This window comes from Bifidobacterium polysaccharolyticum (assembly GCF_016101585.1).
Lineage (GTDB): Bacteria > Actinomycetota > Actinomycetes > Actinomycetales > Bifidobacteriaceae > Bombiscardovia > Bombiscardovia polysaccharolytica.
Genome location: NZ_JACFQG010000002.1, coordinates 344,089 through 401,759 on the forward strand (window position 1 = coordinate 344,089; position 57,671 = coordinate 401,759).

Consider the following 57,671-nt stretch of genomic DNA (forward strand, 5'->3'; position numbering starts at 1 on the left):
CTGGGCGGAATGGATGGCATGGGCCAGGGCATTGAGCCAGAACCCCTCCTCCAGGCCGGGCAAGATCTTCTGTGTGGCCCAGACCGACAGCACATAGTCATGAACCCGGTCCGGAGGCGTGGGGCCGTTGTAACGCATAAGCACGGCGGGATCGTCAGCGATCTCCTCCTCCATAACCAGGGGCGAGGCTGCCGAGGTACGCCCTTGGGGCACACCGGGAATCAGATCAGACAGATTTCTGGAGAAGTCCTCAGGAATCGCCAGCACGGAGCTTTCGGTCCCCTCAGGCTGCAAGGCGAGCAAAGCCTCAACGGGCAGGTTGGCCAGGGACCAGTGAATCCAGGGGAAGCCACACACGGGCACGGAATCAGGATCCACCAGCATCCAGTGCAGGTAGCGGGCCTCCTGGGGCACATCCTCGAGCCGGAAGGGGAAGGAGACTACAGGACGTCCCTTGCGGGTAAGGGACTGAGGGGCGCGCTTGGCGTACCGATCGGGAATAGTGCCGAAATCAGTGATAATCCTCATGATTCGATTCTCGCCCGCCCAGCCGACGAGGTCAAGTTCTTCCGTGAAACCGGCCGCAAACAGCACTCCGCACGATAAATTCCACTACCCTGCGCAAAAAGTGCAAGAGCCGCCCGGATCCTTCCACATGGAAACGATCCGGGCGGCTCTAAATCGGACTAGGAGAAAGGAATCAGCAATACCCCTCTCCCGGCGCTTATACGGCGAGCTTGTGCATGCCTATTCGGCCTTTGCGGCCTTGGCCTGTGCACGAGCGGCCTTGGCGGCTGCACGAGCCTGAGCCTTGGCCTCCTTCTCTTCAGCCTCGACGCTGGCGATGAACTCAGCATGCTTGGCGGCAGGCAACCATCCGGTGTTGACCACCTTGACCTGCCAGACCCAGGCCAGGGCGAAGATCACCACTGCCAGAATCACCAGGACCACGGCCCCAACGGGGATGCCCAGCTGGGACAGCTTGCCAACCACAGTGCCGTACCAGGCAAAGTCGGCATCGCCGAAGGTGGCGTTGGACAGACCGAAGCTGCCCAGAACCGTCATCAGGATGGCGGGCAGGAAGGTGATCAGCAGACCATTGATGAAGCCGCCGACCATAGCCCCGATGCGGCCGCCGGTCGCGTTGCCGAAGACACCGGCACCGCCACCATCGAAGAAGTGGGGAACCATGCCCGGCAGAATCAGGGCCAGACCCCAGACGGGCCCGAGCCAGACGGCGATGATGACCAGGGCCACCAGACCGCCGGCAAAGGAGGCCAGGAAGCCAATCAGGGATGCGTTGGCACCGTAGGGGAAGACGATGGGGATGTCCAGAGCGGGACGGGCGCCGGGGACCACCTTGTTGGCGATGCCTTGGAAGGCAGGCACCAGCTCACCCAAGATGATACGGACGCCGTAGAGGATGATGCTCACGCCGATGCCGAACTGCAGGGCCTGGGCGAAGGCGGCCATGAAGAAGGATCCCCAGTTGGCCGGATGGGAGGGGAAGACGGCGAAGGCGGCCTTGGCCGGCACCACAAAGGCGGTCCAGACGGCGAAGACCAGGTAGAGAACGACCATGAGCAGGGTGGTGGAGACCATGGAATCACGCAGGAAGCTCAGCCCCTTGGGGAAGTCGATATCCTCGGTGGAACGCGACTTCTTGCCCACGGCGCTGCCGACCGCGCCCGAAACCACGTAGCCCAAGGTGTTGAAGTGGCCGATGGACAGCTTGTCGCTGCCCGTCACCCGGTTCATGTATGGCTGGGCGAAAGCGGGCATGGCCACCATGATCACGCCCATGAGCAGGGAGCCGATCAGCACGATGAGCAGGTTGTTGCCCTTGCCGAACCCGATCGAAAGGACCAGGGCCAGCAGGGTTGACATGAAGACCATATGGTGGCCGGTCAGGAAGACGTACTTGAGCGGGGTGAACCGTGCCAGCAGGATCATGACGATGAAGCTGAGCACGATGATGTAGGCGGAGGCTGCACCGAACTGGCTGGAGGCCTGGGCCACGATCACCTCGTTGGTGGGGACGACCCCATGGGCGCCAGTGGCCTTGAAGACCAGCTTGCCGAAGGGATCCAGGGCATTGGTCACCACGGTGGCGCCGGCGCCCAGAATCAGATAGCCCATGGCCGCCTTGAGGGCGCCCGAAATGACCTGGCCTGCGCTCCGTTTCAAGGCGATCAGACCGATGGCCGCCACAATGCCAATCAGATAGGCGGGCACATTCAGAATCTCCTGGCTGATGAAGTTCAGCACCGCAAGGAAGACATTCATTGTTTGTCCTTACTATTTCTCTCTTGTTGTCAAGTTAAAGAGCGGGTATTCCATCGGCCTGGCGATGATGAATGTCCGCCGGACTCATCAGTCGGCGTACTGCTCCAGGATGCCCTTGATCTCGTCCTTGTCCATGAAGTTCTGGACGGTCTCGACCGGAGTGGTGGTCCCCTCCAGCTCGGGCGCCAGCTGAGGCGAAGTCAGCACCAGGTCGTTCATGTTGGCCGTGCCCTTGGCGCTGCCCGCGTCGGAGGTGGTCACAGTCACATCCATGCCCAGCTCCGATGCCACCTGCTCGACGTTGACCTTGAGCAGAACCGAAGTGCCGATGCCATTGCCACATACGCAGAGAATATCCATGAGTTGCTCCTTTGTTCCTTGTTTGTTCCTACTACTTCTTGCGTTTGCCATACTGGGATCCGCAAAAGCGGGTCCTCCTCACGATTCGAGAATGGCGCGAACCTCGTCAGGTGTGCCTGCCTTGGCCAGCTGCTCGGTCTTCTTCGCGTCGGTCAGAGCACCGGCGATGGCGGACATCACCTGCAGGTGCTCCTGCTCATCCCGTCCGGCCAGGCCGATTACCAGGGAGACCGGATCATTGGCCTTGTTGCCGAACTCAACAGGTGTGGACAGCCTTACCCAGCTCAGGCCGGTTCCCAGGACCGCCTCGCTGGGCCTGGAATGAGCCAGGGCCAAACCGGGCGCGATGACAATGTAGGGACCCATCTTCTCGACGGTCTCGATCATCTGGTCCGTGTAGGCATCGGTGGTGAACCCGGATGCCACCAGCCTGTCGCCCGCCTTGCGGATGGCATCCCGCCAGTCAGATGCCGGTACATCCAGGGCGAAGGATGTGTCGGGAAGGAAGGCTTGGAAATCCGTCATGTCTGCTCCTTGCTCGTGCTGTTTGATTTGATCGACGGCTCCGGATCCGATGGATTTGCACAAATCCGGCCGGCTGCTCACCATCCCTGGGGATGGTAGAACTCTCCGTCCAGAGCCTTGGCGGCGAGGGCCTTGGCCTCATCCATGGTGTGCCTGGCCAGTTCGGCGCGAACATCATCCAGGGCGACCGGAGTCATGGACAGGCTGGTCACGCCGATGCCGGCAAGAACCACAGCCAGATCCGGATCGGCAGCAGCCTCGCCGCAGACTCCGACAGGCATGTTATTGGCCTGACCGGCATCAGCGATGAGCTTGATGGCCCTGAGGACGGCAGGATGCCAGGCGGTCTGATAGGAGGCGACCGAGCCCAGCGTGCGGTCGGCGGCCAGCGTGTACTGGGTCAGATCGTTGGTGCCGATGCTGACGAAGTCGGCCACCTTGGCCACTTTGTCGGCCATCAGTGCAATCGAAGGAACTTCGGCCATGACACCCACGCGCTTGAGCCCCTTGCTCTTGCCCAAACGGACGAAATAGTCAGCCTCATGTTCGTCGGCGACCATTGGCGCCATGACCCATAGGTCGGCATTGGTCTCGGCATCGGCCCGAGCAAGGGCCTCCAGCTGATCCTCCAGAACCTGGCTGTGGACCTTGAGCGTACGCAGACCACGCAACCCCAGGGCAGGATTAGGCTCGTCGGCCTGCGTCAGGAAAGGCAGCGGCTTGTCAGCACCGGCATCCAACAGGCGGATGACCACCTTGCGGCCAGGGAAGCGTTCAAGAAGAGCACGGTAGGCCTCGGCCTGCTCCTCGACGCCGGGCGCCTGCTCGTTACCCAGAAAGAGGAACTCCGAACGGAAGAGTCCAACCCCTTCGGCTCCATATTCCAGGGCAGGATCGGCATCCGCAGGCTTGCCGACATTGGCCAGGAGGGGAATCCTTGTTCCGTCCTTGAGCTGGCCTGGACGGCCCCGCAAAGCCTTGGCCTGATCCGCTTCGCGACGAGCCTGCTCAGCTTTCTCAATCTGTTCCTGGGTGGGATCAGCCGTCACCTTGCCGGCAGCGGCATCGACGATGACTGTCTGTCCGTCGGACAGCCCGGCTGCGTCCTGAGCGCCCACGACGGCGACGATCCCCCTGGACCGGGCCAGAATGGCGGTATGACTGGTCGGACCGCCCTCAATGGTGACAATGGCCAGAACCTTGGTCATATCCAAGCTGGAGGTGTCGGCCGGAGACAGGTCAGGGGCGACCAGGACGAATGGCTTGTCGCTTTCTGGCACGCCCGGTGCCGGGACACCGAGCAGATGGGCGATGACACGCTGGCCAACATCATGCAGATCGTTGGCCCGCTCCCCCATGTAGCCGCCGATTGCCTGGAGTTTTTCCTCGAAGTCGGCAAAGGCCTCATAGACGGAACGCTCGGCGGTCTTGCCACCGTCCAGCAGGGATCGGATCGAGGTCTTCAGAGCCGGGTCCTGGGCCATCTGGGCCAGGGCTGTCAGAATCGGAGCAGCGTCCTTGGCCCCCTGCCCATCTTGGGCGGCCTTGGCGCGCGCGAGCAGGTCCTTGTTGACCGATGCCAGAGCGGATTCAACCCTACCGAATTCAGCATCCGCCGTCAGGTTCTCAGGTCTCGCCTCATCGCCGGGCACGTCCAGCCCGGCCGCCATATGGATAACCGGGCCAACGGCGACGCCGCGGCCAATGCCCACGCCTTGGATCTCCATGTCGCACTCCTTAGTGCCTGGCCACTGCACGCGAGCCGCCCCTGAGGCGGACTGAACATCGGCAGTGGAAACGTTCTTCATGCAACGATGTTCAGTATACACATATTCATTCATTTTTCAACGGTAATCGTTTTCTGTAATTTCCCTTCTGCAGTGGTAGGATATCCAGCGTATCCACCACTAGACATGCCGGTTCAACAAGACCGACCATATATTCAGGAAAGCTGGTCATCATGGCAACAGCACAACGTTCCACCATCATCACCGACCCGGTCGGCATCCATGCCAGGCCTGCTTCGGAATTTTCGCAGGCCGCCGCATCCAGCGGTTGCAAGGTCACCATAGCCAAGGGCGAGGGGAATCCCGTAGACGCCGGCAGCATTCTGATGGTCATGAGCCTGGGCATCGCAAAGGGCGACAAGGTCACCGTGACTGTCGAGGGCGACGAAGCCGAGTCTGTAGCCGACTCCCTGGTCACTAAGCTGACCCAGGCTGAGTGACCCGCCGCTAGCTGCAGCCGACATCGACGGAAAGAGCCTTCGAGGGAAACGATGGGACACACGGCGGACAATAAGCCTTCCATTGCCAACGTCGCAGCCCTGGCCGGAGTTTCGACAGCGACCGTGTCCCGCGTCCTTTCCGGTCATAGACGCAAGAACGACGACATCAGCCGCAGGGTCAGAGCTGCTGCCGAAAAGCTCAACTACTCGGCCAACTTCGCTGCCAGCACCCTCCGATCAGACCGCAGCAGAACCATAGGGCTGATCCTGTGCGGCACTTCCACGGGCATAGACGGGTCCATCCTGGATCTGCTCAGCAGGAGGCTGACAGAACAGGGCCGCTATTTGCTGGTCATATCCGTCAGGAGCGATCAGGAACGAGAGGCGGCCATCAGGTCCATGGCAGCCCGACAAGTCGAAGGAATCATCATCGTTCCTTCGCTGGACGACGATCCGGTCGGTATGCCCGTCGACCTGCCGTCCGGACTACCCATCGTCCAGGTCGGCGGCAGACCGCTCTCCTACCACACCAGCTGGGTCGGCATGGACCAGGCGGCCTCCATGCGGCTGATCATCGCCCACCTGGCCGAGCAGAACGCACATTCGGTGGCCTATCTAAGCCGTGAACTGAACACCAGTGCGGCCGCTGAGCTCTTCACGACCTTCTCCACTCTGACCAACACCCTAGGGATGACGCCTCAGCCGGACTGGATCCAGTTCGGCCCCTGCAGCATGCGCCGCGGCCATGATGCCGTCATGACCATACTCGCTGAGGGAAACGACCGTCCCGATGCCATCATCTGCGGGGACGACTCGCTGGCCCTGGGCGCTCTGATGGCCTGTGACCAACTGGGGTTCCAGGTTCCCGACCAAGTCAAGGTGGCCACCTTCGTGGACAGCCCAGCCTGTCTGATCAGCAGTCCGACCTTGACCGCAGTCAAGGCTCCCCTGAATGACATTGTCCAGGAGGCACTGCGGCTGGTCGACGCCAAGGGACAGTCCATTCTGCCCTCCCACGTGGCTCTGCCGCCAGCGCTTGAATGCAGGGAATCGACCTGGTCGCCAAGAATTGGCAGCAGCGACATGACCTCGCCAGGTACTTTTGCCTGATAAACCCTTAGGGTCTACTCAGACCAGCAGAGTGCAGAAGAGCGCCTCGAAGACCAGGAGCGGCGAACCGTTGGCAGCCAGCCTCCTGCGAGCTCGAGCGATCAGCTGAATGCGGTCAATGGCCCCCTGTCTGGAGAGCCTGACGGACAGAGCAGCAATAGCCGCCCGATTCTCCAAATTGACCAAGCCAGCCTTCTCTTCGGCACCGTTCTGGAGGACGCCCACATCCCGGTAAACGCTGGCCAGGGTACTCAGGTTGCGGTCCAGCACGTCCCGGGTCAGTCTGGTAACCCGTCGGCGGACCTGATCCTTGCCCCCCAATGCATGGTAGGCTCCACGCAACTGCCGGGGAATACGTTCCTTGTCTCTGAGACCGTTGATCTGCCGAAACTCCCGCTCGTCCTTGGCCACCTCATCGTCCACGGTGGCGGTGGCTTGATCCCGGGCCGCATCAACCACCCGGCCAGCCAGAATCACAGCATCCGAAGCGCGCCGCAGCCCCAGCAGGCCCACCACCAGCTCATCACGGTCAGCCAGGACCTGATCCCTGGTGGCATAGAGACGAGCGATGCCGATGTGTCCCTGAGCCAGACGAGCGGCCTTGGCGGCCAGAGGCCGGTCCACCCCCACCTGATCAGTCAGGAAATCCGCCACTGCGGTGTTGGATGGCACTGCTAGGTTGAGCACCCTCGTCCGTGAGCGGATGGTGGGCAGCACATCCTGGGCGCTGGGTGCGCACAGAAGCCAGATGGTATGCTCGGCCGGCTCCTCGATCTCCTTGAGCAACACATTGGTAGTTCGCTCCAGCATCCGGTCCACATCTTCAATGATGATGACCCGCCAGCGTGAGGTTGAGGGCATCTGCTCCGAGGTCATGATCAGATCCCTGACCTCGTTGATACCGATGGTGACTTTATTGGTTGATAGTACGGTCACATCCGGATGGGTTCCGGCCAAGACCTGCTGAGTGACGCGGGTGGGCTGATCGCTCAATCCCTGGTCAGGACTGATCAGGGCCGCCGCGAAAGCTCGGGCCAGATTGGATCGCCCTGATCCTGGAGGACCACAAATCAGCCAGGATTGCGCAACCTCGTCATGCCCCTGCGCCTGAGCGGCCACCGTCCGCTTGAGCAAATCGACCGTGGGCTGCTGACCCACAATGGCATCCCAGACGCTCATCGGGTCTTCCGCAAGAGCCGGGGCCGGAGCAGCCAGCGAGCGCGGGAACCCACAGGAACCGAATCGTCGTCAGCATCCCCGCCGGCTGTTCCTGACTCCATGGACTGGTCATCCTGATCAGACGTATCCGCAGACTCAGTCCAATCCGTCTCGGTAGCCTGCTCATCGTCCTCATATCCTGCAGCCGATTCATCCTTGTCGGCATCGTCCTGAGCACCAGTGTCATCATTCTCATCATCGACATCTGGAAGATCATCGCCGACCTGCGGCAGATCTGGCTCGCGCCCTTCGACTAACTTGTCCAAATCGTCTTGGATGATCTGCCAGACCTGCTCGATGGACTGGGTGGCGTCGATAACCAGGAACCGATCGGGTTCCCTCTGCGCCAGTTGCAGGAATGCCTGACGCACATGCTGCTGAAAGTCGTCGCCAGCCGATTCCAGCCGATCGGGCTCATGATCCAAACGCGACTTGGACTGTGACGGATCCGCGTCCAGCAGGTAGGTGCGCTTGGGCAGAAGGTCCTGACTGGCCCACAGACTCAACCGACGAATCACATCCACTGACAGATCACGGCCTCCGGCCTGATAAGCCAATGAGGAATCCAAGTAACGGTCGCAGAGCACAATGTCTCCGCGTTCCAGAGCCGGACGCACCACCTGGGCTACATGCTCAGCCCGGTCCGCCGCATAGAGCAGGGCCTCGGTCCTGGGGGCAAGATCGTCGGAGGCGTCAACCACATCGGTACCTCCGGTCACGGCAACCGAGGGGAAGGCGGCCAATCCATGCAGAACGAGTTCCCGTATGGTCAATCCGACGGGGGTGCCGCCTGGCTCGCGGGTGACCAGAGATCGCAAGCCACGCTCCTGCAGATAGTTGTGTGCTTGTTGGACCTGGGTGGTTTTGCCTACACCATCCACGCCCTCGAAGGAAATGAACAAACCATCGCTCATGCCTGACGCTCCGTAGTTTTGGAAGTCTTGGAAGTCTTTGTCTTCTTTGTGGTTTTGCGAGCGCGGGTAGCCGACTTGCCAGCCGTAGTTTTGCTGGACGCCGACTTTCGTGCAGTCGACTTGCGGGTGGTCCTGCCACGCCTCTTGGTGGGTCCGGCCGCGCGCTTCTCTGCCAGCAGACGGAAGGCCACCTCCGGCTCGATGGACTGGGCCGTGTACTGCTTGGGCAGGGTCCTGTTGGTCTGCCCGTCGGTAATGTAGACACCGTAGAACCCATCCTTGATGGTGACGGGTTTGCCGCTGTCAGGGTCCGTACCCAGCTCACGGAGAGGAGGCTTGGCAGCGCTCCGGGAACGTCGTCCGTACTTAGGCTGGTCGAAGAGGACCTTGGCCCCGGCCTGGTCGATAGTAAAAATCTGCCCCTCGTCGGTCAGCGAACGCGTCTCGGTGCCACCGTCGGCCTTAGTGGCCGTCAGATAGGGACCGTAACGGCCGTTGCTGGCCGTGACGGTGGCTTGGCTGGTTTCTCCCGTCTTGGCATCGGTCAGTTCGATGCTGCCCACCGTCCTAGGCAGGCTGAGCAGCTTCAGAGCGTCCTCCAGGGTGACCGTGTCTGGATCCATGGTCTTGAATAGCGAGGCCATCTTGGGCTTAGGACCAGTCTGCTTGGCCGTCCGTGCAGTCTTGCCAGTCGGCTTTTTCTGCTCTGCTGCTTCCTCTTCAGGGCTGATCAGGGCCACATAGGGACCGAATCTACCTTTGCGCACCTCGACCCGACCGCCGGTCTGCGGATCCTTGCCCAGCTGACGGGGACCGCCGGCATTTGCGGCAATCAGCTCATGACCCGCCGCCACTGTCAGCTCATCCGGAGCCATGGTGGGCGGCAACGAGGCTCGCTTGGGGTTTCCGTCGGCATCCAGGTCGGCCGTATCCTCAAGATAGGGACCGTAGCGACCGACCCTCACCTGCAGGCCATCACCGATCTCGATGGTATTGATTTTGCGGGCGTCGATGTCCCCTAGCTGGGCCACCTGCTCCTGTAGGCCCTGATGGGCCTGGTCAGCGTTTTGGGCAGCGCCCGGGCCCGAACCGAAGTAGAACCGGGTCAGCCAGTCCTTGCCTCGTTCCTTGCCATGGGCGATCATATCCAGGCCGTTCTCCATCTGCGCCGTGAACTGGTAATCCACGTACTTGGGGAAATTGGTCTCCAACAATCTGACTACCGAAAAGGCCAACCAGGAGGGAATCAGTGCACGGCCACGCTCGTAGACGTATCCTCGGTCGATGATGGTCGAAATGATGCTGGCATAAGTGGAAGGCCTGCCAATCTCCTTGGCCTCCAGGGTCTTGACCAGAGAGGCCTCAGTGTAACGTGCAGGTGGTTGGGTCTCATGGCCCTCGGGATCGACAGAGGCAGCACGAAGCACGTCACCCTGCTGGACCGGAGGCAGGGAAGAGTCCTCATCGTTCTGCTCAGAGCCTGCACCGCCACCCATGGCCTTGAGGAACCCGGGGAACTTGATGACAGTACCTGAAGCCTGGAAGAGGGCCATACCCTCCTTGCCAGCCTGCGCCGACAGGTGGATAGTGGCTGTGGACCCGGTGGCGTCGGCCATCTGCGAAGCCAGGGTGCGCCGCCAGATCAGGGTGTAGAGCTTGAGCTGGTCAGGGGCCAGACGGTCGGCAAGATCCTGAGGCCTGTGGAAGGTGGAACCGGCGGGCCGAATGCACTCGTGGGCCTCCTGGGCGCCAGCAGTCTTGGTCACATACTGTTTGGACTCGGCCGAAAGGTATTCGGCCCCATACTCACGCTCGACTCCCTTGCGGGCAGCAGCGATGGCCTCCTGGGAGAGAGTGACCGAATCGGTACGCATGTAGGTGATGAACCCGTTCTCATAGAGCCCCTGGGCAGCCCGCATGGTGGCTCGTGAACTCATACCTAACCGATTGCCGGCCGTCTGCTGCAGGGTAGACGTGGTGAAGGGGGGCTGAGGACGCCGACGGTAAGGCTTGGTCTCCATACCCGTCACTGTGAAGTCCTGATCCTTCAGCGTTTCAGCCAGGCTTCGAGCATGCTGCTCATCCAGCTGCAGGACCTGCTCCTTGGCGGCCGCTTCCGTCAGTCGACCCTTGGAGGTGAAATCCTTGGAAACCGCCAGCCGCTGCTCCCCGAGGCTGATCATTCGGGCGTGAAAACCACCTGGCGACGCCGATTCCCCGGCATCCTCCTGCACCAGACGCGCCAGCAGATCCCAGTAGGAGGCCTTGACGAAGGCCATGCGCTCACGCTCGCGCTCCACAATCAGCCGAGTCGCCACAGACTGCACACGCCCTGCACTCAGTCCCGGACCCACCTTGCGCCAGAGCACCGGTGAAAGCTCGTAGCCATAGAGGCGATCCAGCACCCTGCGGGTCTCCTGGGCATCGACCATGTGGGCATCCACGTCCCTGGTGTGCTTGAGCGAATTCTTGATGGCCTCTGGGGTGATCTCGTGAAAGACCATGCGCTTTACCGGAACCTTGGGTTTAAGGGTCTGGACCAGATGCCAGGCGATGGCCTCCCCCTCCCGATCCTCATCAGTGGCCAGATAAAGCTCGTCGGCGTTCTTCAGCGCCTTCTTGAGCTCGGAGACCGTGTGTTTCTTTTTATCGTCCACGATGTAGTAGGGCTTGAAGCCATCATTCACGTCTACGCCGAACTTGCCGTAGGCCTTCTTCTGGGAGGCCGGGATCTGCGATGGTTGGGCCAGGTCGCGGATATGGCCCACCGAGGCCATGACCGTGTAGCCCTTGCCCAGGTACCCGCCGATCTTCTTTGCCTTGGTTGGCGACTCAACAATGACGAGCTTATTGCCGGATGCCATGGCCTCTCCTTATATTGTTGTCTTTCGCACGCCATCTTACTCACGGGGTTCCGTAACCATGCAAATCAAGGGGTCATGTGCACGGGCGTGGATCCCTAGGCCCGATGGTGGATGAATCAGAGACGTTCAGTACGCCCAGAGTTCGACCTCAGTCATTTTTAGGCGGAGCCGGGGGCCGACCGACAAGGCCCATCCTGGTCAGAGGCGAGGCCGTAATCTGCCTCATCGCTAGAACCAGACCCAGGGTCAGAGACAGAACCGAGGCCATCAGTATGACCGCTGAGCAGTGAACACCGTAGGCCGTCCACCGGGCACCGATCTCCAGACCAGGGCTGACCTGCCAGATGACATAGCAGGCGTAAATAATCCCTAGGAACCCAGCTACCAGCATCATCGTGGAGACAATCTGAATCGAAGCCGAGGACATCCTGGTCCCAGGAACATCCATACCGGTCCCCCGAGTGGCAGCCAGTGCAATAAGGCAGAGACCGGTAGGAATGAGAATGCCCATGACCACGTCTGAAGGGCGATGCCACCCACCCTGCACCAGCGAGCAGCCCACGGACAGGTCAAAGGCGAATCCCACCAAGGCAACAAAGGCCCTCCAAACCCGGGGCACCACACAGAGCAGGGCCAGGACCACCGCCAGAGCGAGGATGGTGTGTCCCGAGGGGGCTGAATTGGCAGCGGAAGCCTGAACGTGGATCAGCACAGGGCGAGGCAGGTAACGTTTGAGAATGCGTGCCGCCCCGTAGACCACCAGTGCATAAACAGCAACCTGGCCAAGCAGCCACCACCGGCGTCGCACTAGAACCACCACCAGGGCGACAAGGCCCAGCACTACGCAGATCGCCACAGTCACGAAAGGAATGGTGAACAGTCCCAGATAAGCCTTGACAAGTGGCGCCTGGTCAAGGAAGCCACGGAAGTTGGTCAGGGCCATGTCGTCATAGGTCTGCCCGGGAACAGTCCAGACAGCCGCCCACCAGACCAAAGCCGCCAGACCCAGGCAGGCCAGGCCTGCGACCAGGCACAAAACCAAGGCTGAGATCCGGGGGCGAGACATCAAGGGATCCCGGTCAACATGACTGCTGGCCGCTTCGGTCTGCTCATTCGGGTCCCGGTACCAGGCTTGCCGTACTTCGCCCTGCTTGCGCTTGTTGGTCATACCTCTAGACTCTATCCAACCCCTGGGTCGACATCCGACACCCCGTCCGACGAATGCGCTCCCTTCACGACTCCAACCGGTTCAGTCAGGGCGAATATGGAAAACTCCCACGCACCCGCCAGAGGCCACTTACCCTTGCTGCATTCCTGCCCTGGGGGGATTGGGTGACATAACGCCACGTGAGAGCAAGTCACCATGATAGCAGACAGGCTCCACTTGTCCACTGACAAGCGCCGACCCATCGACACCAGGTGCGTATTCAGTCGATATTGCTGCCCGCCGCTTCCCTGACCAGACCTGTCCGCTAGCATGTAGGCAACAGGATCGCCGTACTCCAGCGGTTGATCACGGATCGAGCCGGACCCTGGCGGTAGACAGTAGAGAGCCCGGCATCACAGCGACAAGGGATGGATGGCTGAAGACGAATGGCTGACATGGATGCTGATTTGGTGATTGTGGGCGCTGGCTTGTTCGGTCTGACCGTGGCCCAGCAGGCGGTCGAGCACAGCGGGGCCCGGGTACGGATCATCGACGTGCGCGACCACATCGGGGGCAATGCTTACTCCTATATGGACGAGGAGACCGGGGCCGAAATCCACAAGTATGGGGCCCACCTCTTCCACACCTCCAATCGAAAGGTCTGGGAGTACGTCAATCGCTTCACCGAATTCACCGACTACACCCACCGGGTCTACACCACCCACAAGGGCGAGGTCTACCCCCTGCCCATCAACCTGGGCACCATCAACCAGTTCTTCCACGCCCACTACACGCCCCAGCAGGCCCGTGAACTGATCCGCGAACAGGCTGGCGAACTGGCCGGGACCGACCCGGGCAACCTGAACGACCAGGGCATCTCCCTGATTGGCCGGCCTCTGTATGAGGCCTTCATCAAGAACTACACGGCCAAGCAGTGGCAGACCGACCCCTCTCAGTTGCCGGCTTCGATCATCAAACGGCTCCCGGTGCGATTCAATTACGACAACCACTACTTCAAGGACACCTGGGAGGGCCTGCCCAAGGACGGCTACACGGCCTGGTTCGAGAGGATGATCGACGACCCGCGCATCCAGGTGAGCCTGAAGACCGACTTCTTCGACAACTCCCAGCCCTGGAACCGGGATGCTTTGGTGGGCCAGGTCCCCGTGGTCTACACCGGCCCGGTCGACCGCTACTTCGACTACCGTCTGGGCGAGCTCAAGTGGCGGACCGTGGACTTCAAGGAGCGCCGCTACGACGAAGACGACCACTTCGGCTGCCCGGTCATGAACTTCTCCGATCCTGACGTCCCCTACACCCGTGCCATCGAGTTCAAGAACTTCAACCCTGAGCGTTACGACCAGCAGAACCATGAGCGCACCGTGGTCTGGGAGGAGTACAGCCGCTTCGCCGGCAAGGGCGACGAACCCTACTACCCCATCAATACAGGCGACGACCGGGCCCTCTATACCCAGTACAAGCAGCTGGCAGCCCAACAGCCGAAGGTCGTCTTCGGCGGTCGCCTGGGCACCTATGCCTACTACGACATGCACCAGGTCATCAACTCGGCCCTGGACGCCTGGGACAAGCGAATCGCCCCCCTGGTAGGCCACGCCAAGGACTGAAACCGGAACCTGATTCCTAACGCCCTTCCAAGGTAATCCTTAAAGGGGGCATGAGACTGAAGTTCCCAGCATCAGGCGAAGTTAGCTAATCCGAACTGCTATTTCAATCCGAATACGAGAAGGCCGGCCACTCACGAAAGCGGCCGGCCTTTTTAGACCAAGCATCTGCCATTCATACCTCCGGGACACCCTTCGAAGAGGCGCCTCAGAAATCAAACAGGCAGGATCTGCAGGCTCAGGCGTGCCAGACGTCCTTGCCGTTCTCCTTGGCAGCCTTGACATCGGCATCCAGGGCGCTCTCGTCGCCCTCCACCTTGCCGGCGATGTAGTCCTCGACCAACTGGCGGGCCTCGTTATCCTCATGCTGGACAGCAGGGGACTTCATGAAGTAGGAGCTGGGTGCCAGCACTGGGCCGGCCAGATGGCGGTCCAGGGCAATCTTGGCGGCACGCAGTGCGTCGATGACGATGCCGGCCGAGTTGGGCGAATCCCAGACCTCCAGCTTGTACTCCAGGTTCAGCGGGACATCACCGAAGGTGGTGCCTTCCAGACGCACGAAGGCGAACTTGCGGTCATCCAGCCAGGCCACATAGTCGGAAGGACCGATGTGGACGTTGTGGGGATCCATGTCGTGAGGAACGATGGAGGTGACTGCACGGGTCTTGGAAACCTTCTTGGACTCCAGACGAGTGCGCTGCAGCATGTTCATGAAGTCCATGTTGCCGCCCACGTTCAGCTGGTAGGTGCGGTCCAGACGCACGCCGCGATCCTCGAAGAGGCGGGCCATGACCCTGTGGGTAATGGTGGCGCCCACCTGGCTCTTGATGTCGTCGCCCACGATGGGCAGGCCGGCATCGCGGAACTTCTGAGCCCACTCGGGGTCGGAGGCGATGAAGACGGGCAGGCAGTTGACGAAGGCGCAACCGGCCTCGATGGCGGCGGTGGCGTAGGCCTTGTCGGCCTGCTCAGAGCCGACGGGCAGGTAGGAGACCAGCACATCGACCTTCTTGTCGCGCAGGACCTGGGCCACATCCACAGGCTCGGCATCCGACTCGGTGATCATCTTCTTGTAGTACTCGCCCAGCCCGTCACCAGTCGGCCCGCGCAGGACTTCCACGCCCTTGTTGGGGACATCGCAGAACTTGTAGGTGTTGTTTTGCGAGGCAAAGATGGCCTCGCTCAGGTCCTTGCCGACCTTAAGTGAATCCACATCGAAGGCGGTCACGAACTCCACGTCACGAATGCGGTAGCCGCCGAAGTTGGCGTGCATGATGCCAGGAATCTTGTCATCATCCTTGGCGTCCTTGTAATACTCGACTCCCTGTACCAGCGAGGAAGCGCAGTTGCCCACGCCCGCTATAGCTACACGGATGCTCATACAAACTCCTCTGATTTACTGAGTTATTCCAACCTAAGCATACCTTCTCCCGGTAGATAGCATGATGGAATGGGCCTCATATGCGCGCCCGCCGACAGTACAGACCTCCAAGGATGGCGCAAACGTACGAAAATGATGAACGTTCAGCCTTAGGTCGAACAGTTTTCAGCCCTGCCGGATAGCGTGGTTGGCATGGCCAATCAGACTCGTTCAGTCAGTTCGACCTCGCCCACCCGCAGGGTCCGGTCCGGGTCACGCGGTGGCAGCAATCGCGCCGACAGACTCACCTCGCGACATGCCGACCGCAATCCCCGGGGCGGCGGACCTCGTCGCAGGCGGCGCCGCAAGTCACATCGTCTGCTCAAGTGGACCCTGGGTCTGCTGGGACTGGTGCTTGTCGTCGGGGCAGCAGCTTTCGCCTACCTATACCTGACTACTGAGATCATCCCGCCGGAGAAGCAGGCCCTGGCACAAAAGACCACGGTCTACTATGCTGACGGCTCCACCCCTATCGGCACTTACGCCGACCAGAACCGGGAGATCATCGACTGCGCAGTCCTGCCCAAGTATGTAGGAAACGCGGTCGTCTCCTCAGAGAACCGCTCCTTCTATAAGGATAACGGCATCGACCTCAAGGGCATCGGCCGGGCCCTGCTCAACAACGTGACCAAGGGCACCCGGCAGGGCGGATCAACCATCACCCAGCAGTACGCCGAGCGCTACTATCTGGGTGAGACCACCACCTACAAAGGCAAGCTGCGCGAGGCCATCCTCTCTTTGAAGATCTCCAGGACCGAGAGCAAGGAAACAGTCCTGTGCAACTATATGAACACCATCTACTTCGGCCGCGGAGCCTACGGGATCCAGGCCGCCGCGCAGAACTACTTTGGCAAGGACGCCAAGGATCTGACCATGCCCGAGTCGGCCATGCTGGCCGGCATCATCCCCGCCCCGGCCTCCTGGGATCCGGCGATTAACCCCAAGCAGGCCGAGTCGCGCTTCCACCGGGTGCTGGGCATCATGGAGGAGGACCACTACATCAGCCACAAGGACCGGGTCGGCGCCCAGATGCCCCAGACCATCAAGTACTCGCCGCAGAACGTCTATCAGGGGCCCAACGGCTACCTGCTGCGCATGGTCCGCAATGAGCTGTCCACCGGCAAAAAGGCCCCCTTTACCGCGGACGACCTGGATACTGGCGGCTACCGAATCATCACCACCATCCAAAAGGACAAGCAGGATCTGATGTTCCAGGTGGCGAGCCCGTCCACAGGCAACAAGCGTCAGCCACCCACCCTGCAGACCGGTGGGCTCTCGGTCGATCCCAAGACCGGGGCCATCATCTCCCTGTATGCCGGTGACGACTACCTGACCCACCCGCTCAACAACGTGGATCAGGCGACCTACCAGGTGGGTTCGACCATGAAGGCCTACACGCTTCTGGCCGCCATCCAGGATGGAGTCAACCTGAACACAGTCTTCAACGGCAATTCGCCGCGCACCTTCTCCAGCGTGGGCAAGTCCGTCGCCAACGACGGAAACGTCAGCTACGGGTACATCAATCTCTATTCGGCCTTCGCCAGATCGGTCAACACGGTCTTCATGGACCTGGGCGAACACGTGACCTCACAAAAAATCGCCCAGGTGGCCCACACTGCTGGCATCACCGGCAAAATCGACGACACGACCACCTTCGACACCCTGGGCCTGGATGCCCTCTCGGTCTATGACGTGACACAGGGGTATGCCACGCTGGCCAATGGCGGCAAGCGGCCCAAGCTGCATCTGGTGGCACAGGTCAAGGATGCCAAGGATCAGGAGCTCTACACGGCCGCGATCCAGTCGGATCAGGTCTTCAATGTTGACCAGGTGGCCCTGCTACAGAAAGCCATGAGCACCACAGTTCAATACGGCACCGCCACCTATGCGCGTTCCCTAGGCAGGCCCATCGCCAGCAAGACAGGCACGGCCAACGACCAGACAGCCATCTCCTTCATCGGATTCACCCCCTCGGTTCTGACCACCTTCGCTGTCTGGAACCAAGGACAGGACGGCAGTGCACTCAAGGTGCCCGAGGTCTATCAGAATGAGTTTTTACCGGTCCCGCTGTTCACCCAGTACATGAAGTCCGCCTTGGGCGACAGCCCAGTTGAGCGCTTCCCTGCGGCCGAAGACCATGGCAAGATCGGCGGCCCGGATGGCAGCTGGGGCACCGGATATAGACGGAGCTACTCTTATACGCCCAGGCGCAGCTACAACTATGAATATATGCCTCAGCGACGCACCCAACAGCAGACAACTCCTAAGGAGGAGTCAGGAGCCAGCAGTGGTTCGGGTTCAGGCAACGGAGGCGAGGCCGAGAGCAGCAACAGCACAACCACTGAGGGCAACTCCGAGTCAGAGCAATCCCAGTAGTAAACCAGCGTGGACAACCTGGCCCGATCCGAACCAATCAGCTGCGTTCGGATTGGGCCGTGAGGCTGACGAGAGTTGCTGCCTCTCTATGACTTCTAGCCGCGCTGGAAGCGGTTGAGCGCCGAAATAATGGCCTTGAGGGAGCTGGTGGAGATGGACGAATCGATGCCCACGCCCCAAATCACGCGGGACCTGGCCGGTTCGCCCACCTGGCATTCCACGTAGGAAGCCGCCAGAGCATCCGTGCCGGCGGTCATGGCATGCTCGGCGTAATCCAGAACCGAGACGGTCTGATCCAGGGACTTGAGCGCGTCCAGGAAGGCCGCGATTGGGCCATTTCCATGTCCCTGAACACGCCGCCTCACCTCAGGATCACCCGGGGCAAGCCCCCGGTCCAACAGGGTGGCATCCAGGACGGTGTCGGATCCGTCCTCGCCGGAGGTGACTGCGACATTCAGCAGCTTGAAGCGTCCCCACTGGCGCAGGGTCTCATCGCGCTGATCGGCCATGGACTCTCCGCCGACCACGCTCCCGCCAGCTTCCACGGGCAGGTACTCGTCCTTGAAGAGCCGCCAGATGTCGGCATCCTTGACCTCGCGCTTGGTCCTGTCGGCATAGCTCTGGACCAGCCGTTCGAACTCCACCTGGAGACGCTTGGGCAGGTCCAGATGATGGTTGGCCTTGAGCAGGTAAGCCATGCCACCCTTGCCCGACTGGGAGTTGACCCGGATGATGGCCTCGTAGTTACCACCCACATCCTTGGGGTCGATGGGCAGATAGGGCACCAGCCAAAGGAAGTCGTCAGGGTTGGCATTGGCGCGCAGTGCGGCCTGCTGCCGAGCGTCCAGACCCTTCTTGATGGCATCCTGATGGGAGCCGGAGAAGGCCGTAAAGACGAAGTTGCCGACGTAGGGGTGCCGCTCGGAGACGGCGATCTGGTTGCAGTACTCCACCGTCCGACGGATGCCGGGCATGTCGGAGAAGTCCAGCTGGGGATCGATCCCCTGGACCAGCAGGTTCAGCCCCACCGTGCAAATGTCGACGTTGCCGGTGCGCTCACCATTGCCCAGCAGGCAACCCTCCACCCGGTCAGCCCCGGCCAGCAGACTGAGCTCGGTGGCAGCCACGGCCATACCCTCGTCGTTGTGGGGGTGCAGGGAGAGCACCACCGCATCCCGGTCCTTGAGGTTGGTGGATATGTACTCCACCTCGTCGGCGAAGACGTTGGGGGTGGTCATCTCCACGGTGTTGGGCAGGTTGATGATCATGGGATGCTCAGGCGTAGGCCGGATCACGTCGATGACCGCGTTGCAGACCTCCAGCGAATACTCAGGCTCGGCACCGGAGAAGGACTCAGGCGAGTACTCATAGGAGAGATCAGTACCCCCGGCATCGGCCTCCAGGGAGCGGCAGAGCTCGGCTGCGTCGGTGGCCAGCTTCTTGATCCCGGCCTTGTCCTTGTGGAAGACGACCTCCCGTTGCAGAACCGAGACCGAGTTATAGAAGTGGACCACGGCCCTCTTGGCTCCACGCAGGGCCTCGTAGGTGCGACGGATCAGATGTTCGCGAGCCTGGGTCAGGACCACGATAGTCACATCGTCGGGAATCAGCTCGCGCTCTATCAGGAGGCGGATGAAGTCGTAATCAGTCTCGGAGGCCGAGGGGAAGCCCACCTCAATCTCCTTGAAGCCCATGGATATCAGCAGATTCCAGAATCTCAGCTTGCGCTCGGAATCCATAGGGTCGACCAGGGCCTGGTTGCCGTCGCGAAGATCCACCGAACACCAACGAGGCGCCCGCTTCAGGGTCTTGCCCGGCCAGGTGCGCTGCGGATAGTCGAAAGGCACCTGCTTGTTATAGGCCACATACTTGTTGTAGGGCATGGCACTGGGCTTCTGCGGCGAACCCACAAACCTGGGGGGAGGCAGCAGCAGGTCGTTGTTCCCTCCATTGGACGCCGCGGCCTGGGCCGCAAGATCAAACACGGATGCACGATCCTGATCCATCTCTCCTCCTTCTTTCGTTCGTCGGAAACCGCAATATCACCCGGCCATGGGTGTTCGGACAGGCCGAAACCGTGTCGGGGGTGCCATTATTTTACCGGAGGAGAGCCAGGACATGCGGTCCGGGTCCGCATTACGACGCAGAGGAAGGCGAGGGCACAAAGTCTTGCGTAATTCGCAAGGTTATCCAAGCTGCAAACTCCAGACTAGGCAAGCACTTACAGAGTGCTCGCTGCATAAGATTCAGTTGAAGAGCCTCACTGGAAGAGTGAGACACCACGACGGCCCTCGCAGTAGGCGTTGCCCAGCCAGGTGTGGCGCGAGTTAGGCCAGACGGAACCCAGACGGGGGGCGTTCTGGCTCATCCAGATGCTGGGCACGCGTCCATCGGCGCTGTGAGAACCCAGCAGGTTGAAACCGTTCTTGACCGCCAGCCAGTCGGGATGCTGGGTGGCGATGGCCAGACCCTCCTCCAAGGTCAGAGGGAGACGGTCGTCTGAGTCGATCAGCTTGCGGGCCACGTCCGGCTCGCGGTTGGTGTAGCAGGTCCCGGTGTGCGGTTCCAGGACGATGTAAAAGGGCCCCTCGGGGGGCTCGAACCCGTTCTGCGGTAGGAAGCTGGCAATGTCGCGCGGAGGCATAGTGGTAAAGCCAGCCATGCGATTGATGCTGGTCCGGGCGATCAGCGACTCAGGCGAAACCAGCTCCCTGGTGGGGATGAGCAGGATCTGCTCGCCCAGCTCAGTGGACTCCAGTGCAGAGATCAGGGGCTGGGCCAAGGCTCTGAAAGCGGCGGCGCTGATGTCCGCCACATCCGGATAACCCAAGGCCACGATCCGATCCAGTTGCCGCTTCACTTCTTGGGAAGATCTGGTCATGGCCTCCAGTCTAATCGGTGCCCCGCAGGCGGACCGATCATCTCAAATCCTGTCAGCAAAGTGCTTGCGGGCGATCAGCTCGGCGATCTGCACGGCGTTGAGGGCGGCTCCCTTGCGCAGGTTGTCATTGGCCACGAACATGGACAATCCCCTCTTGCCTTCCACGGCCTGGTCCTGGCGGATGCGGCCCACGAAGCTGGGGTCCTTGCCAGCTGCGTCCAGAGGAGTGGGTATTTCCGCCAGACTTACCCCGGGGGCCTTGGACAGCAGGTCGCGGGCCTGATCAGGAGTGACATCGCGATCAAACTCAGCATTGATGCTCATGCCGTGGGCAGTGAAGACTCCTACCCGCACGCAGGTGCAGGAGGCGGCCAGATTAGGCAGGTGGAGAATCTTGCGACTCTCATTGCGCAGCTTCTGCTCCTCGTCGGTCTCCCCGCTGCCGTCATCGACCAAGTCGCCTATAAAAGGAACGGCGTTGAAGGCTATAGTGCGCACCACCTTGGTGGGCGGGGGAAACTCAATGGCCGATCCGTCGAAGACCAAACGATCAGCACCCTGCTCCACGGCTGTTTTGGCCTCGTCGCGCAGCTGGAGGACACCGGCACGACCAGCCCCCGACACAGCCTGGTAGGAGGAGACGATCAGGCGGCGCAGACCGTATGTCTTGGCCAAGGGACTCAGCACGGGCATGCAGGCCATGGTGGTGCAATTGGGATTGGCCACGATCCTCCGGGGGATAAGATCCAGGTCTTCGGGGTTGACCTCAGACACCACCAGGGGAACCTCGGGATCCATCCGCCAATGGGAGGAGTTGTCGACCACGTAGGCTCCGGCCTCGGCAAAGCGTGGGGCCCAAGTTCCTGAGGTCGAACCGCCGGCGGAGAAGATGGCCAGATCGATTCCGCTCAGGTCGGCCTGCTCCACATCCTCGACCGTGATAGTCCTGTCACGCCAGCGCAACTGTTCGCCGGCAGACCGGGATGAGGCCATGAAGCGCAGGTCAGCTACAGGGAAGTCCCGTTCGTCCAGCATGCGGCGCATGACCATGCCTACCTGGCCGGTGGCGCCCAGAACGGCTACATTGATGCCACGGCGACCATTGTTCGCCAAATCAGCCTTATCAGTCATTGCTCTTTCCTCTCCGCTCAGCGACCTGTGCCGCCATAAATGACCGCCTCGACCTGATCGGCATCCAAATGGAAGGCCGTATGGATGGCCCGTACCGCCTCGTCCAAGTTCTGAATGGGCACCAGGGCGGAGATACGAATCTCAGAGGTCGAAATCATGAGCACGTTGATATGCCGGTCGCTCAAGGCCCGGAAGAAGGTGGCGGTAATGCCCGAGTGGGTCTTCATGCCGACCCCTACCAGGGTCACCTTGCCCACCTCAGGGTTGATGTCGACCGAGTGGAACCCCAGTTGCTCACGGGAGTCATCCAGCATGGGAACCACCTGATCAGCCTGAGCAGACGGCAACGTGAAAGAGATGTCCACGGTTCCGGTGGCCGCCCCAGCCTGGACAATCATATCTATGTTGATGCCGCCCTCGGCAAGGATAGTGAAGAGCTGTGCGGCTACGCCGGGTCGATCCGGCACGGCCCGCAGGCTGACCTGGGTCTCGCTGCGGTCGTGGGCAACCCCTGAGATGATCGGTGACTCGGGGCCGTTCAGGTCCGGGAACAAGTCGCCCATGGATTCGCCGTTGGTCATGACCTTCCTTCCGTCATATCCCGTTGCCTGTCGGTGTGTGCAGCGGGGCGGTCCGGCAACTGGCCGGTCTCCAGATTGGGAATCTTGTCGACATCGACATCGTCGGGCATGATCAGCGTGCCAGGACGATGGGAAAAGGAACTGCGCACATGAATGGGCATGCGGAAGCGCTGGGCATACTCCACGCAGCGCAGTGCCAGCACCTTGGATCCGCCGGCCGCCATCTCCAGCATCTCCTCGTATGAGATGCGGGCAATTCTTCGGGCGGTGGGCACAATGCGCGGGTCGGCAGTAAAAACGCCATCCACGTCAGTATAAATCTCGCAGACATCCGCATTGAGCGCCACAGCCAGGGCCACAGCCGAGGTGTCCGAGCCGCCGCGGCCCAAGGTGGTGGCATCGCCGTCGGAGTTGACCCCCTGGAAGCCTGCCACAATTCCCACTTCGCCCCGGTCCAGGGCCTTCATGACTCGCTGGGGTCGAACATGGCGGATGTGGGCTGCCCCGTAGCGTGCATCAGTCATAAATCCCGCCTGCGAACCGGTGAAGGAATGGGCATGCTCGCCTTGTGCATGGATACTCATGGCCAGCAGGCTCATGGAAATGCGCTCCCCCGCAGTCATGAGCATGTCCATCTCGCGGGCCGGAGGATTGGAGTCCACATCCATGGCCTGATCGATCAGATCGTCAGTGGTGTCACCCATGGCGGAAACCACCACTGCGATGTCATTGCCAGCGCGCTTGGTATCAATGATGCGCTTGGCCACACGCTTGATGGAGTCCGAGTCTGCCACCGAGGACCCGCCATATTTCTGAACGATAAGTGCCACTGCTGTTCCATCCCGCGACGGTTAAGCCACTAGACCATCATCTGCAACATGTTGATTACATGGATTATACGAACGACACCGTTCTATCAGACCCCCTCCACCAATATGCGAAACAATGACGGCAACCGGGGAAGCCGTGAATCAGTGACTACGTGCCTTACAGATCCCGACGGCCGGAAATCGCCCGGCCGAGGGTGATCTCGTCAGCATATTCCAGATCACTACCGACAGGCAGGCCGCTGGCCAGCCTGGTGACCCGAAGATCTAGAGGACCCAGCAGCCGTCCCAGGTAGGTGGTGGTTGCCTCGCCTTCAATGTTGGGATCAAGGGCCAGCATGACCTCCTTGACCTGATCCGTGCCCAACCGCTTCAAGAGCTCGGGAATGCGCAGATCACCAGGCCCGACGTTGGACATGGGGTCGATGGCCCCACCCAGCACATGATATAAACCCCGGTATTCTCCGGTACGCTCGATGCTCATGACATCCTTGGGCTCTTCGACTACGCAGATGATGCTACGGTCACGACGTGGATCCTGGCAGATGGGACATGGACTGGTCTCGCAAACATTGCCACAGATCTCGCAAAACCGAACCTTCTCCTTGGCGGTAACAATGGCATCAGCCAGGTCCTGAGCACTGCGCCGATCGGCTCCCAGAATATAGAAGGCGATACGCTGCGCCCCCTTGGGGCCAATGCCCGGCAGCTGGGCAAAAGCATCAATCAGCTCTTGAATGGCTCCATCATAGGTAGCAGCCATCATTCACCTCCCTGTCGCTGCGCCTGTTCCTGCCGGCGCTTTTGGACGTTAATCGGATTCTGGGGGTCGTCAGCAGCAAAATCCTCCACCTTAGTCACGTCAAACATTTTGGTCAGTTCATCCTGGTTCATGGCATTGTCCGCCCCGAGCCGGGCATCGTCCATGGAATAGACATCGTCCTCGGGATCCACGGAAGGCCCCGAATCCTGGGAGGCAGCCACAGCGGATGAAGCATCCTGACCGAGACCACTGGAGGCCGAGCTAGCGAAGCCTGCTGGCATCCTCCTGTCCTCAGATCCGGATGCCTTTGTCATTGCTCGGGAATCATCCGAGCCGCCTGCGGTACCCGAACCGCGATCGTCGCTCTGCATATCCGGCGAGGTTGGGATGCCAGTCGCCATGGTCCCTTCGTCAGCAACCGATCCGGTCCCCAATGTCGGAGCCGAGGTTGCACCCGAGGCGCTTCCCTGACCCGACGAATCAACCGATTTCGAAACTCCAGGCCCGTGGTCTGAAGCTTCATGGCTTTGACTGTTGGAGGACTCCGTAGAAACTGCAGCGGTGATTCCGGAATCGGGCAGGGCCCAAGGATCCGTGTCATCGCTCATGTCCGGCAGAGCAACTTTTTTGGACTCGTGGTCTTTCTGAATAGTGGTCCCGTCGCTGCCATCACCAGGCTGCCGGGTCTTTTGCGGCGCATGAGTCGCTGGAATGGGGTGAGCCCAGGGATCGTCGTCCGGCAACACCGTTGAAGCGGTTGAGCCGAAGCCTGCAGCCGGCAACGGTTCCGGAGACGAATGGACCGGGCCGCCGACCGGGTGGTGAGCGTCGTCGGAGTTTCCGTCGCCTGCAGCTTCTCCAGAGGTGGACCTTCCGTCCGACGTCGATGCTCCGGTCTCACCCTGGTGACCCGCCGAGGCCGTCATCTCCCTAGGGGCATGCCCTTGCTCCGTGGCCGCATGAGGCATGACCGCCGCTCCAAGGTTCATGGTGGCCAAGCCAGCCCGAGCCAGAGCCACCTCCTTCTTGACCTCTGCCCGACGCTGGGGGGACATCTTGTTGACGGACTCTACCGTCTCGCCGTTAGCAGCCGTCCCTGATGGGGCGATCATAGTGTCCTGCCCGAACTCCTGGCGAGCGCGAACCATGACAATACGTGGAACTTTGGTCTCCCCGTCAACCGACTGCGCAGCCACGGCCATGGCGAAGGCATGCTGGCTGAGTGGACGGTCGAAGGTCATAGACAGTCGTTTGCGGCCGGAGGGGTCTGCTTTCATGTCCACGGCAGGCACCCGGTCCCGCACCACATATTGGCGGACCTCCTCCGGCAGGGCAGCCACCAGAGCATCCCAGCGCTTATTCAGCTCTGTGCCGGTTGGAATCTCTGTTCCCTGTCCTCGCGTAGCCTCCGGTTGTACAGACTGCGGCGGTTCCGTAGACCGGGCAGGCCCGGAAGGATTGGTTGATTCGGTCTGCCCAGTTGGCGAGGAAGGGGCTTGCTTGCGCTCGGGTTGGGCAGAGCCTGAGCCGGAATGGGTGGGCAGTCCTTCGCCCTTTTGCCGTCCGCCAGCAGAGGAATCGGAATGAGAGCCTGCCATGCTCTGCGGCCCGGCAAAGGAGACAGGCGCTGCTGCAGACGATGATCCTGCTCTGCCAGGTTGTTCAGAGCGATCAGCCTCGTCAGCACGCCCAGACCGGGATGCTCTGGCCGGCCGACCGTTCTGCTGTGATCTGTCAGCGCCGATGAACCCGCTACGGGCGGGTGCCGGGGCCATGCCACCGGCGGAAGTTGCCCCTGGGGCCGGTGCCTGCTCCATAGGCTCGCAACCAATTGCCAGTAGCCTGGCAGCCAGCAGCTCCAAGCGCATCCTGGGCGAGGTGGCTCCGTTCATACCCGCCAGTGCATCATTGATGATGTCAGCCATTCTGGTCAGGACCTGCAGATCCAGAGCATTCGCCTGCCGATGCAGATCAGCCACCTGGTCGTCGTCGGCGTCCTCGCTCAGCACGCTCTCAGCACGCTCTCCCGCCAGTTTGAGAACCAGCAGGTCGCGGACATGGGCTAGCAGATCCTCAACGAAGCGCTGAGGCTCGAACCCGCCGACGACCACCTTTTGAATGACCCCGTAGAGGCCAGCCCCATCGTGGGCGATCAACGCATCCACAGCTTCGCTGATGAGTGCGGCAGGAGTGAACCCCAGCAGCGCTACAGCCGCATCATAGGTAATGGTGTGCTCGTCAGCGCCTACCATGAGCTGGTCCAGCACGGAAAGAGTGTCACGCACCGATCCGCCTCCAGCCCGCATGGCCAGCTTGAGCACACCAGGCTCGGCCTTGATGTTCTCCTTTTCACAAATGCCCTCCAAGTAAGGCCCCATGACTTCCTGGGGCACCAGACGGAAGGGGTAATGGTGGGTGCGGGAACGGATGGTGCCGATCACTTTCTCCGGCTCTGTGGTGGCGAAGATGAACATAACATGTTCCGGCGGCTCCTCGACGATCTTCAGCAGGGCATTGAATCCTTGCTGGGTGACCATATGAGCCTCGTCCAAAATGAAGATCTTGTAGCGGTCACGCACAGGGGCGAAACCTGCCCGCTCCCTAAGCTCCCTAGCATCGTCGACCCCATTGTGGCTGGCGGCGTCAATCTCCACCACATCGATGGAACCGGGGCCTCCTGTGGCCAGATCCCTGCAGCTGTCGCATTCGCCACAGGGATGGCTGGTCGGCCCCTTGGCGCAGTTGACGCAGCGGGCGAAAATCCTGGCACTGCTGGTTTTTCCGCATCCCCTGGGACCGGAGAAGAGGTAGGCGTGGGTCAGCCGGTTCTCATCCAGAGCTCGGGTGAGAGGGACCGTGACCTGCTTCTGACCGATTATGCCGTCAAAAGTGTCAGGCCGATACCGCCGATAGAGTGCTAGTGCCATGGTTCAAGGCTATCCATTTCTTTAGACACGCTCGCTTACCTTCCTAAGGCTTTCGCCCCGCTTCCTTCCCTCATCCACAGGGCTCGGGGCCTGCCCGGGCAGACTGGACCAAACGGGGCATCATCGGGACTCCGGTGTCTACGCCTACCGAGACCCTCACATCACCTCCATCCACCTGACAATCCGTCAGGACGCCACGGTTGAGCCGGGCGACCCGGGAGGCCAGATTACATGGCTGAGCCTGTCCTTCGTCCAGGGCAGAAGCTGCAGCAAGAGCCGAAACATCGGCACCGGTACGTGCACGCGTCCGGCAGATCATGAGATTGCCCAGAAGCGCCGCCAGAACCAGACCCAGGCCGACCAGAGTCATCAGCATGATGCCCAGAACCGTGCCGGAACCCGGATCCGAACCCCTTATCCATGAACCGGAACGCTTCAGGCGCGTCTTTCTGGCATGTCCAGGCATGACTCATTCCTCCCAGATGGCCACGGCAATGCCATGGACCTGTGCAGGCAGCACGCCCATTGGGCCGGCAACCACTGGACATGACACACTGACTGTCGTCTGTCCGGCTGATGGGCTCAGCCTCACCTGGGCATGCGGCCCAGCCATCCGGTGCACCAACTCTTGGGAATCGCTCTTGCCGCGAGTGATGATCAGGTCTCTGGCAGCCGCGTTGGCCGCATCCTGACAGACCATGCCAATCCTGATCGTCTGGGTCAGCGTTAGCAGTATGAGAGCCAGGACCATGACAGCAGGAAGAATGATGGCGAACTCGGCCGTTACCGTGCCATTATCGGATTGCCACCCTCGTCTCCGTCCATACCGTCTTTCAGCCGACGGCACTGAGCGCCTTCTTCACCAGCCCCATCAGCAAAGTGCGTGTGGAAGGGGATTTGACAATTGCCAGCAATACACCGGCCAGCGTAGCGGCCGCCACCATGATCACGGCGTATTCAGCAGTGATGGCCCCGGATTCAGGCCTAGCCAGAACCACGCTCAGCCGCACATGCAGGGCACGCACTCCAGAATCCATAGCCTGGCTGATGCGGACGTACAAAGCCGTCATGAACCGGTTGGAACGTTGCCTTATTCTTTGCAACCATTGTGATCCGGCACTTGCAGCAGACCATGTCGTAGCCGACACCAATTGGCCTCCTGCCTGCCTTGTCTGTAGATGGAAGACCGTTGCAACCTCTTGTGGATATGTCATCGTTCTCACCTTTGTCTTTCCTCGTCTTCCCCACCCCGGCGAATAGCCATTCCTCAAAGAATCGGCATCCGATATCTTTCACTGTGCCCGTTCCAGCACGTCTCTGTCGCCTTGTCGGATGCATGTGGACGAGTGGACCTGCATCGGCAACCTGTGGACAACTGTGCCCGTGAGAGCTCCACACCATCAGGACATCCCACCCGCAAAGGCCGCAATGCAAGGGATGACTCCGATCAGCACGAAGGCCGGCAGAATACACAGCCCGGTCGGCACCAGCAGCCTGACCGCGATCGTCGCCGTGGTCTGGGCCAGCGCGCTGCGGGCATGGTGATCCAGTTGACGGATGGTTGTCTCGATACGCGTCAGAGGCGATGATCCCAAACGCCAGGACGGCTCCAAACAGTCAGCCAGGACCTGCATGAACTGCCCGTAATCAGAATCGCCGATCGCCCCCGACCAGGACAGATCCCATCCGTTACCGCGTTCGAGCAGGTGAGCCACTTGAACCATCCGAAGCCCGTAAGGGCCTGGCAACAGCCCGCCAATAACCCCCAGAGCTCTGGGCAGAGAAGCCCCCTGACGAACAGCGACCCCCAGCAAGGCTAATACCAGGCTCAAAGGCGGAGTTGATACCTGCTCATCGGCTAATCGCTCACCAAAGCCGTCGAATTCCATGAGCAGAAAGGCCAGTATGGTCGACACAGCGGCAATCAGCGGTTTCAAATCCATAGATCCTCCCTGCCCAGCTCGTTCATCAGCTGATGTATCCAAACCAGACCAACAACATAGAAGGCCGCTCCAAGAATCAGACATATGGTTCCCGGGCCCGGGCGACATAGGAAGGTCAACGGTCGCGCACCCATGAACTCTCCCATGATGATTGTCAACACCGGCAAGGTCGACAGGAGCCGGATCGTGGCCCTGGGCACAGCAAAGGCTTTTTCCCGGGCCTCATCCAGCGCCGCCCGCCGCCTCTGCATAACCGCCACGGTCCGCAGTCCATCAGAAGCCCGGCAACCCATGATGGCGCTGAGCCCATAACAGGCCATCAGAGCCTGGGCCATAATTGTCAGAGTCGGCCCCCGTTCCTGAGGCAGGCATCGGTTCTCCAACATGGCCATGACACGTTCCCGCGTGACCTCTTGGGTGGCGAACCGCCGCCCGGATGCCTCCTCGAAAGCCTCTATCAGACCGCCTCCATTGTCGACAAAGGCAAGCAGGGAAGTGATCAGCACCGCCAGGCCGGGCCGATCCGACTGTGCAGAGGGCTTGACTGACATGGCCTTGAGCCTTGCGGCCACGTCGCCTCTATGCGGAAGCAGGGCCAAACAGGCAACAGACGTTATCATCGCAGCCAACCAAGCTGCAGTCTCGCCATTCATAATCCACCTCAACTACGCAGCGTTCGCCGAGGCGCTGGTCACAATGCCCCACCGCCTGGCAAATTTCGACCAGGCCGTTCCATATGTAGCTGCACCTCGGCCCGGCCAGGTACAGACAGCCTCCCCCAAAAGCCGACCGTCAACGGTCGTCGTCAGTCGGCCAATCTGAGCGATATGTCTATGACCACCGGTTCGTTCCAGGTGGATAACAACGTCAAATGCCCCTTGAGCTAGAGCCGCCAAGGCCCTCGGCTCCAGCCCCGCCAGCAACCCCAAGGCCGCCAACCTGGCAGGAACGCGTTCTACATTGTCGGCATGCAGAGTGGCCATGCCACCCCGATGACCAGAATTGAAAGCTCGCAGCAGATCCGCTATCTCCTCTCCCCGGCATTCACCCAGAATGATCCGATCGGGCCGCATGCGCAGTGTGGCCTTAACCAAATCGACTAGCCCCACACCCCCTGCCCCTTCAATGTTGGATTCTCTGGCAGCCAGGGAAACCAAGTTCCTATGACCGGCAATACGGCCCAGCTCACGGACTTCCTCTACGACAACCAGCCGCTGCTCCTGTGGACACATGCCCAGCAGGGCCCGTAGAAGTGTGGTCTTGCCGGCACCCGTGCCACCAGTCACCAGAATGGTCGCCCGATTGACCACTAGCGCCCGAAGGATAAAGAGCCAACTGACGGGACACAGCCCGCCAGCAACCAGCTTTTCCAGACCGGGCGGGTTTCTGTTGGGCAGTCTGATGGAAATGGCAGCGCCTTCGGGAACGAGCGGGGCCAGCACGGCGTGAACCCGGATCCCCTCCCTGCTGGAGGCATCGGCCATGGGCCGAGCATCATCCAGGCGACGTCCCAGCTGAGCGCATAACTGCACAGCAAAGTCCCTTACTGCCCGAGGGCCTGCAAACCCAGGCCGAAGCAGAACCTCCTCCATGCCCGCACCTCGGTCGATCCAGACATCGCCCTGTCCGGTCACTGCGATGTCAGTCACAGCAGGATCGCTCACCAACCCATCCAAGTACCCGAAAGTGGGCGGCTGGGCGAAATCATCATCAGAGAATGAACCTTCGATGCTTTCCCCACTTCTCTCGATCATTGGACAGCCTTAGACCGAGTCAGTTCGCGAGAAGAGACCCGCTCTTCCCTTCTTTCGCCGACGATCATTCCTGCAATCCGCTCCACCAGGGGATGAAGAGCCCGAGCGTAAGCACGCGGCACCCGTTCCAGACCACGTCCATCCAAGACGGATGCAGACAGTTTCGGTTGCGGATTGAGAACCACGTCCACCGATCGGCCCAGAAACTCTTCCGCCTGCTCCGGGTCGACGCCATGACTGACCCGGTGCTGAGTGGGCATCATCCCAATCAGAGCCATGGGGGGCCTACAGGAAATCAATGGACCGTCTTGAGCTTGGTCGCCCGCACCTCTGCGGCTGTTCAGAGCATGGAGCAGTGCCTTCGCCCGTGCAAGGCCCAGCACGGTCATATCCACCATCAACAACGAAGGCAGACCCTTCAGCGAGCGCAGATTACCCAGACCACGGCCCCGACCGGCATCGATCACCAGGAGATCAGCAAATCCAGCCATTGCGTTGACAGCTGCATCCACGTCCCACCAACCCTGTGACGGAGCACTCCAAGGATCGTTGCTGAGCAACGGGATGCCATCCCAGACCGGCAGCTCTTCACGGAGGGCCTGAGGATCCACCCGGCCCAGGGGAGCACGGATTCCTCCCAACCGCATACCAGGCGCCCCCTCGATGCCGACCAAGACATCCATCCCTCCGCCGTCCAGGTCCAGATCCACCAGAGCGCATGACAGGACCGTGTCCCGAAGCTGCTTGGCCATCAAAGCTGTCATGGTTGTCAGCCCAATGCCTCCTGAGGCGGAAAGAAAGACCAATCCGGCCACAGCGGACCCATATTTGGCCTCCGGGTCGCTCCGCCCGATGCCGGTATCCTCGCCCGCCCCCCTGCCTGGTTGGTGCTCCGAGGACAACCCGACCGATTTAAAGGAGTGCAGAGTCCTTTCAGGCTCCCACCCTTTCATGCAGTCTTTTATAACTTTCGGCCGTCTGCCTATGCTCATTCCAGTCATGGCTACCAGTACATCCGCCCTCTGGCATCAGCACCAGTCCCCGGAGCTGATGTGGTCGAATGACCTCATGTCTCCACACCGCTTCGCCCTCTTTGTGTATAAATGCATCAAGACCGCGACACGCCTGAAATTGCAGTGTTTTTGAGTCCAAGTCCATGAAATGCCACAGATGATCACACGGAAGCAACAGATTCCTCCAAACCTGGTATATTTGGCCTGCCTCAATGCACGCAATCGCACAAAAGACCAAGTCGGCAGCCTTCCCCCGCCCCAGCCGATGGACAGGCTTGCCATCGGCCTCAAAACTGGCATAATAGCTTATACAAGGACGGTTCAAGAGCACGGAAGCCCACAAAGTGTATGGCCACTAGGACCGATACGTTGGACGGGTGTATAAGACTTGACCGTTGCAACGATGATGTTGTGCAGAGATTCCATCTGGACCGACCTTGTGGGAACGGCCTCCTGCGGGGGGCCGTTCCTATTTATCCACAAGCTTTATCAATGATTGCAGAGGACGGCACCTGCGAATAGAGTGCTATGGTATGGTTCAGAAATTTGACGCACCCTCCAAGGCCTTGCTACGGAGCCAGATTGCGGAGCATATTGCCGAGACCGATGGCCAGGCACGGCATGTATCCAAGCACTCGGATCACCCGGTCTCGCCCTTGCCTGAGGACCGCTATTTCGACCGGGAACTGAGCTGGCTCAAGTTCAACAAACGCGTACTTGAGCTGGCCGAGGATGAGAGCGTGCCCCTGCTGGAGCGCGCCAACTTCGCCGCCATCTTCGCCAGCAATCTCGATGAGTTCTTCATGGTCCGCGTGGCGGGTCTGAAGCGTCGCGTAGACACCGGCATCGCTGTAACGGCTGCCAGCGGGATGAGCCCCCGTCAGCAGCTGAGGGCCATCTCCGAGCAGGCCCACAAGCTTCAGGATGAGCATGCCCACTATGTAATCGACCACATCCTGCCGGATCTGGCCGCCGAAAGCATCATCCTGCTGAGCTGGACACAACTGAGCAGCCAGGAGCAGGAACGGCTCACCAACTTCTTCCGGAACCAGGTCTTCCCGGTCCTGACCCCGCTGGCCGTCGACCCGGCCCATCCCTTCCCCTATATCTCAGGCAACTCACTGAACCTGGCGGTCCTGGTGGAGAACCCCACCTCGGGCAAGACCCACTTCGCCCGCGTTAAGATTCCCGACAATCTCTCACGTCTGATTCCTGTGGACGATCTGACCGACGAAGAGGGCAAGGAGGAGCGCTACGGGTTCATCACCATGGAGAATCTGATCATCGCCCACCTGGAATACCTCTTCCCCGGCATGATCATCAAGGAGGCCCGCTCCTTCCGCGTCACCCGCAATGAGGATATTGACGTCGAGGAGGATGACGCAGAGAACCTGCTCAACGCCATGGAGAAGGAGCTTCTGCAGCGAAGGTTCGGACCGCCCATCCGCCTGGAGATTTCCGACTCCGCCTCTCCCTTCCTCTCCCAGCTGCTGGCCAGCAAGCTGCGAGTCAACCAGGAAGAAGTCTATCGGCTGCCTGCTCCCTTGGACTGGACGGTCCTGTTCGAGTTGCAGTCCATCGACCGGGCCGACCTCAAGTTCCGCCCCTTCATTCCCACCACCAACCGGCAGATCGCCGAAGTGGAATCCAGCCAGGCCCAGGACATCTTCGCCGCCATCCGTGAGCATGACATCCTCCTCCACCACCCCTATGACTCCTTCTCCACCTCGGTTCAGGCCTTCCTGGAGCAAGCGGCGGCCGATCCGCGAGTGCTGGCCATCAAGCAGACCCTCTACCGGACCTCAGGCAACTCGCCCATCATCAATGCCCTGGTGGATGCCGCGCACGCCGGCAAGCAGGTCCTGGCCCTGGTCGAGATCAAGGCCCGGTTTGACGAGGAGGCCAACATCGCCTGGGCTCGCCAGCTGGAACGGGCCGGCGTCCATGTGGTCTACGGAATCGTGGGGCTGAAGACCCACTGCAAACTTTCTCTGGTGGTTCGTCAGGAGCAGGACGGCCTACGTCGTTACTGCCACGTGGGCACCGGCAACTACAACCCAAAGACCGCCCGCCAGTATACCGACCTGGGTCTGCTCACCTGCGATCCAGTAGTGGGACAAGACCTGACCAGGCTCTTCAATCAGCTGTCAGGCTATGCGCCCAAGTCCTCCTTCCACCGCCTGCTGGTAGCCCCACGCACGGTCCGCTCCGGGCTCCTGCAACGGATCGCCCGCGAGGAAGAGACCGCCTTGAACGGCAAGCCCGCGTGGATACGAATCAAGGTCAACTCCTTGGTGGATGAAAAGATCATCGACGCTCTCTACCGGGCCAGCCAGGCCGGAGTTCGCATAGACATCGTGGAGCGTGGCATCTGTGCCCTGAAGCCAGGCGTGCCCGGGCTGAGCGAGAATATCCGAGTCCACTCCATCCTGGGACGGTTCCTGGAGCACAGCCGCATCTTCGCCTTCGCCAACTCTCAGGGCCCCCAGATCGGCGAGGGTCCCTTGGCCGGGCCAGAAGTCTGGATAGGCTCTGCTGACCTGATGCACCGCAACCTGGACCGCCGTGTGGAAGCGCTGGTTCGCATCACCGCACCCGAGCAGGTGCAGGGTCTGATCGACTACGTGGATCTGCAGATGGCCGACACCACCAGCTCCTGGCACATGCAGCCTGACGGCACTTACGTGCGCCATAGCCGGGATGATCAGGGCCGGCCTCTGGTCGACTCGCAGGAGTACCTGATCGACCGTCACTCCCGAACCCCCAGGGCCAGGCGATGATGATACGCCTCCAAGCCGGCAGGCCCGCCGCAGAGGCGGACGATCGGGATGGCATCCGACCATGAGCAGGACGGTTGAGGCAGCCGGAGCCATCCTCTACCGGTGGCGCACAACCTTCCAGGGATGGATGAAATTCAGCGACGACGGCCGAGCAGCCCCAGGAAGCAGCCCCCGATCCGACCTTGATGAGCTGGAGCTTTGCCTGGTCCATCGTCCCAAGTACGACGACTGGAGCTGGCCAAAGGGCAAGCTGGAGAATCGTGAGACCCACATGCGGGCGGCTGTGCGCGAGGTCGGCGAGGAGACGGGCTGTCTTGTCCGGCTGGGGCCATACCTGGGGGATGCCGAATATCCCCTAAACAACGAGGGCCGACGCCAGGGCGGCAAAGGCGGCAGACTCAAACATATCTGCTACTGGATGGCTACTCCGACCGATTCGGAACACGCCGCCGGTCAGGGCGCACTGCTGGGACCCATCCACCGCCCTGATTCCAGGGAAGTCGACCAGATACGATGGGTCGGGGCCTCCGAAGCCCGCAAACTATTGACCCACCCCAGCGACAGAACCATACTGGATGCCTTTGTGGACCGGGTGGAGCAGGGCGGCATCCGGGCTCGTCAGTTGATCATCGTCCGCCACGGTAAGGCAGTGGCCCGAAAGGAATGGACGGGCAAGGATGCGAATCGTCCTCTGACCCCCAGGGGCGCCGGCACCTCCTACGCCCTGGCTCGGGAGCTGGCCTGCTTTGCTCCCGACCGCCTCCTGTCCTCCCCCTGGATCCGCTGTGTGCAGACACTGCGTCCCTACGCCGACGAGGTAGGCCTGCCCATAGAGATGGTGGCCTGCCTGACGGAGTCCTCCTACCACCGACGCCCAGACCAGGCCCACAACTGGCTTGACGGGCAGATGGCCGACCTGCTGAAAGGTAACAGAGCCATCATGATCTGCATGCATCGCCCTGTCCTGGGAGGAGTCTTCGAGAAGCTGCGTGGGCTATGCTCCAGCGGATCGCTGTCCAAACGGCTGCCAGACGACTCCCCCTTCATGCCCACCGGCAACGCTGTCGTCCTCAGTCTGACCGGCGACCCCAATCATCCGACCATCATCGACATACAGAAGGTGACTCCCATTGTCTACTGACAGCAACTCCAGAATCGGCTCATCCTCAATCCGCTCCTCCCGTACGGGATTCGTGGCCTCTGGCACCGGAGCATCCCGGCCTTCACGCCCTGGCCAGCTGGATCCAGCTATCGCTGACCAGCTCTCCGGAGGCATGGATCCACAGCAGATCAGCGAGATGAGCCATGTATCAGCAGCCTCCCTGCTGGACCGGGTCCACCACAGCGCCGACCCGGCCATCGTAAAACGGGTTCTGACCCTGGTAGACCGCGAGGGTGTGGATGTCGTGGCCGAGCTCTGGAGCGACAGCGACCCCGATTCTCTGCCTGGCATCCTTTGGCGGCTTTACATGCTTCGCAGCTGGATGCGTCGGGACGCTGATGGAATCAGTCGTCTGTGGAGGCTGGGCGAACCCACCGACACTGCTGCATCAGCCATCGCCGGCGTCGATCAGGCCCCGGAGGCCGACGACATCATCCGAACCGCCGACTCCATCCTCTCCGGAGCTTTCACGGGCGACTTCGCCATAGCTCTGGAACGGGCAGGAGCCTTCTGCGACGTGATCGCACGCGGAATCAAGACCACCATCCGGGATGCCCAGAGCCGGCAGCTGGACGGTCAGGAGGCCAAGGAGGTCGACGCAGCACAGCGCACCGTCAACTCCCTCAATCAGACGGCACGTGACTTCATGAGGGGCGCATCACTCTGGCGGCGGGGACGGCTGGAGTAGGATCCGCCATCCTTTCAAGCCGGAAGCGTAAGCGCGCCGTGAGCACAGATCAGACCCCGGCATGCCCTACAATGGGGACTGCGTCGGACCATGTCTAAGCCCCGGGCTCCGTTTGTTGCCGCTGCGAGCGGCGTTTGCGCCGACAGGCGCTTGCATGGTTCGGCGTTTTCATTTCCACTCCCAAATCGAAGGCAGCATGGCTTGCCGGTCGCTACCAGAAGCCGACCCGCTGAGCTACGCTGAGAGGTATGGAACTTCACGTACTGGAACACCCGCTGATCGAGCATAAGCTGACCGTACTGCGGGACAAAAACACCCCTTCCAACACCTTCCGCGAGCTGATCAGCGAACTGGTCATGCTGGAGGCCTACGAGGCCACCCGCAACCTGGACATCGAGGACCACCCCATCGAGACCCCGGTCGCACCCATGGTGGGCAAGAAGCTCTGCTCCCCCCGCCCCATGGTGGTTCCCATCCTGCGCGCCGGACTGGGCATGCTTGACGGTATGACCCGGCTGCTGCCCACCGCCGAGGTCGGATTCCTCGGTCTCAAGCGCGACGAGAACACTCTGGACATCATCACCTACGCCAACCGTCTGCCAGAGGACCTCTCCGGACGTCAGTGCTTCCTGCTGGATCCCATGCTCGCCACCGGCGGCACCCTGATCGCCGCCACCAAATACCTTGCCGAGCGCGGTGCCAAGGACGTGACCTCCATCAACATTCTGGCCGCTCCCGAGGGCCTGAACCGCCTCAAGGAGGAGATGGACCCCTCCATCAACCTCAAGGTGGTGGTCTGCGCAGTCGATCAGAAGCTGAACGAGCATGCCTACATCGTACCTGGCCTGGGCGATGCCGGCGACCGCCTTTACGGCGTCATCGACTGAGCTGGCGAACTGACAGGGCACGAACCCCATACCCGACAAGGACCCGAATCCTGCACGATTCGGGTCCTTTTTTCAACGGTGTTCGATGGCCGCCCCGGCAGATGCTGTGCAAAATGGACTAGGCTTCCCTCCCCTACCCCGTCAGCGAGGATAGGTTCGCTATGAAGTCGTCGCTATAGAAACTGCCGGCTCTGCAACGCCATGGAGCTTACCGAACCAGTCATCATGTCTTTAATCCTCCCAACCTCTATTCTCCCAACCGTCTACCCCTCGACTTCTACCCTCTCGTACAAGAGCGCTTAATCGCTGATCGCCACCCTGGTTCTCCCCCTGGTCTGACCCTGAAAACACCCTGAGTGGGCCTTCACCCGGTGTTGCAATAAGAACAGCAGCATTCAAGGGCGAGAAAGGAGCACACCATGGAGGGCAAGTCCCTTTCCCTGGGTGGATCAATCACAGGAACCGGGGCCTCAGGACCGATGGGCGGGGGCGGCTCGCAAACCGCAGTTCGAACCAAGGCACGCACTCCTGGCTTGGCCTCCCTGGTGCGATCCTTTCTGCATGAGCATCGGTCCTCCTACACGGTCATGGTCTTGGCGGTCATGGCCGCTTCGGTCCTTACCAGCGCCTGGGCCCAGGTAGCCATTGCCGCTCGGAAGGGCGACGGGATGCCAGATACTCGCGCAATGAATTCCTACGACCGCGCTATGACCCTGTTATTACAAGACGGCGCTTCACTGATATCCATAATGTACGCCTGCATATGCGGGTTCGTCTCCATCTTCCTCGTCATCACTTCTGTGGGGTTCCTGATCGAGCGCCGTCGTCGCGAGTATGCCATGATGCGGCTTTCAGGCGCCTCTCCCAGGACCGTGAGATTCATCTCCCTACTGGAATTCATGATTCCGGTAGGTTTGGCCGCCCTCCTGGGCAGTTTGGCGGGATGCCTGCTGGTGCCCGCATTCGCCAAGTCCCTAATCAACTCAGGCTTTGAAGCGCTGGAAATGACCGCGCATCCCCACCCCACGGGAATTTTCTTCACTTTCGTAGGGATACTCCTGGCAGGCCTCTTGGGAACCTGGTTCGCTGCCAGGAGGATTACCGCGATCTCTCCCATCGAGGCCCTGCAGGACTCGGGAAATCGGTCAGGGACCAAGTCAATCGGTCCTCTTCGCCTGATAATCGCCCTGGCCGGCCTGGCTGGAGGACTGGCCATGGTCTATCATCGCTTCAAGGGCATGGACATTGAAATCCAGATCATGGCCTCGACCGGCTGTCTGCTCGTCATCATCGGCGCCCTGGCCCCTGTCCTGGTTCCGGCCTGTGCCAACCTGATCGGCATCCCCTTCCAACTGGCCTTCCGAGGCGCCGGTCTCCTGGCGCGGCAAAGGGCGCGGAAGGAAAACCGGAGCTCCACCGCCGTAGCAGTGCCGATCATACTGATGCTGGTCATCGTAACCGGATTTATAGCCCTGGGACGATCCGGCTGGGCACAAGAAGCCATAAGCCGGTATAAGCCGATCGCTGCCGAAACCATGATCAACGCAGAGACCAATGATCCAAGAGACCTGGATCGCCGACTTCGGTCCATTGCAGACATCGAATCCGCAGTCACCTATAGCGAGGGATCCTGGACAACTGCGGACAAGGAAGATAATGGCGGCAATGACGAACCTTCCGTCATGGCTATGCACGTCAACAAAGCAGGCAAGAGCGTCAATACAATTAGCCCAATCTTCATCAAGGGCTCCGCTGCTGACCTGGGGCCGGGCAAGATCGCCGTTATTGCAAGTGGCCGCACCCAGGAGAAAAACCCTATTGGTCGCAAGCTGACTCTGATCGACAGGTACGACAAAGGCCATACGCTGACCATCACCGCCGTAGTCGATATGACCCCGACGGGGCAGACGGGCGAATACCTGATGACGGATGCAGACCTGTCGCAACTGGCGCCCGACAACAGTGGATCGACCACCCTGGCCAGGACCGCCCCAGGAGTTCGGACAGGCAATCTGATCAGTCAACTCAATGCTTCATGGGACAGGAAGGGCATCAAGGCCTGTACCAAGAAGGAGTACATTCGTTCCAACATCCAAAGGTCACAGAAGGTGCAACGGGCCATGCCCCAGATAGCGAACGGGGCCATCGTCCTAACGGCCATATTCCTGATCCAGGCATGCGCCATCGCAGTCAATGAACGTCGCCAGGAGAATCGGAGAATGCAGGCTGCCGGTGTTTCACGTGGAACATTAGTCTGCTCCTCGATTTGGGAGTCAGTAATCGATGCCCTTTCGGCCATCCTTCTTTCAGCCCTGGCCATGGCGGGGGTGCTTGCCGTCATCTTCCACCAGTTGTCCGGCCAGATAGACATGAGCGTTGTGCCTCTCCCCTACGGCTACTTCCTGACCATGGCACTCTCGGCGATAGGCCTGGCCGCTGCAGCCTCCGGGCTATATAGCTGGTTCAGTTCTCGGGCAGATACGACTCGAAGATGATCCCGTCGAAGTCCGCACTGGCCTCCTCTTGTGCACGCTCGGAGCGGACGGTCCAGGCGATGGGCGTTCCACCCAGGAACCGGTACAGGCGCATGGGCAGTGAGTGCCCGCTGTGCCACTCGCAGGCCACGAAGTCCGGCCGCCCCAGCCAATTGAAGAGGAGGGACCCGGCCATCCAGCGCAGAGCCGAGGAGCAGGTGTCCACCCGGCCGTGGTAGGGGGCGACCAGTTGCCCTCTGGTGACGCCTGGGTGGTGAGCCCGATACCAGGCAAGGGCCAGGACGTTGAAGGACTCTATCACATAGGGGCCCTGGTACCTGGACAGGAGGGCATCGGTCCGACGCATGAGCTCCCGATCCAAGCCCCTGTCCATCTTGATCTCGACGACCAAGGGCACCCGGCCATCCACCAGAGCGAGCACCTCGGACAGAAGAGGCACATGCTGCGCCTCGGGATCGTTGAGGCCCCCGTCCCCGCCCTCCGTTTCGGGACCGCCATCGTGGTCGGCAGAGCCAGGAATTCCTTCCCCGGACTCAAGAGCCTGGGCAGGGCTTGGGCACAGTGGAATCCTCTGCAGCTGCTCATAGGTCAGGTCCGCCACTGCCCGGTTGACGCCAGCCATCCGCTGCAGGTCTCCATCGTGGATGACCACCACCTGGCCGTCCCGGCTGAGATGAACATCCAGCTCAATCCCGTAGCCGGCCCTGCAGGCCGCCTCGAAGGCAGCCAGAGAATTTTCAGGCGCCACTACCCGAGGGGACTTGGCTTGGGCCGAGGCGTGCCTGCCTGAGGGACGATCGGATTCAACCTTCAGGCAGTCATGGATACGATGCAGGTAGACGGTCTGTCCAGGGTTGGGATTGGTCGTCTCCATCCCCGAGCCAGCGTCGTGCAGGCCCCTATGGGCGTAGGGATGCAAGGACAGACCGACGGGCTTTCTCCGGCCCGCAACCACTGAAAGGCCAGGGGCCAGGGCCCAGCACCAGCCTCCCAAAACACCGAATCCCAGACCCAGTGCGACCTTGCCGGCCAATCGTGCTTTGGACCCCATCATCGCCTCCAGCTATCAGCTACTTCACTACCCACGCTAGCATCGCAGGAGGCTGGACGCGCTTTGCTGAGCTTGACTTCAAGCTGCTTCAAGGCCTTATCCTTGAACATGCAGATCAGAGAGGCATGCCCCGCCTTTAATCAACTCCGTCGAGCAATCTGCCAAGAAAGAAGCACGATACCATGCAGAATGATTCATCCACCTCCGTCCCGTCCGTCAAGCTCAACAACGGCGTCCTCATGCCCATGGAGGGCTTCGGTGTCTACCAGATCGCCGACCTGGACGAGTGCCGCCGCTCAGTCCTGGATGCCCTGGAGACCGGGTACCGGGCCATCGATACGGCCCAGGCCTATGGAAACGAGCAAGCCGTCGGAGATGCCCTGGCTCAGAGCGGCCTCGACCGCGACCAGGTCTTCCTGACCACCAAAGTCTGGATCACCAACTACGGGTACGACAAGACCAAGGCCTCAGTCGAGGAGTCCTTGAAGAAGCTGGGTACTGACCACCTGGACCTCGTCCTCCTCCACCAGCCCTTCAACGACTACTACGCAGCCTGGCACGCCCTTGAGGACCTCTATGACCAGGGGGTCCTGCGGGCCATCGGTGTCTCGAACTTCTATGCCGACCGCTATGTGGACCTGGTCAAGTTCAACAGAATCGTCCCGGCCGTCAACCAGCTGGAGACCCACGTCTTCCACCAGCGCCCCCGGGAGCGCGCCTACATGGACAAGTACGGCACCCGGATCGAATCCTGGGGACCCTTCGCCGAAGGCCGCCAGGGGATGTTCACCAACCCGACCCTGACCGAGATCGGGCAGGCGCACGGCCGGACCGCAGCCCAGGTCGCCCTGCGCTTCCTGGTCCAGGACGGGGTCATCGTCATCCCCAAGAGCACCCACTGCGAGCGCATGCGCGAAAACCTCGACATCTGGGACTTCCAGCTCAGCGACCAGGAGATGGATCGGCTGCGGGCCATGGACACCGGCAAATCCGCCTTCATGAACCACGAGGATCCCGAAACCGTGGAGGACTTCGCCAACTGATTCGGCATCAGACGGTATCTGTGCAGGATGGACGGGCTCTCAGCCTAGGCTTCGCCGTTGCGTCGCCGGCGCTTGAGGGCCCGGTGCTTGATCAGGATGTCCAGGACTATCCAGACCGAAAGAATGAAGGCCACCACGTATCCCAGCATGCTGACCACCGGGATACCGAAGACCACCGGCTTGATGCGGGCGAAGTAGACGATTGAAGAGCCTACATAGAGACCGACGACAATGAGGGCCATGGTCAGCCTGTTGACCATGTCAGACAGCTGCTGCAGTGGCTCCTCGGAACCCACCAGCTGCACATTGGCGCGTAGCTGGCCCCGGGTCAGCATCTTGGCTGCGGTCTGGGACTCAGCCAGGGCGCCCAAAAGCCCATGCAGAGCCAGATCGCCCTGGATGCCCAGTTTCCGGGTCTCCTCCTTGAGGATGGATCCCGTGCCCTGGTTATAAACAACATGATCGGTGATGATCTGCACGATGTTGGCCTCGGGCAGGAACTCGTCCAGGAGCCCTTCAAGAGTGACCAGGCAGCGCGCCACCATGGTGACCGACCCCGGCACCTTGATGCCATGCCGGGCGGCCAGCTTCATAACGGCGTTGACGTATTCGGCGATATCCAAATCGGCCAGATCCAGCTTGCCGAACCGCTGGACGACCGCATCCAGGTCGGCCAAAAGATAGGGGTAGTCCTCGGCCCTGGCCTCGCCTGTGCCAGCGAAGCGGAGCAGTCCCTGGGCCAGTGCCGGTGAATCCTCACGTCCTACTGCAAAAATCATGTCCTTCAAGGCCGATTTGGTCACCTTATCCAGGCGGCCGACCATCCCAAGGTCGATCAGCACTATGCAACCATCACGGATGATGATGTTGCCGGGGTGCGGATCAGCGTGAAAGAAGCCCCGGTCCATGATCTGGGTGGCATAGTTGTCGACCAGCTTGATGCCGATCTCCTTCAGGTCATAGCCCTGGGCCACCAGCTGGGCGGGCCGTGAGAGGGATATCCCGTCGATGTACTCCATCACCACCACATGCCTGGTGCAAAGAGCAGGATAGGGCTTCGGACAGTCGATGTAAGCGTAAGGGCCACAGAAATCCTTGAATTCAGCCAGATTGGCGGCCTCCTGCTGGAAGTCGACCTCGGACTGGAAAGTCTCCCAGAGCTCCTCGACAACCCCACGGATGTCAATCACCTGGGTACTGCGGACGAACCGGGAGGCCCACTTGACCATGCTGCGCAGAATATCGATGTCCTGGGCCATGGTCTCTTGGATCCCTGGACGCTGAACCTTGATGGCCACGTCCTCACCGCTGACCAGGCGGGCCCGATGCACCTGCGCCAGGGAAGCCGACCCCAGGGGGACTGGGTCTATGGACGAGAAGATCTGGTCGAGTGGACGGCCATACTCGGCGGCCAGGGTGCTGGTCACCACGGAATACGGGATGGGATCCGCGTCGGCGCGCAACTTGGAGAGCTCACGGCAGAAAGCCTCCGGCAGGATCTCCGAACGCATGGAGAGAATCTGGCCCACCTTGACGAAAGTGGGTCCGAGTGCCTCGAACAATCGGCGCATGGTGACCGGGGTCAGACCGTGGATGATGTCGAACCGATTGGCGATGCGAATCATCTCGGCCAGTCGACGGGCCCTGCCACGCCTGTGCCGGATCCTTACTGCCGCCCCCTGCCGCTCTCCCGTACCAACCCCGAAAAGGCCGATGGTCTGCACAGGGGCATCATGTCCGTTCATGGCATCCATACTCACCACTCACCTGCGTCCTTTATCCGCATGGCCGACCAGCGGCAGACATTCCGGCGCAGACGACCGACGCTGACAGTAATTGACCGCCTTCAGCCCTGCTGACCCGCAATGGGATCATTGGAGGTGATGGGAATGGACCCGGACCGACGATTCGGCATTGGCGCCAGGGGCTCATGGTCAGGACGACGGGGATCAGGAGCAACATGAGTCGCAGGCCTGGGCGCGCCAGCAGCCGGGGCCGACGCAGCCGGTGCAGGTGCAGGAGCGGGAGGGTTCTTCCTGTTGCGCTTGAGCTCAGTATTAAGAATCTTCCCCTGCTCTACTGTCAGCTCACCCTTCTTGACCAGGTTGTCAATGACCTCCTGGCCCTTCTCCACGCCTGTGGCCAAGGCTCCGATGCCAGCCAGAAGCACCTTGTGCAATCCGTCACCGATATGCAAATCCGACATGATATGCCTCCCAGCATTCATACGCCCTTGAAGTACCGGGCTCTTTTGACCGCCAAGAGACGAGCGGCCGTCTCTCTTTATAGTCTAGCTGGATATCCCCGACTGATCCCACTCGACACCATAGCAGGAGGGACCGCAACGTCTTTCCCTGTTATTGCCTCCGACCACTCATCAAAATCTGTGCCGGACCCGCAGACGCAACCGCAGGCCCCTCCTCATCTGGGCCTGGAGGCAGCGATGCGGCTGGCCTGATCCGCCAGGGAGTCCAGACGCTCCAGTTCGCTCCGGCTCCTCTGGTCCATGGCCTTCTTCATCTGGGCGAAGGTGCCCTGGCCGTACCGCCTTTCGGCTGCTCCCTTGATAAGGAAATCCGTAATGGCCGGGTTCTTCGGCAGCAGCGACCCATGCATGTAGGTGCCGATGACCTTCTTCCATCGGGCCCCCTCGGTGTGGTCCTTGCCATTGTTGCCGCGGCCGTCCTCGGTCACCATGCCCAGGGGCTGGGCCCCCTCCCCCAGGTAGGTCAGACCCGAGTGGTTCTCATAGCCGACCACCCTGCCGAAGTCCTCTGCCTGCTCCACCAGGTTGCCGATCATCCGCTCGGGCTCGGCAATGGTATGCACGTCGAGGATGCCGACCCCCTCCAGGCGCTCATGATCGGAGGTCTCGAAATAATGGCCGAAGAGCTGGTAGAGCCCGCAGATCATCAGCATGGGCACATCCTGGTCGGCCAGATCGCGCAGAAGTCCGGCCCGCTCCCGCAGGTCGTCGATGATCCGTTCCTGGCCATGGTCCTGGCCGCCACCGCCCAGAATCATGTCGATCCGCTCCGGCCAGGCATCGCCGGGATCGTAATAACGTACCACGGGACTAAACCCATACAGATCAGCCCTACGGGTCACGCTGAGTATGTTGCCCGAATCCCCGTAGATGTTCATGTCACGGTGGTAGAGGGAGAGGATCTGCAGCGGCGGATGGGTCCCTGCGGCCTTGGCCTTATCCTGCGACTGCGGCATTCCTGCGCTCCTTTTGGTTCGCTCGCTCATGCGCCCACCCCGGCATCGTCCACGCTCGTGATCCTGCCGAGGGCGGACCGGAGCCGGAGCATAGACGTGTAAGTGCAGTAGATTCGCTTGGGTCGGCCTGGATGCACCTCCAGGAAGGCTGCCAGCGCCCGATCCAGGTCGGTCTCGATCGCCTCGGTGGGCACCTGGTCATAAGCCAGGCGCAGGGCCATGTCATAGGCCCGGGTGCCGGAAACCATAGCCACGCCGGTATCCCTGAGCGAGGTGAAGTCCACATCCCAGAGCCAGCTCATGTCACGTCCGTCCGCATACTCGTCGCGGATGGCGATCATGGTGTCCTGTCCGGCAGGGTCGAAGGAGGACAGGGCCAGGCGGAAGCCCATGGGGTTCTTGACCAGGACCAGCTCAACCGGCGCGCCCTGGTAAGTGATGACCTCCCCGCGGCCGAAGGCGGGCGTCACCTTGGACAGGGCATCCATGAGCGCTGCATCATCAGGCTCCCTGTCTTCCAGAACGACTCTCACCAGCGCCAGGGCAGCGGCCGCATTGTAGAGGTTGTAGACGCCCTCCAAGCGCAGATCGGTCTCCAGGATCCGACCGTCCAGGCGGAAGGCAGCCCTGTGGTCCATGACCCGTTCCAGGGTCACCTCGGCTGGCAGCCGGTGACCATGGCGGACCGGACGGGGAGCGCTGCCCGCACTGCCAACGCCAGCACCCCGGTCCGAGGCATGCATGTCGTCATCGGTAGGGAAATAGGTCAGCAGATCGTCTGACAGACCAAAGTAGGCCACACCGGTCTGGGCCGGTGTCTGGGCGGCCAGGCTGGCAATACGCGGATCCTCACGGTTGAGGACCACCGTGCCCGTGGTGGCCAGGGCCACCTGACCCAGCAGCCGGGCTGTGGTGTCGATTTCCCCAAACCGATCCAGCTGGTCGCGCATGACATTGAGCAGGAGGGCGTAGCGGGGCTTGACCTGCCGCACAAAGTGGACTGCATAGGCCTCGTCCAGCTCCAAGACGGCGATGTCGGCATGCAGATGGCCGGAGAGCCCCAATGTAGAGACCAAGGCCGAAACAACGCCGCGGGTGAAGTTGGATCCGGTCGGATTGGTGAAGACCTTGAGGCCCAGGGATTCCAGCATGGAGGCCACCATCCGGGTGGTGGTGGTCTTGCCGTTGGTACCCGAGACCAGAACCACACCACGGGGCAGCCCCGACAGGGTCCTGGCCAGGAAGCCCGGGTCGATCCGCTCGACCACCTTGCCAGGCAGGGCCGAACCGCCATGATGGGACAGCCGCGAAACGATGCGTACCGCCTTGCCGACAAGAAGGGCCAGGAGGGAGCGCCAAGGCCGACGGGGACGACCGGGCTGATCGGCAGGCTGCGCCTTGGAAGCCGTGGGCCGCATGATCAGACCCCTCCCTGCTGGTAGTCCTGGGGCATGTCCTTGAACTTGGACTTCTCGCCCAGGAAGGCCAGCTTGAAAGTGTCGGTGGGGCCGTTGCGGTGCTTGGCCAGAATGATGTCGGCCTCGCCCGGGCGGTCCTCCTTGTCGTAGAAGTCCGGCCGGTGGACCAGGAAGACCACGTCGGCATCCTGCTCGATGGAGCCGGACTCGCGCAGGTCGGAGAGCATGGGCTTCTTGTCGTTGCGCATCTCGGGACCGCGGTTGAGCTGGCTCAGCGCCACCACCGGAACCTCCAGCTCCTTGGCCAGCAGCTTCAGGGCGCGTGAGAAGTCGGAGACCTCCTGCTGGCGGGATTCGACCCGCTTGCCCGAGGTCATCAGCTGCAGGTAGTCGATGACCACCAGCTTCAGGTCGTTGGTCTGCTTGAGCCGACGGCACTTGGCGCGAATCTCCATCAGGCTCATGTTGGGCGAATCGTCCAGGAAGAGTGGGGCATCCTGGAGCCTGCTCCAGAAAGTGTTCAGGGTGTTCCAACGTTCGGGGGTGATGTCATCCGCCCGGCGCAGGGCCACCAGGGGGATGTCGGTCTCGGCCGAGATGATGCGCTGGGCCAGCTCGGTCTTGCTCATCTCCAGGGAGAAGACCACTGTGGTCATGTTGTTGTGGAGGGCTGCGGCGCGGGCAAAGTCGATGCCCAGGGTGGACTTGCCCATGGCCGGGCGGCCGGCCACCACAATCATCTGCCCAGGCTGCAGGCCCTGGGTCACATCGTCGATGCTCTTGAAGCCGGTAGGCACGCCCCGCTCCATTTCGCCGTTCTGCAGCTTGTCCAGCTGGTCCAGGGTGTCATGGACGACCGGCCCGATGGCCTCGTAATCCTGGCGGACCCTGCCCACGCTCATCTCGTAGACCTCGGCCTGGGCCAGATTGACGATGTCCTCGGCCTGGGAGCCCTCGGCCGAGTAGCCCAGCTGGGCGATCTTGGTGCCAGCCGCGATCACATTGCGCAGGATGGCCCGCTGGTGGACGATTTCCGCATAGTAGGTGGCGTTGGCGGCTGTCGGGACCGAGGCCACCAGGGAGTGCAGATAGTCGGTGCCCCCCACTTTCTCCAGGTCGCCGGACTTGAGCAGTTCGTTGGCCACCAAGACCGCATCCACCGGCTGGGAGGCCGAGAAGAGGGTGACGATGGCCTCGTAGATGGTCTGGTGCTTGGGCTGGTAGAAGTCGGATATCTCGATCATCTGGCTGACTTCGCCGATGGCATCCTTGCTCATGAGCATGCCGCCCAGCACGGCCATCTCCGCATCGTCGTCATGCGGGGGCACCCGATCGAAGAGCATGTCGCGGCCGGTCTGAGCATGATCGGTGGGACGCTGTTCGGGATGGGTGTAGTCGGTGTAGTCGTCGGAAGCCATAGCCACGATTCTACGAAGAGGACCGTCCTTGACAGCCCTAAGAGACGGATTTCACCCAAGGCATTCACCAGGACGCGCCGACCGTACTGGACGGGGTACAAGGCTGCTCATGCATGTGTACAGAAAAATAAGTTATCCACATTCAAGGCGTGTCCTAGAGGACATGTGCGCAACTTATCCACCTCATGGGTATAACTCTGTGCAAAACTTGGGGACAGCCTGCCACATCATCAATCCGGCTTGCACTCAAAGCTGTTTGGTGATACGGCATCCACGACAGGGCGTCCACGGACTGGCTTTCCTGGATTGTGTCTTCAGTCCAGAGCATTAGCATGGCGTCCATGCGCAGCCACAGGAACATCTCCGAAACCGAGACCACATCAATCACGCCGGAAGAGCGGCGGACGACCTACCGGACCATTGCCGGACTGGCCATACCCACCTTCGGCCAGCTGATCGCATCACCGCTCTTCGTCATGATCGACACCGCCATCGTGGGCCACATCAGCGACTCGGCCCTGGCCGGGCTCTCCATCGGATCCACTGTGGTGCTGACCACTGTGGGTCTGTGCATCTTCCTGGCCTACGGGACCACCTCCCAGGTGGCCCGGCTCATGGGCGCAGGCCGCCGCAAGGAGGGCATGCAGGCCGGCGTGGACGGCATGTGGCTGGCCTTCGTCATCGGCGTGGTCGTCTGCGCCGTTCTCCTGGCTTTAAGCCGACCCATCTGCAGCCTGATGGGAGCCCGTGGGCCGGTCCTGCAGGCGGCGCAGACCTACCTGAATGCCCTGGTCTTCGGCCTTCCGGCCATGCTCCTGGTCTACGCGGCCAACGGCATCTTCCGCGGACTTCAAAAGGTAAAGATCACCCTGGTGGCCGCCGTGTCGGGTGCCATCCTCAACACCGCCCTTGAGATTCTGCTGGTCTTCGGCCTGCACATGGACATTCTGGGCTCGGGCCTGGCCACACTGATCGCCGAGTGGGCCATGGGGCTCTTTTTGACCATCCCCGCCCTGGCCTGGGCCCGTCAGGAAGGCGCCCAGCTGCGGCCCCGACTCTCAGGCATGGCGGCCAGCATGGGCGATGGCTTCCCACTCTTCCTGCGGACCCTGGCCCTGCGGGTCTGCCTCTTTATGACCGTGGTGGCTGCGGCCCACCTGGGTGAGCAGGTATTGGCTGCCTACCAGGGGGTCAACTCGGCCTGGAACTTCGGATTGAACATGCTGGATGCCGTGGGCATCGCCGGTCAGTCACTGGTGGCCACCGAGCTGGGCGCCAGACAGCGGGCGCGAGCGCGGGTCATGACCGACCTGTCAGCCAAGGCCGGCATGGCCATGGGAGTGCTGGTCGGGCTGGTCATGATCGCTTTGGGCCTCTTCGCTGCTCCGTTGTTCAGCCCAACGCCGGCCATCAGGTCTCTGATCACCGTGGGTATGATCGTCCAAGGGGTCTTCATGCCCGTCGCTGGATGGATGTGGGCCTTGGACGGAATTCTGATAGGAGCCGGGGATTATCGCTACCTGGCAGCCACCTGCTCCCTGACAGCTGTGATCTATGTAATCGGACTGCTGGGCATGACGGCTCTGGCCATGAACTGGACACCCACCTGGCGGATAGCCATGCTCTGGGCCGTTCTCAATGTCCTCTTCATCGGCGTCAGGGCCATCTGCAATGGCTTGAGAACGCGCACTGATGTCTGGATGGGGACAATCGACCAGACCAGCCAAGCGTGAAGAGCCATTCTCAACGACTCAGACAAGGAAATCCCAGACATAGAAAAAGCAGGATCCCGACCGCTAGACCACGAAATTGGCCACAGCGACGGGATCCTGCGAAACTGGTCAGCACAGGAAAACGACCATACAGACGGCAGCAGGCGGCTGCCTCAGATAGCGTCTACGCCGGTCTCCCCGGTACGAACCCTGACCACCGAGTCCAGGGTCTGCACCCAGACCTTGCCGTCGCCTACGGTGTTGGTGGCGGCAGCTTGGACGATAGCGTTGACCAGCTCGTCGACCCGGCGATCCTCGGTCAACACCTCCAAGCGCACCTTGGGAACCAGGTCCACCTTGACAGTGCTGCCCCGGTAGACCTCCTTATGGCCGCCCTGCCGACCATAGCCCTGGGCTGACGAGACGGTCATACCGTGCACGCCGACCTCGGTCAGGGCCTGTTTAATCTGATCCAGCCGCCCGGGCTGAACAATGGCGGTAATGAGTTTCATGCTGCCTTCCTTTCTGATCAGTTCAGAATGGATCCGAAGTCGTAGGCGCTCTCACCCTGATCGCTCTGATCGACGCCGATGACCTCCTGATCCTTGCTGACTCGCCAACCAATGGTCTTCTCCAGCGCAAAGGCGATCACACCAGTGACTGCAGCTGCGTAGATGATCGCAATCAGCGCCACCAGGAACTGAACCAGCAGCTGCCGGAAATTGCCGCCGGCCAGGAAGCCCGTGCCGGTACCAAAGAAGCCTATCAGCAGCGTGCCCAAGAGACCACCCACACCGTGGATGCCTACCACATCCAAGGAGTCGTCATAGGCGAAACGGAACTTGAGCCCGCAGGCCAGGCAGCAGACGAAACCAGCCAGCAGGCCGATGACCATGGCCCAGAGGGGTGAAACCACGTCGGCCGCTGGGGTGATGGCCACCAGACCGGCGACCATGCCGGATGCAGCACCCATGGCGGTGTAATGCCCGGTGCGGACCCGCTCAGTAAAGAGCCAGCCCAGTGTGGCGCCACTGGCGGCTATAGTCGTGGAAACCCAGGCATATCCAGCCGTGCCGTTGGCGGCGAAGGCAGACCCCGCATTGAAGCCGAACCAGCCGAACCAGAGCAGGAAGGCGCCCAGCATGACCATGGGCACATTGTGGGGACGCATGGATTCCTTGGGGAAGCCGATTCGCCTGCCTATGATGAGCACAATGATCAGGGCTGCTACTGCCGCGTTGATGTGGATGACCGTACCGCCTGCGAAGTCGTGCGCCTGAGCTCCGATGGCGTTGGAAATGGGTCCATCGGCAGCCAGCAGTCCGTGATTCCAGACCATGTGGGCCATGGGCGCGTAATCCAAGGTGATCCAGAGGGCCACGAAGATCATCCAGGTGCTGATTCTGACTCGCTCTGCAAGGGCTCCCGAGATCAGGGCCACGCAGATCATGGCGAAGGCGGCCTGGAAGGCGATGTCCACCGTGTGCGGGTAGGCAGCGTTTGCGGAATCAAGCGAGGTGAAGACCCCATTCTTGGCTGTGACCGTGTCCTTGAGCAGGAAGCCGGTGATGGGGTCGCCGAAGACGCCGCCAATATCCTTGCCTGCAAAGGAAATCGACCATCCCCAGAGGGTCCAAATGATCCCAGTCACGGCAATGGCCAGCGTGGACATCATCATCATGTTGAGCACAGCCTTGGCGCGGACCATACCCCCATAGAAGAAAGCCACCGCCGGAGTCATCAGGAAAACCATGGATGCCGCTACCAGCATCCAGGCAGCATTTCCAGAATCCATGCCTACACCTCTCTTTTCCCCATCCGAGCGAGCAGTCCCAATAAAGAGGACTTCCCTCCGGACAGCCTACGTCAGAATCTCTTCCACTTCCCGATTCATCAAACAGGAAGCGGATGACGGTCAGGTCACCGCCGCATTACCTGCGGGTGACTATTGGATGACCACCTTATGACCGACTAGCCGACCGACTAGCCGGACTACTCGTCTCCCAGAATGCCGTCGACAAAGGATTCGGGATCGAAGACAGCCAGATCGTCGGGACCCTCGCCCAGCCCGACCAGCTTGACAGGCACGCCCAGCTCCCGCTGGACAGAAATGACGATGCCGCCCTTGGCCGAGCCGTCCAGCTTGGTCAGGACAATGCCTGTGACCCCGATGGCCTGGGCGAAGACCTGGGCCTGAATCATCCCGTTCTGCCCAGTGGTGGCATCCAGGACCAGCAGAACCTCGTCCACGGGCAGGTTCTTCTCGATCACCCGCCGGATCTTGCCCAGCTGATCCATCAGGTTGGCCTTGTTCTGCAGACGTCCGGCTGTGTCCACGATGAGGACATCCGCCTGATCATTTTTGGCTCGTTCCGCGGCTTCGAAGGCCACCGAGGCCGGGTCGGCGCCGTCGCGGTCGCTGCGGACCACGGGCACACCCACCTTGCCACCCCAGGTTTCCAGCTGGTCAGCGGCGGCGGCACGGAAGGTGTCGGCGGCACCCATGACCACCGACTTGCCATCGGCCACGAAAAGCCTGGCCAGCTTGCCCGCCGTGGTGGTCTTGCCCGTGCCGTTGACACCCACCATGATGATGACCGACGGCCTGTTGGCCTGGGGTCGGGTAGCCGCCAGAGTTCGGTCCATATTGGGGTCGACCAGATCGATCAAGCGCTGACGAAGGCCACGACGCACTGCTGCTGGGTCCTTCTGCCCGGTTATCCGGGCATCGTCACGCAACTGTTTCACCAGCTGTTCGCTGGCCTCAGCGCCCACATCCGCCATGAGCAGGGTGTCTTCCACATCCTCCCAGTCGGACTCGCTCAGATGGTCCTTGGTCAGAATGGCAAATAGGGCCTTGCCGAAGGGGTTGGGGCTCTTGGCCAGCCTGGCCTTGAGCCTGGTCATACGGGATGCGGATGCCTCCGGGTGAGCCAACTCCTCCTGTGCCGACGGTGCTGCTTGATCGGCTGAGGACGATTGACTGGATGCCTCTGAAGCGACTGAGCCTGCTGAACCTTTAGGTGCGTCCGGATTGGAGGATGCATCCGATGCAGGCGAGGCAGAGTGGACTGCCTGATAACCCGACGAAGCTGCTGGGGAGGCATCAGGTCGGCCTTCAGCTTGGCTATTTTCTGCAGAGGTCGCCGACTCCGGAGGCAAAGAAGAGCGGCCATCACCAGGCTCTTCCGTCCTGCCGGGGCGGGTGGAATCCCCCTGGGACCGGCGTTTGCGGACCGTCACCAGAATACCGACCACCGCCAGCACCAGGACGATCAACACCGCGATAAGAATAAGGAGCTGCTGTGTTGTCATAGGTACCAGCCTAAGGGCGAAAAGGGACACGGACGGTTATCACCAGCGGTCACTTTCCGCCTGGGTGGCTCTTTTTCGTCTGCGAACCGCTCTTGACTGCAGGCATGACATCGGAGGTGGTGGCCTGAGGCTCCCTCCGCTGCGGACGCGAAGGCTCGGGGCTGGATGATCGTGGGGCGGAGTTCCTGGGAGCTGGAGGCCCAGAGGTCGCAGAAACTGACGGCACGGCATTCTTCTTTTGTCTCGGGCTGACCGACGATGTGGAATCGCTGCTCGGTGGCGGGGGCAGATTTATCTCGTCCGTGGAATCGGAAGCCAGCAGACCCCGAACCTCTACCACAGAGGAGGAATTGACATAGACCGGATAGGGATGTTCGCCGTCTTCAGCGGTTGATGCGTCCTCGCCCGAGCCAGGGGAGAACGACAGGTGCCCGCCTGCTATCCGCGGCAGCTTATTCTCTCGTTCCTGCTGACGGCGTGCAGCCCGGCGCACACGCTCATCGAGAGACTGGGAGAAGGCACGGTCCTGGGACTCGCCAAGCGCCAAGCGCATGACAAATACAACGAATGCCACCACCACCAGCACCCATACCAGGACAATCAGCCAGACCATACATGCCATTCTCTCAGAAGAACCCCGCAGACGCGCTACGACACGAGGAATCTATTGGTCTCTTTCACACTGGCAGATCAGTGGATGCCCTGGACCCTTCTTATACCTACCCAAGTTATACCCAAGGCGGCCAAAGGCAAGAAGAATGGCTTTCGCGCGAATTAACCTCAGCCGAGCCCGCAACTACCATTCAGGAAACCGAGAAATTCCTCGCAATGGCAGCAAAAGGTGCATAGCCGTCAGAAGTATCATTTCCAGCGAAAACCGTATATGGAAACAAGCCCTAAGGTAATGCAGCCCACGGTCAGGTATAGGATCCCGAGCCAAGCATGAGGCCAGGTGCCCGATCCGATCAGCATCATCGATAAGGCCTCCCTCATGTGATATAAGGGCGTATATGGGGCAATGGTCTGCACCCAGGACGGCAGCATATTGAGCGGCATCATAGCTCCGCCGATGAAGCCCAAGGGCAGAATAATGATGTTCGCAAGGATGGATACCCCGGCGATTGAGTAAATTATCATGGCGATGATGACACCCAGGAAAAAGAACAAGAGGTAGCCTAGGACCAGGGGAAGCAATCCCGACAAAAATGTCGGTTTCAGCACCATTCCCATAATCATTCCCAAGACGACAAGCACTACAGCTTGTGCCAGAAGAACGACGATACCCACAACAGCTTGGGAGAGGATAATCACATTCCAGGATAGAGGAAAATTGCGAACCGTCTGAAGCATGCCATTCTCACGCCAGAGAGCAAGGTGCGAAGCACCGGCAAAAATACCCACGTAGGCCGCACCAAATGCAATGACATTGGCGCTGATTTGACTGGCAATATCAACTCCAGGAACGTAGCTCTTAAAAGACAGGACCAGGGCCAGCAACAAAGCTATAGGAAAGAGAAAGGTGAAAACCAAAGTGGACCAATCACGAATATCATAGTGGAACATCAACTTGAATAGAGTTTTGAAGCTGTTCATTTGACGTTCTCCTTTTCGAGAAGGCGAAGGTAGACATCCTCCAGACGCCCATCCTTGACTTGTGCCTGGCTTGTATTGATTCCTGAATCAACCAATTTCGCGAAGGTAACTCCGGTATCCCGAGTGCGTACTGTCAGACCGTCAGGCGTAACCTTTACATAGTCGTCCCCCACGAGACGGGCTACGTGATCGGCCTGATCCAAGGCATTCGGAAGAAGAATGGTCGATTCCATCTCTGCTTGCGCAATAAGCTTGCTTGGACTGGCTGTCACGAGAATATGCTTATCCGCCAAGATCGAGACCATACTGCACAATCGCTCTGCCTCATCCAGATGGTGCGTCGTATAAAGAACCGTGGCAGCCAATTGCTGATTCGATTTGAGCAGGCTCACAAGGTCATGACGTGACTCAGGGTCGAGGGCAGCAGTGGGTTCATCCAGAAAGAGCAGCCGAGGATGATGGATGACAGCAGTAGCGATGGCCAGTCTCTGCTGTTCACCGCCTGATAATGATTCAACTTTGTTGGATGCCACCTGATCCAGTTTCAATGCATCAATAAGATCGTTCACACGCGACCGGGGCACCTGGTAGATATTCGCCACGGCAGTAAGGTGCTCAAGGAGCGTCGTTTTGGGGAAGAAGGACGACTTTTGAGGCTGGATGCCTATTTGGCGAAGCAAGGCCAGGTTTCGTGGATAGGGCGACTTGCCCAGAACAGATACCGTTCCCTCAGCCGGTTTTTGCAGCCCCTGCAGGACGGTGAACAACGTTGTCTTTCCAGCGCCATTTGGCCCGATTATCCCATGGAAGGCCCCTTCTTCAACTTCCAATGAGAGATGAGAGAGAATCGTTTTGTTCTTTATTCGAACAGTAAGGTTCGATACGCTTACTTCGATATTGCCCATTCCAGAGCCTTTCAGCGTCAATACTGATGTGGTAAAGCGCGGGTTGTGTCGTCTATTGCTGCTTGTCTATTCATGACTATTTCAATTTGCTGAGTCTGCGCAGGTGGAGGAAAGAATCAGTCCAAATTCCGGCCCAGCATAGTATGGTGATTTTGGCTCCGATGGTCTTTTCCATGAGACCATCTGCTTCAACTACGATAGCTTATTAATCCATATTCTTTCCTCACCCATGAGCCCAGAATTTCAGGCATTTTCTAATAAAATACAAGCTGGATCAGACATAAAACCGCCACCGTCCCACAAATTATGGCATCCAAGAGCACGTACTGGCAAACACTGATTCCACTACTGGTTTACCTGCAGCTGGAACAGCATATTCCCATTTATCAAGCGGGCCGCCAAGGGGCGGACGGGTACATCTACTTTGTTCCCAATCGGCACTTTGGTAAGAGAAGCCATACCAGTATCAGCAAAAGCGGATATTGAGAAAAGTGCGATGCTTGTTCCCCCGGCTCATGCTCACCAGTGGGGAGGTTGACCGACGACAACAGTAGACCGCGCGAACGAACAGCGACGGCGATGATGCGAAACTCTGCAAGTTATCGACGGAACCCACTATTTCGCCCTTTTCGCGTATTGGCTATCTCGAATGATGCTGGCCTTCACCGTTTCGCCGCCAGTCTCTTACCATCATGAAGACAATCATCATTAGCCAAGCTACTGGGTATGTGCATGAACCCCAGAACTGTGAACCGGTGGCAAACGATATAACATGGGCGAGAATTAATGCCAGGGCAAAAAACCTGACAGCAATGACTTGCGGCTTATCGGATGGTTTCTGTGTCGAAGCTGTTTGTCTCATGGCGGTTCCTTTGCCGTCGTACATAATGCACGGAATGTGCATAAAAACAAAATATACACTAACCGGCATTCGCTCAAAATAAGCTTAAAATAAGTTCGCGTTCTGGATGCGCATATACGTCATAGCCGGAGAAAATCATTGCAGAGAGCCTAGCCAGGAAGCAATTACATGAAAGCTGCTTTTGCATCCAAGATTGCGTTTACCGATCTGTTCGTTTCGTAGACAAATCAATCCAATATCGTTCTACTGGCTGACCAAAGCTGCTGAGGAGCACATTCTCCAGTTGCCCGCCACGCGAGAGGATGGTCCGGCGGCTGGCCAGATTCGACGGGGAGCAGGTGATCAGGACCCGGCTCATGCCAAGAGCGGCCGCCCGTTGCAGGCAATCATCCAGCATCAGCCCGGCATAACCCCGCCGACGACAATCAGGGCGAACTGAATAGCCGATGTTGCCGCCCGAGCGTAGAAGCGCCTCTGTAAGCTGCAGCCTCAACTGAATCATCCCCACCAGTTTGCCGCTGGGATCCATGGCTGCGAACTGCAGGGCGGGCACAAATCCCGACGGCAGATCATCGCCGCGCGCCTGACGAGCCACCTCCGGCAGGCCTGATTGACGAACCTCATCCAGGCTGTGGCAGTCCTCCAGAGGGCCGAGCCCGGCTGCTTCATCCTCAGGCCGAGCACGACAGGCCTGCAGATATTCCCAGATCGCTTCGGCATTTACCGCCCCCGGGTGATCCATCCTCACCAGACGGATTCCCATAGTTCCCCTCCTCTGTCGAGTGCTCGGCCACCCCTTTGTGCTTTGTGCTTTGTGCTTCAGCTTACATAAACAGCATCCAACGGAACTGGGGATCCATCGTTCTTTCTGCTTTTCTCCTCCCAGTGTCCGGAACAGCTGGTCATGAATCGTCAGTCAGACATTCCGGCCTGAAACCATGTGATGACGATTTGTGTACGGTCTCGCAGGCCGGTCTTGTCGAGTATGCGACTTACGTAACGCCGGACAGAGGTAATTTCGAGAGTGAGGCGCTGGGCTATTTCCTGATTGGATAGCCCTTGAGCGATGAGCCCGGCTATCTCGTACTCCCTGGGGGTCAACTTATCCAGCTGCTGCCTGGCCTGCGGATCACTGACCTTATGCCGGGCATAGGCTCTGTCGCGGTTGATGAGCTCCGCTGTAATGCGGGGGGTGAGCACTGCGTCCCCATCGGCCACTGCGTGAATGGCT

At 60.5% G+C, this 57,671-nt stretch carries 47 protein-coding genes, 1 other RNA gene and 2 pseudogenes (2 of these 50 only partly in view); 11 read left to right on the forward strand and 39 right to left on the reverse strand.

Annotated features, from left to right (window positions below; all coding sequences use genetic code 11):
- The 5 genes from H3T90_RS04640 to ptsP all read right to left on the reverse strand — a co-directional run.
- Positions 1 to 528, reverse strand: the 5' portion of a protein-coding gene (locus H3T90_RS04640) for a YbhB/YbcL family Raf kinase inhibitor-like protein (RefSeq protein WP_198229741.1). The gene continues 45 nt to the left of window position 1, outside the view; the window shows 528 of its 573 coding nt (coding positions 1-528); it begins with the start codon at positions 526 to 528; the stop codon falls past the left edge of the window.
- A gap of 219 nt (positions 529 to 747) precedes the next feature.
- Positions 748 to 2,286, reverse strand: coding sequence for a PTS ascorbate transporter subunit IIC (locus tag H3T90_RS04645; RefSeq protein ID WP_110425873.1), 1,539 nt, complete (start codon positions 2,284 to 2,286; stop codon positions 748 to 750).
- 87 nt (positions 2,287 to 2,373) lie between these two features.
- Positions 2,374 to 2,646, reverse strand: a complete 273-nt coding sequence (locus tag H3T90_RS04650) for a PTS sugar transporter subunit IIB (RefSeq protein WP_024626949.1) — start codon at positions 2,644 to 2,646, stop codon at positions 2,374 to 2,376.
- A gap of 78 nt (positions 2,647 to 2,724) precedes the next feature.
- Positions 2,725 to 3,171 carry a PTS sugar transporter subunit IIA gene (locus H3T90_RS04655; RefSeq protein ID WP_046323446.1) on the reverse strand — a complete coding sequence of 149 codons (447 nt, stop codon included), beginning with the start codon at positions 3,169 to 3,171 and terminating at the stop codon, positions 2,725 to 2,727.
- Between the two features lie 77 nt (positions 3,172 to 3,248).
- On the reverse strand, positions 3,249 to 4,898 hold the full coding sequence (gene ptsP, locus H3T90_RS04660; RefSeq protein WP_198229880.1) for a phosphoenolpyruvate--protein phosphotransferase: 1,650 nt from the start codon (positions 4,896 to 4,898) through the stop codon (positions 3,249 to 3,251).
- A 233-nt stretch (positions 4,899 to 5,131) separates the two neighbouring features.
- Between ptsP and H3T90_RS04665 the strand changes: the two genes are divergently transcribed.
- Both H3T90_RS04665 and H3T90_RS04670 read left to right on the forward strand, forming a co-directional pair.
- Positions 5,132 to 5,398 (forward strand): HPr family phosphocarrier protein, encoded by a 267-nt coding sequence (locus H3T90_RS04665; protein ID WP_046323909.1) that lies wholly within the window; start codon positions 5,132 to 5,134, stop codon positions 5,396 to 5,398.
- A 51-nt stretch (positions 5,399 to 5,449) separates the two neighbouring features.
- Entirely contained in the window at positions 5,450 to 6,508 is a 1,059-nt protein-coding gene (locus tag H3T90_RS04670) for a LacI family DNA-binding transcriptional regulator (RefSeq protein WP_198229742.1), read from the forward strand.
- 18 nt (positions 6,509 to 6,526) lie between these two features.
- Here the strand turns inward: H3T90_RS04670 and H3T90_RS04675 are convergent, their stop codons facing one another.
- The 5 genes and pseudogenes from H3T90_RS04675 to ffs all read right to left on the reverse strand — a co-directional run bounded on the left by H3T90_RS04675 (position 6,527) and on the right by ffs (position 12,861).
- A complete protein-coding gene (locus tag H3T90_RS04675) occupies positions 6,527 to 7,687 on the reverse strand; it encodes a DNA polymerase III subunit delta' (RefSeq protein WP_046323448.1) in 1,161 nt (386 codons plus the stop codon).
- 299 nt (positions 7,688 to 7,986) lie between these two features.
- Positions 7,987 to 8,640: pseudogene (gene tmk / locus H3T90_RS04680) on the reverse strand (dTMP kinase); the annotation flags it as partial.
- Entirely contained in the window at positions 8,637 to 11,504 is a 2,868-nt protein-coding gene (gene topA, locus H3T90_RS04685; RefSeq protein ID WP_198229743.1) for a type I DNA topoisomerase, read from the reverse strand. The pseudogene tmk and the gene topA, both read right to left, overlap by 4 nt.
- A gap of 148 nt (positions 11,505 to 11,652) precedes the next feature.
- Positions 11,653 to 12,672: a phosphatase PAP2 family protein gene (locus H3T90_RS04690; RefSeq protein WP_046323450.1), complete on the reverse strand. Its 1,020-nt coding sequence runs from the start codon at positions 12,670 to 12,672 to the stop codon at positions 11,653 to 11,655.
- Between the two features lie 98 nt (positions 12,673 to 12,770).
- Positions 12,771 to 12,861, reverse strand: an RNA gene (gene ffs / locus H3T90_RS04695) — signal recognition particle sRNA small type.
- Between the two features lie 236 nt (positions 12,862 to 13,097).
- On the opposite strand from ffs, the gene glf reads away from it, so the two are divergent.
- On the forward strand, positions 13,098 to 14,276 hold the full coding sequence (glf, locus tag H3T90_RS04700) for a UDP-galactopyranose mutase (RefSeq protein ID WP_110425880.1): 1,179 nt from the start codon (positions 13,098 to 13,100) through the stop codon (positions 14,274 to 14,276).
- 235 nt (positions 14,277 to 14,511) lie between these two features.
- On the opposite strand, the gene H3T90_RS04705 is transcribed toward glf, so the two are convergent.
- Entirely contained in the window at positions 14,512 to 15,654 is a 1,143-nt protein-coding gene (locus tag H3T90_RS04705; RefSeq protein WP_029678243.1) for an inositol-3-phosphate synthase, read from the reverse strand.
- Between the two features lie 192 nt (positions 15,655 to 15,846).
- Between H3T90_RS04705 and H3T90_RS04710 the strand changes: the two genes are divergently transcribed.
- A complete protein-coding gene (locus H3T90_RS04710) occupies positions 15,847 to 18,069 on the forward strand; it encodes a transglycosylase domain-containing protein (RefSeq protein ID WP_198229744.1) in 2,223 nt (740 codons plus the stop codon).
- 95 nt (positions 18,070 to 18,164) lie between these two features.
- On the opposite strand, the gene leuA is transcribed toward H3T90_RS04710, so the two are convergent.
- The 14 genes from leuA to H3T90_RS04780 all read right to left on the reverse strand — a co-directional run bounded on the left by leuA (position 18,165) and on the right by H3T90_RS04780 (position 31,829).
- The gene (leuA, locus tag H3T90_RS04715) at positions 18,165 to 20,075 is read right to left on the reverse strand and encodes a 2-isopropylmalate synthase (protein ID WP_046323453.1); all 1,911 of its coding nucleotides are present in this window, start codon (positions 20,073 to 20,075) and stop codon (positions 18,165 to 18,167) included.
- 254 nt (positions 20,076 to 20,329) lie between these two features.
- Positions 20,330 to 20,950, reverse strand: coding sequence for a DUF5701 family protein (locus H3T90_RS04720; protein WP_046323454.1), 621 nt, complete (start codon positions 20,948 to 20,950; stop codon positions 20,330 to 20,332).
- A gap of 42 nt (positions 20,951 to 20,992) precedes the next feature.
- Entirely contained in the window at positions 20,993 to 22,081 is a 1,089-nt protein-coding gene (locus H3T90_RS04725; RefSeq protein WP_198229745.1) for an aspartate-semialdehyde dehydrogenase, read from the reverse strand.
- A gap of 17 nt (positions 22,082 to 22,098) precedes the next feature.
- On the reverse strand, positions 22,099 to 22,662 hold the full coding sequence (locus H3T90_RS04730) for an ACT domain-containing protein (protein ID WP_198229746.1): 564 nt from the start codon (positions 22,660 to 22,662) through the stop codon (positions 22,099 to 22,101).
- Entirely contained in the window at positions 22,659 to 23,492 is an 834-nt protein-coding gene (locus tag H3T90_RS04735) for an aspartate kinase (protein ID WP_110413526.1), read from the reverse strand. Before H3T90_RS04735 ends, H3T90_RS04730 begins: the two co-directional genes overlap by 4 nt.
- A 157-nt stretch (positions 23,493 to 23,649) precedes the next feature.
- Entirely contained in the window at positions 23,650 to 24,252 is a 603-nt protein-coding gene (gene recR / locus H3T90_RS04740; RefSeq protein WP_046323913.1) for a recombination mediator RecR, read from the reverse strand.
- A complete protein-coding gene (gene dnaX / locus H3T90_RS04745; protein ID WP_198229747.1) occupies positions 24,252 to 27,179 on the reverse strand; it encodes a DNA polymerase III subunit gamma/tau in 2,928 nt (975 codons plus the stop codon). Before dnaX ends, recR begins: the two co-directional genes overlap by 1 nt.
- Before the next feature lie 70 nt (positions 27,180 to 27,249).
- Positions 27,250 to 27,645, reverse strand: coding sequence for an Rv3654c family TadE-like protein (locus tag H3T90_RS04750; RefSeq protein WP_110425887.1), 396 nt, complete (start codon positions 27,643 to 27,645; stop codon positions 27,250 to 27,252).
- A 3-nt stretch (positions 27,646 to 27,648) separates the two neighbouring features.
- The gene (locus tag H3T90_RS04755; protein ID WP_198229748.1) at positions 27,649 to 28,026 is read right to left on the reverse strand and encodes a TadE/TadG family type IV pilus assembly protein; all 378 of its coding nucleotides are present in this window, start codon (positions 28,024 to 28,026) and stop codon (positions 27,649 to 27,651) included.
- Complete coding sequence (locus H3T90_RS04760; protein WP_198229749.1) at positions 28,013 to 28,249, reverse strand: DUF4244 domain-containing protein; 237 nt, start codon at positions 28,247 to 28,249, stop codon at positions 28,013 to 28,015. Before H3T90_RS04760 ends, H3T90_RS04755 begins: the two co-directional genes overlap by 14 nt.
- A gap of 330 nt (positions 28,250 to 28,579) precedes the next feature.
- Complete coding sequence (locus tag H3T90_RS04765) at positions 28,580 to 29,122, reverse strand: type II secretion system F family protein (RefSeq protein WP_198229750.1); 543 nt, start codon at positions 29,120 to 29,122, stop codon at positions 28,580 to 28,582.
- Positions 29,113 to 29,694 carry a pilus assembly protein gene (locus H3T90_RS04770; protein ID WP_198229751.1) on the reverse strand — a complete coding sequence of 194 codons (582 nt, stop codon included), beginning with the start codon at positions 29,692 to 29,694 and terminating at the stop codon, positions 29,113 to 29,115. The genes H3T90_RS04765 and H3T90_RS04770 overlap by 10 nt, the downstream gene beginning before the upstream one ends.
- Before the next feature lie 93 nt (positions 29,695 to 29,787).
- Positions 29,788 to 30,876: a TadA family conjugal transfer-associated ATPase gene (locus H3T90_RS04775; RefSeq protein ID WP_198229752.1), complete on the reverse strand. Its 1,089-nt coding sequence runs from the start codon at positions 30,874 to 30,876 to the stop codon at positions 29,788 to 29,790.
- Entirely contained in the window at positions 30,873 to 31,829 is a 957-nt protein-coding gene (locus H3T90_RS04780) for a CpaE/TadZ family protein (protein WP_198229753.1), read from the reverse strand. Before H3T90_RS04780 ends, H3T90_RS04775 begins: the two co-directional genes overlap by 4 nt.
- Before the next feature lie 593 nt (positions 31,830 to 32,422).
- Here H3T90_RS04780 and H3T90_RS04785 point away from each other — a divergent pair.
- The 5 genes from H3T90_RS04785 (at position 32,423) to H3T90_RS04805 (ending at position 39,901) form a co-directional block, all read left to right on the forward strand.
- Complete coding sequence (locus H3T90_RS04785) at positions 32,423 to 34,669, forward strand: RNA degradosome polyphosphate kinase (protein WP_110425893.1); 2,247 nt, start codon at positions 32,423 to 32,425, stop codon at positions 34,667 to 34,669.
- Between the two features lie 61 nt (positions 34,670 to 34,730).
- Positions 34,731 to 35,810, forward strand: coding sequence for an NUDIX hydrolase (locus tag H3T90_RS04790; RefSeq protein WP_198229754.1), 1,080 nt, complete (start codon positions 34,731 to 34,733; stop codon positions 35,808 to 35,810).
- A 13-nt stretch (positions 35,811 to 35,823) separates the two neighbouring features.
- Positions 35,824 to 36,519 carry a thymidine phosphorylase gene (locus tag H3T90_RS04795; RefSeq protein WP_181415198.1) on the forward strand — a complete coding sequence of 232 codons (696 nt, stop codon included), beginning with the start codon at positions 35,824 to 35,826 and terminating at the stop codon, positions 36,517 to 36,519.
- Between the two features lie 248 nt (positions 36,520 to 36,767).
- On the forward strand, positions 36,768 to 37,406 hold the full coding sequence (gene upp, locus H3T90_RS04800; protein ID WP_015022561.1) for a uracil phosphoribosyltransferase: 639 nt from the start codon (positions 36,768 to 36,770) through the stop codon (positions 37,404 to 37,406).
- Between the two features lie 419 nt (positions 37,407 to 37,825).
- Positions 37,826 to 39,901, forward strand: a complete 2,076-nt coding sequence (locus tag H3T90_RS04805; protein WP_198229755.1) for an ABC transporter permease — start codon at positions 37,826 to 37,828, stop codon at positions 39,899 to 39,901.
- Here the strand turns inward: H3T90_RS04805 and H3T90_RS04810 are convergent.
- Complete coding sequence (locus H3T90_RS04810; RefSeq protein WP_198229756.1) at positions 39,870 to 40,955, reverse strand: glycerophosphodiester phosphodiesterase family protein; 1,086 nt, start codon at positions 40,953 to 40,955, stop codon at positions 39,870 to 39,872. The genes H3T90_RS04805 and H3T90_RS04810 overlap by 32 nt on opposite strands.
- A gap of 179 nt (positions 40,956 to 41,134) precedes the next feature.
- Here H3T90_RS04810 and H3T90_RS04815 point away from each other — a divergent pair, with 179 nt between their 5' ends.
- Complete coding sequence (locus H3T90_RS04815; RefSeq protein WP_198229757.1) at positions 41,135 to 41,995, forward strand: aldo/keto reductase; 861 nt, start codon at positions 41,135 to 41,137, stop codon at positions 41,993 to 41,995.
- A gap of 44 nt (positions 41,996 to 42,039) precedes the next feature.
- Here the strand turns inward: H3T90_RS04815 and H3T90_RS04820 are convergent, their stop codons facing one another.
- The 5 genes and pseudogenes from H3T90_RS04820 to dnaB all read right to left on the reverse strand — a co-directional run bounded on the left by H3T90_RS04820 (position 42,040) and on the right by dnaB (position 47,978).
- Entirely contained in the window at positions 42,040 to 43,749 is a 1,710-nt protein-coding gene (locus H3T90_RS04820) for an ABC1 kinase family protein (protein ID WP_198229881.1), read from the reverse strand.
- A 287-nt stretch (positions 43,750 to 44,036) separates the two neighbouring features.
- Positions 44,037 to 44,201: pseudogene (locus H3T90_RS09135) on the reverse strand (phasin family protein); the annotation flags it as partial.
- 215 nt (positions 44,202 to 44,416) lie between these two features.
- Positions 44,417 to 45,217 carry a type 1 glutamine amidotransferase gene (locus H3T90_RS04830; RefSeq protein ID WP_198229758.1) on the reverse strand — a complete coding sequence of 267 codons (801 nt, stop codon included), beginning with the start codon at positions 45,215 to 45,217 and terminating at the stop codon, positions 44,417 to 44,419.
- 26 nt (positions 45,218 to 45,243) lie between these two features.
- A complete protein-coding gene (locus H3T90_RS04835; protein ID WP_408610691.1) occupies positions 45,244 to 46,638 on the reverse strand; it encodes a Mur ligase family protein in 1,395 nt (464 codons plus the stop codon).
- The gene (dnaB, locus tag H3T90_RS04840; RefSeq protein WP_046323917.1) at positions 46,638 to 47,978 is read right to left on the reverse strand and encodes a replicative DNA helicase; all 1,341 of its coding nucleotides are present in this window, start codon (positions 47,976 to 47,978) and stop codon (positions 46,638 to 46,640) included. Before dnaB ends, H3T90_RS04835 begins: the two co-directional genes overlap by 1 nt.
- Before the next feature lie 416 nt (positions 47,979 to 48,394).
- On the opposite strand from dnaB, the gene H3T90_RS04845 reads away from it, so the two are divergent.
- Positions 48,395 to 49,786, forward strand: a complete 1,392-nt coding sequence (locus tag H3T90_RS04845; protein ID WP_408610692.1) for an MATE family efflux transporter — start codon at positions 48,395 to 48,397, stop codon at positions 49,784 to 49,786.
- Between the two features lie 152 nt (positions 49,787 to 49,938).
- On the opposite strand, the gene H3T90_RS04850 is transcribed toward H3T90_RS04845, so the two are convergent.
- The 8 genes from H3T90_RS04850 to H3T90_RS04885 form a co-directional block, all read right to left on the reverse strand.
- The gene (locus H3T90_RS04850) at positions 49,939 to 50,277 is read right to left on the reverse strand and encodes a P-II family nitrogen regulator (RefSeq protein ID WP_101432992.1); all 339 of its coding nucleotides are present in this window, start codon (positions 50,275 to 50,277) and stop codon (positions 49,939 to 49,941) included.
- Between the two features lie 17 nt (positions 50,278 to 50,294).
- On the reverse strand, positions 50,295 to 51,560 hold the full coding sequence (locus H3T90_RS04855) for an ammonium transporter (RefSeq protein WP_121912877.1): 1,266 nt from the start codon (positions 51,558 to 51,560) through the stop codon (positions 50,295 to 50,297).
- 197 nt (positions 51,561 to 51,757) lie between these two features.
- Positions 51,758 to 53,080 carry a signal recognition particle-docking protein FtsY gene (gene ftsY, locus H3T90_RS04860; protein ID WP_198229760.1) on the reverse strand — a complete coding sequence of 441 codons (1,323 nt, stop codon included), beginning with the start codon at positions 53,078 to 53,080 and terminating at the stop codon, positions 51,758 to 51,760.
- Between the two features lie 49 nt (positions 53,081 to 53,129).
- On the reverse strand, positions 53,130 to 53,693 hold the full coding sequence (locus tag H3T90_RS04865; protein ID WP_198229761.1) for a hypothetical protein: 564 nt from the start codon (positions 53,691 to 53,693) through the stop codon (positions 53,130 to 53,132).
- Between the two features lie 248 nt (positions 53,694 to 53,941).
- A complete protein-coding gene (locus H3T90_RS04870; RefSeq protein WP_198229762.1) occupies positions 53,942 to 54,673 on the reverse strand; it encodes an ABC transporter permease in 732 nt (243 codons plus the stop codon).
- The gene (locus tag H3T90_RS04875; protein WP_198229763.1) at positions 54,670 to 55,578 is read right to left on the reverse strand and encodes an ABC transporter ATP-binding protein; all 909 of its coding nucleotides are present in this window, start codon (positions 55,576 to 55,578) and stop codon (positions 54,670 to 54,672) included. The genes H3T90_RS04870 and H3T90_RS04875 overlap by 4 nt, the downstream gene beginning before the upstream one ends.
- Positions 55,579 to 56,639: 1,061 nt before the next feature.
- Positions 56,640 to 57,203, reverse strand: coding sequence for a GNAT family N-acetyltransferase (locus tag H3T90_RS04880; RefSeq protein ID WP_198229764.1), 564 nt, complete (start codon positions 57,201 to 57,203; stop codon positions 56,640 to 56,642).
- 149 nt (positions 57,204 to 57,352) lie between these two features.
- Positions 57,353 to 57,671: the final stretch of a response regulator gene (locus H3T90_RS04885; protein WP_101433025.1), read on the reverse strand. Its footprint extends 356 nt past the window's final position; only the last 319 of its 675 coding nucleotides appear in the window; its start codon lies beyond the right edge, outside the window; it ends in the stop codon at positions 57,353 to 57,355.

What these genes read in the sequence shown, in the direction of transcription:
- H3T90_RS04850 (WP_101432992.1), bottom strand. Translation starts at nt 50,277, where the DNA reads ATGAAACTCATTACCGCCATTGTTCAGCCCGGGCGGCTGGATCAGATT.
- H3T90_RS04775 (WP_198229752.1), bottom strand. Translation starts at nt 30,876, where the DNA reads ATGATCGAGAGAAGTGGGGAAAGCATCGAAGGTTCATTCTCTGATGAT.
- upp (WP_015022561.1), top strand. Translation starts at nt 36,768, where the DNA reads ATGGAACTTCACGTACTGGAACACCCGCTGATCGAGCATAAGCTGACC.
- H3T90_RS04815 (WP_198229757.1), top strand. Translation starts at nt 41,135, where the DNA reads ATGCAGAATGATTCATCCACCTCCGTCCCGTCCGTCAAGCTCAACAAC.
- recR (WP_046323913.1), bottom strand. Translation starts at nt 24,252, where the DNA reads ATGGCTGCTACCTATGATGGAGCCATTCAAGAGCTGATTGATGCTTTT.
- H3T90_RS04820 (WP_198229881.1), bottom strand. Translation starts at nt 43,749, where the DNA reads ATGGATGCCATGAACGGACATGATGCCCCTGTGCAGACCATCGGCCTT.
- H3T90_RS04880 (WP_198229764.1), bottom strand. Translation starts at nt 57,203, where the DNA reads ATGGGAATCCGTCTGGTGAGGATGGATCACCCGGGGGCGGTAAATGCC.
- H3T90_RS04650 (WP_024626949.1), bottom strand. Translation starts at nt 2,646, where the DNA reads ATGGATATTCTCTGCGTATGTGGCAATGGCATCGGCACTTCGGTTCTG.
- H3T90_RS04845 (WP_408610692.1), top strand. Translation starts at nt 48,395, where the DNA reads ATGCGCAGCCACAGGAACATCTCCGAAACCGAGACCACATCAATCACG.
- H3T90_RS04855 (WP_121912877.1), bottom strand. Translation starts at nt 51,560, where the DNA reads ATGGATTCTGGAAATGCTGCCTGGATGCTGGTAGCGGCATCCATGGTT.
- leuA (WP_046323453.1), bottom strand. Translation starts at nt 20,075, where the DNA reads ATGGATCAGGATCGTGCATCCGTGTTTGATCTTGCGGCCCAGGCCGCG.
- H3T90_RS04780 (WP_198229753.1), bottom strand. Translation starts at nt 31,829, where the DNA reads ATGAAAGGGTGGGAGCCTGAAAGGACTCTGCACTCCTTTAAATCGGTC.
- H3T90_RS04675 (WP_046323448.1), bottom strand. Translation starts at nt 7,687, where the DNA reads ATGAGCGTCTGGGATGCCATTGTGGGTCAGCAGCCCACGGTCGATTTG.
- H3T90_RS04830 (WP_198229758.1), bottom strand. Translation starts at nt 45,217, where the DNA reads ATGCCGCAGTCGCAGGATAAGGCCAAGGCCGCAGGGACCCATCCGCCG.
- H3T90_RS04750 (WP_110425887.1), bottom strand. Translation starts at nt 27,645, where the DNA reads ATGCCTGGACATGCCAGAAAGACGCGCCTGAAGCGTTCCGGTTCATGG.
- H3T90_RS04865 (WP_198229761.1), bottom strand. Translation starts at nt 53,693, where the DNA reads ATGGTCTGGCTGATTGTCCTGGTATGGGTGCTGGTGGTGGTGGCATTC.
- H3T90_RS04710 (WP_198229744.1), top strand. Translation starts at nt 15,847, where the DNA reads ATGGCCAATCAGACTCGTTCAGTCAGTTCGACCTCGCCCACCCGCAGG.
- H3T90_RS04730 (WP_198229746.1), bottom strand. Translation starts at nt 22,662, where the DNA reads ATGACCAACGGCGAATCCATGGGCGACTTGTTCCCGGACCTGAACGGC.
- H3T90_RS04785 (WP_110425893.1), top strand. Translation starts at nt 32,423, where the DNA reads ATGGTTCAGAAATTTGACGCACCCTCCAAGGCCTTGCTACGGAGCCAG.
- H3T90_RS04705 (WP_029678243.1), bottom strand. Translation starts at nt 15,654, where the DNA reads ATGAGCATCCGTGTAGCTATAGCGGGCGTGGGCAACTGCGCTTCCTCG.
- H3T90_RS04720 (WP_046323454.1), bottom strand. Translation starts at nt 20,950, where the DNA reads ATGACCAGATCTTCCCAAGAAGTGAAGCGGCAACTGGATCGGATCGTG.
- H3T90_RS04765 (WP_198229750.1), bottom strand. Translation starts at nt 29,122, where the DNA reads ATGGATTTGAAACCGCTGATTGCCGCTGTGTCGACCATACTGGCCTTT.
- ftsY (WP_198229760.1), bottom strand. Translation starts at nt 53,080, where the DNA reads ATGACAACACAGCAGCTCCTTATTCTTATCGCGGTGTTGATCGTCCTG.
- H3T90_RS04645 (WP_110425873.1), bottom strand. Translation starts at nt 2,286, where the DNA reads ATGAATGTCTTCCTTGCGGTGCTGAACTTCATCAGCCAGGAGATTCTG.
- dnaX (WP_198229747.1), bottom strand. Translation starts at nt 27,179, where the DNA reads ATGGCACTAGCACTCTATCGGCGGTATCGGCCTGACACTTTTGACGGC.
- ptsP (WP_198229880.1), bottom strand. Translation starts at nt 4,898, where the DNA reads ATGGAGATCCAAGGCGTGGGCATTGGCCGCGGCGTCGCCGTTGGCCCG.
- H3T90_RS04665 (WP_046323909.1), top strand. Translation starts at nt 5,132, where the DNA reads ATGGCAACAGCACAACGTTCCACCATCATCACCGACCCGGTCGGCATC.
- dnaB (WP_046323917.1), bottom strand. Translation starts at nt 47,978, where the DNA reads ATGCTCTTCGATCGGGTGCCCCCGCATGACGACGATGCGGAGATGGCC.
- glf (WP_110425880.1), top strand. Translation starts at nt 13,098, where the DNA reads ATGGCTGACATGGATGCTGATTTGGTGATTGTGGGCGCTGGCTTGTTC.
- H3T90_RS04805 (WP_198229755.1), top strand. Translation starts at nt 37,826, where the DNA reads ATGGAGGGCAAGTCCCTTTCCCTGGGTGGATCAATCACAGGAACCGGG.
- H3T90_RS04690 (WP_046323450.1), bottom strand. Translation starts at nt 12,672, where the DNA reads ATGACCAACAAGCGCAAGCAGGGCGAAGTACGGCAAGCCTGGTACCGG.
- H3T90_RS04875 (WP_198229763.1), bottom strand. Translation starts at nt 55,578, where the DNA reads ATGGGCAATATCGAAGTAAGCGTATCGAACCTTACTGTTCGAATAAAG.
- H3T90_RS04790 (WP_198229754.1), top strand. Translation starts at nt 34,731, where the DNA reads ATGAGCAGGACGGTTGAGGCAGCCGGAGCCATCCTCTACCGGTGGCGC.
- H3T90_RS04670 (WP_198229742.1), top strand. Translation starts at nt 5,450, where the DNA reads ATGGGACACACGGCGGACAATAAGCCTTCCATTGCCAACGTCGCAGCC.
- topA (WP_198229743.1), bottom strand. Translation starts at nt 11,504, where the DNA reads ATGGCATCCGGCAATAAGCTCGTCATTGTTGAGTCGCCAACCAAGGCA.
- H3T90_RS04760 (WP_198229749.1), bottom strand. Translation starts at nt 28,249, where the DNA reads ATGACGGCTTTGTACGTCCGCATCAGCCAGGCTATGGATTCTGGAGTG.
- H3T90_RS04725 (WP_198229745.1), bottom strand. Translation starts at nt 22,081, where the DNA reads ATGACTGATAAGGCTGATTTGGCGAACAATGGTCGCCGTGGCATCAAT.
- H3T90_RS04655 (WP_046323446.1), bottom strand. Translation starts at nt 3,171, where the DNA reads ATGACGGATTTCCAAGCCTTCCTTCCCGACACATCCTTCGCCCTGGAT.
- H3T90_RS04870 (WP_198229762.1), bottom strand. Translation starts at nt 54,673, where the DNA reads ATGAACAGCTTCAAAACTCTATTCAAGTTGATGTTCCACTATGATATT.
- H3T90_RS04810 (WP_198229756.1), bottom strand. Translation starts at nt 40,955, where the DNA reads ATGATGGGGTCCAAAGCACGATTGGCCGGCAAGGTCGCACTGGGTCTG.